The following is a 56265-nucleotide window of genomic DNA, read 5'->3' as shown; positions in this document are numbered from 1 at the left end:
TAGGGTTAAAGTTTTGCTAAGTCAAGGAGTTTTAAAATTTGGCACTAAGCTTAGCTTTGAAGCTTTAGCAGATGAAATTTTATGTGAAGATAATGAAAGTTGGCAAAATACTAATAATCATATAGCTTTTAGTAAGACTTGTGATTGTGTGCTTTTTGCGCCTGCTAGTATAAATTCTATTAATAAATTAAACCATGGTATAGCAGATAATTTATTTATTCAAACTTTAATAGCAGTAGATAAAAATAAACCATTTTTAATCGCACCTGCTGCAAATACAAACATGTATTTACATTTTAGCACTCAAAATTCTTTAAAAAATTTAAAAGAGCAAGGTTATATTATCATTGATCCTATAGTTAAAACTCTAGCTTGTAAAGATAAGGGCTTAGGTGCTTTGGCTGAGCTTGATAGTATTATAATTACTTTAAAAAGAAGCTTAATGCAAGAAGATTTTTTTAAAGATAAAAGTTTTGTTATAAGCGGTGGTGGAACTAAAGAAAAAATTGATGATGTAAGATGTATTAGTAATTTTTCAAGTGGAAAAATGGCAAAGGCAATTGCTGATGCCTTGTATTTTTTAGGTGCTAAAGTAGTGTTAGTTAGCTCAGTAGAGTTTAAAACACCTTATAAATTAGAAAAATTTGAATCTTCTTTAGAACTAAAAGAAAAATTGCAAAAATACAAAGATTTTGATGCTTTAATTATGGCTGCTGCTGTGAGTGATTTTACTCTAAAAGCTTATAAGGGTAAGATTAAGAAAAATGAGCATTTAAATGGACTTGATTTAAAATTAAAGCTGAATGAAGACATCTTAAAAAATTTAGATTTTAAAGGCAAAAAAATAGGCTTTAAAATGGAATTTGATGCGCAAAATGCTTTAGAAAATGCTAAAAAATCTTTAGTTAGTAAAAATTTAGATATGGTGTGTTTAAATGTCTTAAATGAGCAAATGAACTTTGGAAGTGATGAAAATAGCATTTGTTTTATCACTAAAGATAGTATTTCTCAAAGTTCTAAACAAAGCAAAGAAAAACTTGGCTTTATTTTGGCACAAGAATTAAGGAAACTTTGGTGAATATCATCAATTCAACCTTACCTGTAAGAATGCAAATTTTAGAAAAACGCGCATATAATCGCTATGTATTGCTTTTAAATACTAAAAAGCTTGAAACAAAAAGTATGATAGAGCTTGAAGTAGGGGAGGAATATTTAGCTGAAGTTTATGAAGATAAGGGCGTGATTTCTTTTAAAAATCTTTTGAAAAAACCTAAAATTAGACTTTTTGAAGAAGGGGCTGAACTTATAGAAAAGCTTTTACAAGAAGGCGATGAAAAAGCTTGGTATAAAAAATTCATTATCCAAAGACTTATGGAAAGTAAAAGCGCGTATGAGTTTGAAATTTATAAGGAAATGTTTTTTGCATTTTTTGAAGGAATTTATCATATACCTTTTGTTTATGAGGGAAATAGGGCTTTGTTTGAAGCTAAGAAAAATGGAAATATTTTAGAGGTGTATTTGTATTTTGAAATTTTTGGTGCTTTAAAAATTATAATTGATAATGGTAAAATCACGCGCATACAAACACCTTTTGCCAAAGTAGCGCATTTTTTAAACGAGTATTTTAAATTTGAAGTAGTTAATACGCTTAATCCTATGTTTGTTTTTAAAAGATTGATGGATATAAAGGGATAGAATGAATGAGTTAAAACATCTTGCTGTGGTAATGGATGGCAATAGAAGATGGGCCAGAAAAAATGGACTTTTAGAAAAAATTGGCTATAGTCAAGGTGCTAAAGTTGTTGAAAAAATCATAGAAGTATGTATAGATGAAAAAATTCAAAATTTAACCCTTTATGCTTTTAGTACAGAAAATTGGCAAAGACCAAAAGAAGAAGTGGAGTTTCTTTTTAAACTATTAAATAAATATCTTGATGAGTCTTTAAATAAATTTATAGCCAATGAAGTGCGTTTTAAAGCTATAGGAAATTTAAGTCTTTTAGATGAATTAACCTTAAAAAAAATACAAAATTTTCAAGAACAAACTAAAAATTACACAAAATTATGCGTTAATTTAGCTATTTCTTACGGAGGCAAGGATGAAATAGTTAGAGCGGTTAAAAAGGTGATTGAAAAAAATCTTGAAATCAATGAAGCAAATATACAAGCAAATCTTGACTTAAGCGAGGATGTAGATTTGTTTTTAAGGGTAGGGAGTGCTAAAAGAATTTCAAATTTTTTATTATGGCAATCAAGTTATGCAGAAATTTATTTTAGTCAGACCTTATTTCCTGCACTTACTAAAAAAGAAATCGCAAATATTATTACTGAGTTTAAAAAACGCAAAAGAACCTTTGGTAAATGATATTTTTCTTTTTATTATTAGGACTTTGCGTGGGTTCTTTTGTCAATGTTTTGATTTTAAGAACGATTAATAAAGAAAGCATAATAAGTCCAAGATCAAAATGTCCTAAGTGTCTTAAAACTTTGAAATTTTATCATCTTTTTCCTTTGTTATCTTTTGTATTTTTAAAAGGCAAATGTGCCTTTTGTAAGGAAAGAATTTCTTTGATTTATCCTTTTAATGAATTTCTTTGCGCGTGTTTGTTTGTCTTTGCTTTTTGTTTAATCGAAGATGTTTTTAAAATTTTAATTTTTGCCTGTATGTTAGCTGTATTATTAGCACTTTCTTGGATGGATTATTATTTAAAAGCAGTGAGTGAGCTTTGGCTTTGGATTTTATTTATTTTAGCTTTTTGTTTTGATTTTTTGCAAAATGGTTTAAATTTAGAGGATTTTCAAGATAGCTTTTTATTTCGAGTGTGTTTTGGGGCGGGGTTAATTTTCATACTAAAAAGTGTGATTAATTTTATTAAAAATTTTAAAAAAAGAGATGAAATTTTAGAAAGTTTAGGGGAAGGTGATGTTATAATAATAGCTTTGATTTTTGGAATTTTTGGCTATGAAAAAGGCTTTTTGATTTTATTTATTGCAAGTTTTTTAAGTCTTTTGATGTTTATAAAAATAGCCAAGAAAGATTATCAAATGCCTATGATTCCTTTTTTATTTTGCGGAATTTTGATTAATCTAAGTGTAGAAAGTATATTATGAAACTAGTTTATAAGTATTTGCTTAATCAGTTTTTAAGCACAATGTTGTCTTTATTTTTCACCTTATTTATTATTGTTTCGATTATATTTTTTATACAACTTGCTAAAATTACTGCTTATATTGAAATTACTTTTTTTGAATTAATCAAATTATATATTTTTCTTTTACCAAAGATATTGATTTTTACTTTACCCATATCTTTTTTCATAGCTTTGACTTTGGCCTTTTATAGGCTTTCTAGGGAAAATGAAAGCACGGTGTTGTTTGCTTTGAGTATAGCTCCAAGCATGATAGCAAGTTTTTTTGCAAAAATTGCAGCTTTGGTAAGTGCTTTTATGCTTGTGGTGGTTTTGGTTTTTATACCTATATCTTTTGAACTTTTTGATAATTTTGTAGATTATAAAAAAATTAGCGCTAAAGTAAGCATAAAAACAGGAGAATTTGGACAAAGATATGGGGAATGGCTTGTTTTTATTGATGCTAAAAATTCTGATGAAACTTATAAAAATATCATAATGTATCATCCAAAGAAAAATCTACAAGATAAAGAACAAGTGATTTTAGCCAAAGAAGGAAAGTTAGAAACAAATGATGGGGTTATTACTTTTAAGCTAGATGAGGGAAAGGCTTATGAGATTAAAGAAGAAGATTGGCATATTTCTAGTTTTAAAAATTTATTAATTAAAAGCAAGCTTTCTTCTAAAGAATTAAATACTCAAAGTTTTTATGGGTATTGGTCTGATGTAACAAGCAATAAAGAAAAAGCAAAAGAATTTGTTATTTATATTCTTATAGCTTTATTTCCTTTAGCTAGCGTGCTTTTTGCACTCTCTTTTGGTATAGTAACTTATCGTTATGAAAAAGGTTTTGCTTATTTTGGAATTTTTGTGATTATTTTTGCTTATTTTACGCTTTTGATTAGTTTTTATAATCCTCCTTTTGTAGCTATTGCTGTGATTTTTTCAAGCTTTTTAATTACTTCTTTGTTTTATTTTAAAGCAAAAATTGCAAGTAAGTATTAATGCTTTTAAAATTAACTTTTTCTTATGATGGTTCTAAATTTCAAGGTTCAGCTACCCAGCCACATAAGTTTAGTGTCCAAGATACCTTAGCACAGGCCTTGTCGCATTTGGGTATTTATGAAAAGCCTTTATTTGCTTCAAGAACTGATAAAGGTGTGCATGCATTTAATGCAGTCGCTTGTGTAAAAGTGGGAGAACATTTTAAAGATTTTGTATATTTAAAAAATAAAATCAATCATTTTGCGCACCCATTTATACATATAAAGCATATTCAAAGAATGCAAGAAAATTTCCAAGTGCGTTTTGATGTGCAAAAAAGAGCATATCGCTATATTATAAGCCATGAAAAATATAATCCTTTTTTAGCTTCTTATGTGCATTTTTATCCAAAAATAAATATTAAATTAGCCAAGGAAATTGCTTTTTTATTTGAAGGAGAGCATGATTTTAAACTCTTTCAAAAAGAAGGCTCTGATAATAAAACAAGCATAAGAAAAATGTATAAAACTAGAGTTTATGCTTATAATAATTACACTGTGTTTTATTTTGAAGCAAATGGCTTTTTAAGATCACAAATTAGAATGATGATGGCAAGTATTTTAAAAGTATTAGAAGGAAAAATGAGCCAAAATGAGCTTTTAGAACAAATCAACGCTAAAAAAGCTCATTGTAGATTTTTAGCTCCTGCTAGTGGTTTGTATTTGAGTAAGATTTCTTATTATAATAATGCATGATTTTTTTATGTATAAAAAATGAAAAAAGAATGATTAAAGTCCCCATGCAAAAAGGTAGCAGTTCTACATCTACTCCAAAAATACTCATGTTGATAAAAATACTTATAGGTATAATGGCATTATTCATCAAGGCTAAAACTCCACTATCTACTTCAGTAGAGCCTTTATTCCATAAAAAATATCCAAGTCCTGAAGCAATAGTCCCAAGATAAATCAAAGCTATCCAAGAGCTTAAATTGGATGGTAAATTATTATAATCTCCAAAAAATAAAAAAGCAGGTAAGGTTATACTGGTTGCGCCTAAATAAAAATAAGCAAAGGCTTCTTTTTGACTTAAGTTTGTATTTTTTTCTAATAAAATTTTATAAAAACTTTGTCCAGCTCCAAATACTAAATTAGCCCCCTGAATAAGTAAAAAGCCATATAAAAAATTAGAGTTAATATTATCAAATTTAACTACAAAAGCACCCATAATGCATATAAAAATACTTATGAAATATAAATATCTAAGATTTTTTGAAAAAAGCCCATAAAAAAGCACAACGTAAAAAGGTGTAAAAATCGTAAAAAGCGCTACTTCACTTACACTTAAATATAAAAAAGAATGATAATAAAATAAATTCATCACGCCAAGTTGCAAAGCTCCAATGCCTATGAGTTTTAGTTTTAAATGCAAATTTATCTTAAAATTTAAAAAAGGTAAAAATACCAATAAAGATAAAAAAACTTTTGCAAATGCTGCAAAAAAACTATCCATTTCTAATGTAATAAAATGTCCAATTAATGGAAAAGAAAAAGCCCAAATAAAACTTGCTAGCAATAAACTTGGCATTTTAAAGCACGCCTTCTAATTTAAGTAAAGCCTCTTTGATAAATAAACCACCATTGTATCCACCTAAGTGATTTTTAGCTACCACTCTATGGCAAGGTATAAAAATTGCAAGTTTATTTTTAGAATTTGTATTACCTACTGCTCTAAAAGCTTTTGGGTGATTGATGAAAGAAGCAATTTCTTGATAAGTTTTAGTTTGCCCATAAGGAATTTTTATCAAAGCTTTATATACTTTTTGTTCAAATTCACTTCCTTGAAGAGCTAGAGGAGTATTAAAAGCAAAAAGTTTTTTGTTAAAATAAAGGTCTAGTTCTTCTAAGGCTTGTTCTAAAACAGGGGGTTTATCTTTGGTAAAATTAGGTTTATATATAGTAAAATCAACATTAATAAGCTTATCTTTATCACTTTGTAAAAGAATATAAGCAAAATTAGCCTTGTAAAAACTTTGATACATATTTTTCCTTATTTAAAAGCAAGCATTGTATGAATTTTAAATTAATTAATTGTTATTAAAGCAAAAATTTAGTTAAAATAGTGATTTAATTTATATTCAAGGAAAATATTTGAAGATTTTATTATTTAGTTTGATTATAAGTTTAAATGCTTTAGCTTTGGATTATAGTTGTGAGTATGTTAAGGAAAATAAAGCTGATTTTTTCAAAGAATTTGAGCCAAAAAATACACAAGATTTTGCTCAAGTGGATTTAAATTGTGCTTTTTCTTTAAAAAATTATCAAATCACAAAAAGATTATATGAGCTTGCTAATGAAATCAGAGGAAGTAATAGTGCTTGTATGGGTGGAGAATATTTTAGTGATTTGAGAAAATTTGATTTTAAATTATTAGAAATTGCACTTGATCCACAAGGCTATCAAAAGACTTTACAAGATCCTATAATACTTGAAGAAAAATTTGCAAAATTAAAAGCGTATTTTAGATTTTGGGCTTATCAAAGCATTGGAAATTTTAAACTTTTTAAGGAATTTTGGAAAGAATATAATAATGCGATTAATCCTTTAACAAGATATTTTCAAAAGGAATTTAATTTAGATAAAGCAAGTGCAATTTATTTTGCTAGTAATGCTTTGAATGAATTTTTAAACTGGGCAGTTGGTGAGACTAAAATCTTTAAAGATATTTCAGATTTTGAAAAATTTGTAGCTAATAAAAATAACTCTTTGGAGCAGATTAAAGAGTATATTTATACTAAAAAAATTAGTAATTTAGAATTAAACAATGGTTTTAAATCAGCCTTGTTAAATAATAGAGAAAGTGAGATTATAAGAGAATTTATTAAATTAGGTGTAAAAATAAATGAAGGTTATGAGTCTGCTTTATTTTTTGCACTAGATAATGCAGAAAATGTTAAGCTTTTGCTTGAAAATGAAGCGGTGGTTGATTATAAAAATTCTTTTGGAAAAACACCTTTGTTTTATGCTGTTGAATATAACAACTATAAGGTTGCCAAGCTTTTGCTTGAAAATGGTGCAAATGTAAATCAAAAATACATTAATGATAATGAAAAACTTTCTATTGCCAGTATGGGAAGCAATACGCCATATTTTATCACCTTATGCGCGCTTGAGCACACTTCTAAAAATATCTTTATGCATGGAGCAAATTATGCTGATGTAAAAATGCTTAAACTACTTATAGATTATAAAGCTAATTATAAAGAAATAGATGATTTAGGATTTAATGCTCTTGATTTTGCCATCATTGCAAAAAAAGAAGAAAATATTAAATTTTTAAAAAAACTTGGTTTAAAAGAAAATGAAAATTTGATGTTATATGAAGAGGCGCAACCATGAAAATTGCTTTAATAACAGGGGTAAGTTCAGGTTTTGGATTAGAAAGTTTAAAAGCTTTGATAGAGCTTGATTATAAGGTTATAGCTATAGCAAGACGCAAAGAAAGATTGGAAAAACTACAAGAGCTTTATGGGGATAAAATTTATCCTATCGTGCTTGATGTTAGAAATAAACAAGCAGTTTTTACAGCAATTGAAAATTTACCTCAAGATTTACAAAATATTTCTTTACTTGTTAATAACGCAGGTCTTGCTTTGGGTTTAAATGAGTTTGATTCTTTGGATATTGAAGATATTGAAGCTATGGTAGACACTAATATCAAAGGCTTTTTATATATAGCAAGAGCTACTTTACCTTTGCTTAGAAAGGCAAAAAATGCTCATGTGATTAATCTTGGTTCAATTGCGGCAAATGTGCCTTATTATGGAGGTAATGTTTATTGTGGAACTAAGGCTTTTGTGGCACAATTTTCTAAAGCTTTAAGAACGGATTTGCGCGGAAGCAATATAAAGGTAACTAATATAGCTCCGGGGCTTTGTAAAACTGAATTTAGTGAAGTGAGATTTAAAGGTGATATTAAAAAGGCTGATGAGGTTTATGAAAATACTAAATATATTAAAGCTGAAGATATAGCAAAAATTATTACTTTTATTATTAGCTTGCCTGAGCATATTAATATTAACGAAATTGAACTTATGCCTGTGACTCAAACATGGGCAGGAACTTTTAGCGAGAAAATATAAAAACTTAAGGAAAAATATGAAAATTTTTTATTTATTATTAGCTCCTTTATTATTATTTGCTGATGCACAAGCAAATGCAGAACTTTTTGGAGTTTGGACGCTTTTACCACCGGTGATAGCTATTATTTTAGCTTTTATCACTAAAGATGTAGTGCTTTCGTTGTTTATTGGTGCATTAAGTGGTACTTTTATGCTAGGACTTATTGAAAATAGCATTTATCATGCTATTATTGCTTCTTTTACAGGCTTTATTTCTAAAGTGGTAAATGCCATGGCAAGTCCTGGTAATGCAGGAATTTTACTACAAGTTTTAACCATAGGTGGGGTTGTAGCTCTTATTACTAAAACAGGTGGTACTAAAGCTGTGGCTGTTTGGCTTTCTACTAAAGCTAAGCAGGCAAAAAGCTCACAATTTGCTACTTGGTGTATGGGGATTTTTATTTTCTTTGATGATTATGCCAATTCATTAATCGTAGGTCCTATCATGCGTCCGGTAACAGATAAATTTAGAGTAAGCCGTGAAAAACTTGCTTTTATTATGGATGCAACCGCAGCGCCAATTACTGGTCTTGCTATCATTTCTACTTGGATAGGACTTGAAATTTCTTTAATTCGTAGCGGATATGATTTAATCGATAATGCAACTTTTGCGCATTTAGGTATAGTAAAAGAAGAAATCAATGCTTTTGAAATCTTTGTACAAACCTTACCTTATAGATTTTATAATCTTTTTATGCTGATTTTTGTTGTTTTAACTATTTATACAGGTAGAGAATTTGGACCTATGTTAAAAGCTGAGCTTAGAGCTAGAGCGGGTAAATTTTCTCATGGTCATGAGCAAATTGATAATATAGAAGATAAGGTTTTAGAGCCAAAAGAGCATGTGAAATTACAAGCTTCTAATGCTATTATACCTTTAGCTGTTTTGATTGTATTTTCATTTATAGGTTTTTATTTTAGTGGTTATAATGCTCTAGATGATGCGAGTATTAAAGCACAAATTGATGCAGCACCATTTAGTTTATTTGCTTTTAGAGAAACTTTTGGCGCAGCTGATGCTTCGGTTGTATTATTTCAAGCAGCACTTTTAGCTACCATAGTAGCTATTATTTTAGGAATGTATAGAAAAATATTTACTTTAAAAGAAGCTATTGCGGTTTGGACTCATGGTTGGAGAACTATGATTATGACCGTGATTATTTTACTTTGTGCATGGTCATTAGCTTCTGTGATTAAGGATTTAGGAACTTCTAAATATTTAATTGATTTATTTTCAGATAAAACGCCTATTTACTTGCTTCCTACGGCAATTTTTATTTTTGCTTCTATTATTTCTTTTTCAACAGGAACTAGTTATGGGACTATGGGTATTTTAATGCCTTTAGCTATTCCTTTAGCTATGGCTGTTGGTGTTCATAATGAATTAAGCGGAGCAGGGTTGCACCAATATATGATTATTAATATTTCAGGGGTTTTAACAGGAGCTATTTTTGGAGATCATTGCTCGCCAATTTCTGATACAACTATACTTTCATCTATGGGAAGTAAGTGTGATCTTTTAGCTCATGTTAGCACGCAAATGCCTTATGCTTTGAGTGTTTGTGCTATTAGTATACTTTGTGGTTATTTACCAGTAGCGCTAGGACTTAATGTATGGCTAGGGCTTGTTTTTGGAATCTTAGCTATGATAGCTTTACTTTTTGTAGTTGGCAAAAAGGTAGATGCATAGATGCATTTTGAAGAAAAAATTGCTTTAAATAAAGTATTGTTTTCTTCTTTATATGATAAAGAAATTCAGTGCTTTAAATCACCTTTAAAAGCTTATAGAACTAGGGCAGAATTTTCTATATATCATCATGAAAATGGGGAAATTTCTTATGCAATGTTTGAAAGTAAGAAAAAAATTCCTATTGAAAAATTTGACATAGCAGATGAAAAAATTCAAGACTGTATGCCTATTTTATTAAATAATCTAAATGAAAATTTAAAACATAAGCTTTTTGGAGTAGAATTTTTAGCTACAAAATTAGATTTAAGTATAACTTTGCTTTTCCATAAAAATATAGAGTTAATTGTACAAGATTTACAAGAATTAGCAGAAAAATTAAATCTCAAACTCATAGCAAGAAGCAGAGGTAAAAAACTTATATTTAATGGGGAGAATTTAAGACAAGCTTTAAAAATCAATACAAATGAATTTTTATATGAGTTTAATAATGATTGTTTTATCCAGCCTAATACTTTTATCAATGAAAAGATGATTGAATGGGTTATATCTTGTATTGGAAGTGATTTTAAGCAAGATTTATTAGAGCTTTACTGTGGTTATGGAAATTTTACCATAGCTTTAGCAAGAAATTTTAACAAAGTTTTAGCAACTGAAATTTCTAAAAAAAATATCGAATTTGCTTTAAAAAATTGTGTTTTAAATTCTATTGAAAATATAACTTTTACAAGACTTTCTAGTGAAGAGTTGAGTCAAGCTTTGAAAAAAGAAAGAGAATTTAACCGTTTAAAAAACATAGATTTAGATAGCTTTAAAATATCTCATGTCTTGGTTGATCCTCCAAGAGCAGGGCTTGATCTAAGTGTGATTGAACTTATTAAAAATTATGAAAATATCATTTATATTTCATGCAATCCTATCACTTTAAAAGAAAATCTTGAAATCTTATGTCAAAGTCATGAAATTTTAAATTTAGCTTTTTTTGATCAATTTGCTAATACTCCTCATCTTGAATGTGGGGTGTATTTAAGAAAAAAAGCTTAGTATAAGTTAGAATTTATACAAGCTTTGTTATTATAAAAATAGTTGATTTAATCAATTAATTTTTATAAAGGATTTCTTATTTTATTTCAAAAAATTACTTATACAAATAGAAAAATACTCTATCAAGTCAATGAAATTTTAAAACCCTTTGGACTAAAATCAAGTGATTGGAGGGTTTTTGTATATTTAAATCAGCATGGTTATAGCGCTTTAGCTCCAATATGTGAGTTTTATCAGATGGATAAAGCTATACTTTCTAGAGTTGTTTCTAAATTAGCAAAACTTGAATATATAGAGTTTTTAAAAGCAGATGATAAAAGAGAAAAAATCATTACTTTAAGCGCTAAAGGTAAAGAAATTTTTTTAGATGCAAATGCTTATATAAGAAAATATGAAAGAAATATTTTAGATATCTTAGATGTAAAAGATCAAGAAAGACTTTTAAAATTACTTGATTATATCAATGAGAAAATTTAAAAGGTTTTTTTATGGGATTAAGTAAAAAATATAATTTATTTAATATAAATTTTTTCTGTATTTTTGGGATAAATTTTGCTATTTGTCTTGTTTTTTATATGAGTACTATTTCTAGTACAGATTATGTTTTAGGTGTTTTAAACCTTCAAACTAGCACAGCAGGTCTTATTATGGGAGCTTTTGTTATAGGCGCTTTGTTATCTAGACTTTATTTTGGTTCTATAATCGATGATGTTAATATAAAAAAGGTTATAGTGTTTTCACTTTTGTTTTATCTTTTTATTAATTTGCTATATTTGAAATTTTATAATGTATATTTTTTGATTTTAATACGCTTTTTAGCAGGGGTTTGTTATGGAATTTGTTCTTGTGCTTGTGGGGCAGCTATTGCTAGGATAATACCTAGCAATAAAAGAGGAGTTGGAATAGGATATTATGCTACAAGCGTTGTTTTAACTTCAGCCTTAGGGCCTTTTTTGGCTATAAAACTTGACTCTATCAATCAATTTTGGCTTAGTTTTTTAATAGCTTGTTTGAGTATTGTCTTTGCATTAGTTTTATCTATTTTTTTAAAAGTAAGAAGATTTAAAAAACATCATCATATAAAAAGAAAATTTAGTATTTATAATTATTTTGAAAAATCAGTTTTAAATTTAGCCTTAGTGACTTTTTTACTCGCATGTCCTTTTGGTGCTATTATAGCTTATATGAGTGCTTATACCCAAAGTTTAAATTTAGCTTTTGCCGGATCTATGTTTTTTGTAATATATGCTGGATTTTCTATGGTTTTTAGACCACTTGCTGGTAAAGTGTTTGATAAATATGGTGCTAATATTGTGATGATTTTTTCCTTTTTGAGTTTTATAGTATGTTTGCTTTTACTTGCTTTTGCATTAAATTTTTATATGATTATTTTAGCTGGAGTTTTTTGTGCGTTAGGTTATGCTAATGCTACTTCAAGCGCTCAAGCTTTAGCTATAAAACTTGCACCTAAAGAAAAAATGGGCTTGGCTAATTCTACATTTTTTATAGCCTTAGATTTTGGTATAGGAGTAAGTCCTTATTTGCTAGGCATTATAGAGCCAAGTATAGGTTTTGCTAATGTTTATGCTTTTTGCGCTTTATTAGTTGTAATGGCTTTGATTTTGTATTGTTTGTTGGTTGTAAAAAAAGCTTCTTGTTAATTTGATTTTAGATACAATGCTTTAAAAAGGAAAAAGCATTGTGTGATAGTTATAAAATATTAAGTACTATGAAAAATATAGCCATTATAGGACTTAGCCCTAATCAAGATAAACCTTCTCATTTTGTAAGCAAATATTTACAAGATTTAGGTTATAAAATTTATCCCATCTACCCTAAAGAAGATTTTATTTTAAATGAAAGAGTTTATAGAAACTTAAAAGAAATCCCTTTTGAAGTTGATACGGTTGTAATGTTTAGAAAAGCAAGTTTTGCAAATGAAATTTTTGAGGATCTTTTGAGTAAAAAGATTAAAAATTTTTGGATGCAACTTGGCATTATCAATGAAGAAATAATGCAAAAATGCAAAAAATATGGTATAAATTGCGTTCAAGATCGTTGTATTAAAATAGAACTACAAAAAGGATAATCATGGTTGAATTAAATAAAATTTATCAAGCAAAACAAAAAATCGCAGATTTTGTATTAAAAACCCCTTTTGTGCACTCTTCTTTTTTGAGTGAGTTTTTGGAAACTGATGTTTTTTTAAAATGTGAAAATTTGCAAAAAACAGGTGCTTATAAAATCAGAGGAGCTTATAATACAATAGCTAATTTAACTAAAGAACAAAAACAAGCAGGTGTAATAGCTGCAAGCGCAGGAAATCATGCGCAAGGAGTAGCAATTAGTGCTAAAAAATTTAGCATAGAAGCTGTGATTGTTATGCCTGAAGCTACGCCTTTATTAAAAGTAAGTGCGACTAAAAATTTAGGCGCAAAAGTGATTTTAAAAGGAGATAATTTTGATGAGGCTTATGCTTATGCACTAAATTATGCCAAAGAACATCATTTAAATTTCATTCATCCTTTTGAAAATGAAAGTATTATAGCAGGACAAGGCACCTTAATGCTTGAAATGCTTGATGAAATAAGTGATTTGGATATGATTTTAGCTCCAGTTGGTGGAGGAGGTTTGATTAGTGGTGTAGCAAGTGCTGCTAAGCAAATTAATCCTGCTATAAAAGTTATCGGAGTGAGTGCTAAGGGAGCTCCTGCGATGTATGAGAGTTTTAAAAGTAAAAAAATGATTAATTCAAAAGCTGTTAGAACTATAGCTGATGGTATAGCAGTGCGTGATGTGAATAAAATTAATTTTGATATTATTCTTGAATGTGTTGATGATTTTATTCAAGTTGATGATGAAGAAATAGCTAATGCGGTATTGTATTTACTTGAAAAACACAAAATAACAGTTGAGGGAGCAGGAGCATCAGCAGTAGCTGCGCTTTTGCATAAAAAAATAGATTTAAAAAATCATAAGAAAATCGGTGTGGTTTTAAGTGGTGGGAATATTGATGTACAAATGTTAAATATTATTATAGAAAAAGGCTTATTTAAAGCTTTTAGAAAAATGCTTATTAATGTTACTTTAGTTGATAAACCAGGGGCTTTAAGTGCTTTAAGTGATGCAATTAAGGAAGCTCAGGCTAATATAGTTAAAATTGATTATGATAGATTTTCAACTAAGCTTGAGTATGGCGATGCAATGATTTCAATTACCTTAGAAACTAAAGGAAAAGAACATCAAGAATTAGTTAGAAAGATACTTTATGATAAAGGTTTTAATTTTAACGAAATTTTATGATATATTAAATATAATATTTTTTAAATAAAATCAAAAAAAGGGTGGAAATGTCACAAGAAAAAATTTTAGAACCAGATACATTGATAACCTCTAAAACAGATTTAAAAGGAGATATCATTTATGCTAATGATGATTTTTTAAAATATGCTGGTTATAAAATGAATGAGATTTTGTATAAACCACATAATATTGTGCGTCATCCTGATATGCCAAAAACGGTTTTTAAATGTTTGTGGGATTATATACAAGATGGAAAAGAAATTTTTGCCTTTGTAAAAAATAAAACCAAACAAAATGATTATTATTGGGTTTTTACTAATGTTACAGCCTCATTTGATAATCAAGGAAATATTATAAATTATTATTCAGTAAGAAGAAAACCTAAAAGAGAGGCCATACCGGTTATAGAGCAAGTTTATAAGGTTTTATTAGAAGCTGAAAAAACTGGAGGCATAAAAGCTGGAGTGAATGAACTTATGAAGATAGTTAATTCTTATGGTATGAGTTATAACCAGTTAATTTTAGAGCTTCAAAAATAATTTTATAAAAATATTTAAAAAATGTTTTTTTAAAAAAAGGTATAATAAGTCTGATTAATTTAAATTTAAGGAATTTATCTATGTCTTTGGAAAAAGTTCTAACTTCAGATGTTTTAATAACATCAAAAACTAATTTAAAAGGTGAAATTATCTATGCCAATGAGGATTTTTTAAAATACTCTGATTATAAAATTGATGAAATTTTATATAAACCTCATAGTATTATGCGTCATCCTGATATGCCAAGAACTGTTTTTAAATATTTATGGGATAATATTCAAATGAAAAGAGAGGTTTTTGCTTTTGTAAAAAATAAAACAAAATTTAATGATTATTATTGGGTTTTTGCAAACATAACAGCTTCTTGTGATTCTAATGAAAATATTTTAAATTATTATTCAGTAAGAAGAAAGCCTAAAGCAGAGGCTGTTAAAACAATAGAAGAAATTTATAAAGTTCTTATAAGAAAAGAAAAGGAAGGCGGTATAAAAGCAGGACTTGAAGAACTAAATGCTGTAGTAAAATCTTATGGGATGAGCTACAATGAATTAATAATGCAAATTCAAAAATAAAAGGATGTTGATGAAAAATATAGTATTAGTTGGTATTGGTCTAGGTATTTTATCTTGTGCAAATTCTATATATTTTATGGATTTTATTTCTTTTGGGTTTTCTTTGGCTTTGTTATTATTGTTTGCTTTTGCTTTTGTTGTTTTAAAAAAAGAAGATCAATTTAGTGATAAAATCTTAGATCTTAGTAGAGAATTAAAAAATGGTAATTTTGATTCAAGAATTGTATACATTAAATGTAGCAATAAAAAACTTAAAGAAATTGCGGATAATCTTAATAATACTATAGATGGCTTAGAAGCTTATTTGAGAGAAATTAATACCTCTATTGCTTGTTCTCAAAAGGGTGAGTATTTTAGAAGAGCTATTCCTGAAGGTTTAAAAGGAATTTTTGTTCATAATATTAACTTTATCAATAAAGCTTTAGATGATATAGAAAAAACAGGAAAATCTGTTTTTAAAAATGCTTTATCAAGAGAATTGATGGATTTGAGTTTAAATAGTCAAAATAAAAATTTAAATGACTTATCTTCTGCTTTAAATGGTATTATTAAGTTGATGAGGGAAGTTTTTGGTGATATTAAAATAATATCAGATACTGCTCAAAAGAATGGTTTAGAAGTGGGCAATTTGCAAGATTCGATTTCTTCTATGATGCAAGTGGCCGATGAGAGTAAAAATGCTGTTGATACTTTTGCCTCAAATGCTCAGAGTATTAATGCAATTGTAGAAGTTATTAGAGATATAGCAGATCAAACTAATCTTCTTGCGCTAAATGCGGCTATTGAGGCTGCTCGTGCGGGTGAACATGGAAGGGGTTTTGCTGTGGTTGCAGATGAGGTAAGACAACTTGCTGAAAAAACACAAAAAGCAACTGGCGAGATTACCTTGGCAATTCAAGTAATGAATCAAGAAATTGGCTCAATACAAGAAAATAGTGAAAAGGTATTTGATATCGCAAATTCTTCTAATAGCAAAATCGCTGATTTTAGTGAAGCATTTAGAGAATTAGAGGATAAAAGTTCTCATTTAGGAAAAGAATTTGTGAATTTTGCTTCTGATTTGACTTTATCGGCTATGAAAATAGATCATATTTTATATAAATCAGATGTTTATCTAACTCTTAATGGTTCTCAGCAAAATCTACAAAATCTTGATCCAATCTCTAGTCTATGTAAAGATGAAGATGCAAAAAGTATTTTCTGTCCTTTAATCTCTCAAAATGAAATGGATTCCAAGAGTGAAAAAATACAATACTCTGCAAATAAAGCTATAGAAATAGCTAAAAAAGAAAATATTTCAAAAGAAGATTATGATTCAATTATTAGTGACATAAGAGAGTTGGAAAAAGATAGTAAATTAATTATGGATAAACTAGAAGCTTAATAAGCTTCTAGTTTTTACACAAGAGCTATTTTTAATACTTCATTTAAAGTTTTTACCCCAATTATTTTCATATTTTTTATTACTTCCTCTGGGATATCTTTTAAATCTCTTTCGTAGTTTTTATGTGGAATAATAGCCGTTTTAATATCAGCTTTATAAGCAGCAATTAATTTTTCTTTTAAACCACCTATTGGTAAAACATTGCCCATTAAGTCAATCTCTCCTGTCATTGCAACATCAGATCTTACTTTTTTGTCACTAAAAATAGAGGCAATAGCTGTGGTGATTGTTATACCTGCACTTGGCCCATCTTTTGGTGTTGCACCATCTGGAACATGAATATGAAGATTGTATTGATTGTAAATACTTTCATCTTTTTTATAAAAAAGATTTTTTGGTGTTTTGATTTGTTCTTCATCAATTAAATTTTTAATAAGACTTTGAGCAATTTTTGCTGATTCTTTCATCACATCACCCAAACTTCCTGTAAGAGTTAACTCACCTTTGCCTTTGATTTTAATAGCTTCTATTTTTAAAACATCTCCACCCACTGCAGTCCATGCAAGTCCATTTACTTGACCGATTTTATTTTCTTTTTCATGTTTTTCTATTTCAAAGACTTTTTTGTTTAAAAAATCTTTTAAATTTTCAGTATTAATTTGAATGTGTTTAGTATTTTCCTCTAAAAGAAGTTTTTTAACGCATTTTCTGCAAACTTCAGCAATCTTTCTTCTTAAATTTCTTACACCTGATTCTCTAGTATATTCACTGACTATTAATTCTATGGCTTCATCATCAAAGCTAATTTCTTTTTCTTTAAGACCATGTTTTTTTATTTCATCAGGTATGAGGTAGTTTTTAGCTATTTGGAATTTTTCTTGAGGGGTGTAAGAGCTAAGCTCTATAAATTCCATTCTATCTTTTAAAGCAGGTGGGATTAAACTTGCATCATTTGCTGTGGCTATGAAAATGATTTTACTTAAATCGATGTTGAAATTTAGGTAATAATCTCTAAATTTAGTATTTTGTTCAGGATCTAAGATTTCAAGCAAAACTGCACTTGGATCTCCTCTATGGTTGCGACTTAGTTTATCAATCTCATCAAGCACTACTACAGGATTGCTTTGTTTAGCTTCTATAAGTCCTTGTATAATGCGTCCTGGCATAGCTCCTATATAGGTTCTTCTATGCCCTCTTAATTCATTTACATCTTCTAAACCGCCTAAAGCTATGCGTACTAATTCTCTTTTTAATGCTTTTGCGACTGAATTTGCTAAGGAAGTCTTACCAACACCTGGAGGTCCAACTAAACACAAGATAACTTTTGCACCATCTCTATCTTTAATTTTGCGTTTTTCTAAAAGCTCTTTTACTGCAAAATATTCTTCAATACGTTCTTTTGGTTTTTCTAATGCATAATGATCACTGTTAAGCTGTAAAGACACATCTTTTAAATTTAGTTTTTTCTTTGAAGAGTGTTCAAAAGGTATGTCTAAAACCGTTTCTATGTAAGTTTGCACCATAGAGGCTTCTGAGTTATCTTGATGAATTCTTTCGTATTTTTGAATTTGTTTTTTGATTTCTTTATAAGCTTCTTCATACATAAAAGCTTTTTTCTTTTCTAATTTTTTATTATATTCTTCTACTTCGCTTTCTTTTTGTATGTCACTTCCAAGCTCTCTTTGAATTTGCTTGAGCTGTTCTTTTAGGAAATATTCTTTATTGACTTTATCTATTTTAGAATGAACTTTGTTTTTGATTTCTTTTTGAATTTTATTTGCTTCAATTTCTTTAGCTAAATAATCAATTAAATTTAAAAGCTTGGTTTCTAAATTAGTTTCGATGAAAAATTCATACGCTTGTTGTTTTTTGATTTTAATGGAATTTAGTATTAAATCACAAATTCTACCAGGCTCGACATCTTCTTCTATGGTTCTTAAAAGATCGGGTGGAAAATAATGACTCACAGTAGATAAAGCTTTAGCTTTTTCTCTTACTACTTCGATGATTGCTTCTTTTTTTGTGCTGCATAATGGTTCTTGGTGGATTAAATCAACTAGAGCAAGTAAGGGGTCATCTGAAATTTTTTCAACTATCTTAGCTTTGGCATAACCTTGAAATAAAATTTTAATTCTACCATCAGGCAATGGAACTTTTCTCATAATGGTTCCAATAACCCCACAATCATAAATTTCATCAAAACCACGTCCACCTTCAATCTTAGATGGTGCTACAAAAATCATGCTTTCATTTTGTAAAGCAGTATCTAAGGCTTTGATATTTTGCATATCATTTAAAAAAATTGGTGTTATCATAAAAGGGTATAAAAAAAGCTCATCTTCCACAAGAACAGGAAGTTTTGTTGGATAGTTTTGAGTATTTTCTAATTTCATTACATTATACCTTCTTCAAATATTTTTCTATACCATGGAAGTTCTGGTTTAATCATATCGATTTTATTAAAATCGGAATTTTCTATTTTTTGCTTATAAATCTCATAGCTTTGCTCTCTATTTTTTTTATGATATAACTCTGCTATGCTGGTATCAAGATAAAAAACTGCAAGATTAAATTTAGTAAGCATGGTGTCAATTAAATCATTATATTGCACATTAGGATAGCTTTGATTGTATTCTTTGATTTCTTCTATTGTTTTTAACATTAGTGCTTGATTACGATTTGGAACAGCAAAAGAGTCAAATTTGGCTTTGATTTTTAAATATCTTATATAAGCTACATTTTGTGAATCACCAAATTTATTTAAGTATTCATCAAGATAAAAATTTGCCATTTCATACTCTTCTTCACTAATGTGAGCTTGAGCCAATATAAGCAAAGTCTGTTCTAATAATGGATCAGCTATATGTTCAGCTGCCATTGAAGTATAATGTTTATCAGCTGCTTCAAGATTTTTTTCTTGTAAATCTTTTATAATTTGTTGATACCATTCCATCGAACTTAGATTATACAAATCTTCGGTTTTTTTTGAGCTGCATGCCCCTAAAAATAAACCTGCGATAATAAGAGAAAAAATAAAAAGTTTTTTCATGATGTTACCTTATAAATTTATATAGTTTATAATTATAGTGTTTTTATGTTTATGAAAATGTTAATTTTTGAATTAAAATTATAATCAAAAAGTTTTAATTAGCATAATTTAAAAAGTTGGAACTAAAATTGCTTTATGAGTTGTAATTTCTTAGTCAATAGATTTTAGGAGGCAAAATGAACTTAGAGGTTAAATGTCCTATTTTGGGGTTTGAAGATACCAAAAATATGAACTTTTATAAAATAGATGAGGTTTTTTATAGACTTAAAAGCCTTGATGGTAAAGATTTTTCTTTTGTGATGATTGATCCTTATATGATCCGTCCTGATTATGATTTTGAAGTACCTGATTATTATCAAGAATTATTAGCTTTAAATGAACAAACTAATTTTGGTGTATTTGTTATTGTCGCTATTAATGAGCCATTAGAAGAATCTACAGTTAATTTTTTAGCGCCTGTTGTGATGAATTATGATAATAATTCTTTAGTACAAGTGATTTTAGATACAAGCAAATATCCTAATTATTTTCAATCTGAAAAGATTTCAGCTTTTATTAAACAAGCAAAATAATGTCTGAAATTTATATTTTAGGAAATGGCGCTATGGCAAGTGCTATAGCTAAAGGTTTAAAAGATACTTATAAAGTAGTTATTGTTGCTAGGGATTTAAAAAAAGCTAGTAGCTTAAATTTAGAAGTTTTATCTTATGAAGAATTTGATTTAGAAGATAAAAATGTTATTTTAGCATTTAAACCTTATGCTTTAGAAGAAGTAGCTGTTAAATTAAAAGGCAAGGCAAGATGGCTTATTTCAGTTTTAGCAAATACTACTTTTGAGCAACTTCATTGTGTTAATGCGCAAAATTATATAAAAATCATGCCAAATACAGCAGCTGAATTTAAAGCCTCAGCGACTGCGTATTTGATGGAAAATGATTTATATAAAGATGAAATTTTATCTTTGTTAAATACTTTTGGTAAAGCCATAGGTTTGCAAAATGAAAAAGAATTTGATGTGGCTATGGTTTTAAGTGGCTGTGCTCCTGCGTTTTTGGCTTTGGTAGCAGAAAGTTTAGCAAATGCAGGTGTGAAAAATGGTCTAAAAAATGAGCTTAGTTATGAGCTTACTCGTGCTTGTTTTGAAAGCTTTAGTGCTTTATTTAATCATACACATCCTGCTATTATTAAAGAAAAAATTTGTTCTCCAGCAGGAGTGACTATAAGAGGAGTTGAGGCTTTAGAAAAAAGAGCTTTGCGCGGTGCTTTTTTTGAAGCTTTTAATGTAAGTTTAAACAAATGAAGCAAGCTTTTAGTCTCCTAGAGCTTGCTTTTTGTATTGTAATTTTATCTTTTGTTTTTGGATCTTATTATCTTATATTTGCAAATAAATCTTTAAATATTATATGGCAAAATCAAATCCTTTTTAATGAAGAAAAAGAATTATTTATGCAAAATCCTTCATATAAAGCAAAAGAAGTAAATATAAATACTTATAACTTTTTAGAATACACTAGTGATGAGTTTAAACTCAAATCTTTAAAAATAAAAGATTTATCCTATAAAGAAGCCTTTATAGATGAAAAAAGCTTTTAGTTTATTAGAGCTTGCGCTAAGCCTTGTTATCTTGGGTGTATTGATTATTGTCTTAAGCAATCCGGCTATACATCTTTATAATCATAGTTACAAAATTAAAAATTCCAACACAGTATTTTTAAATTTAAATCAAACTTTGCTTAGTATGGAAAAAATTTATCATTCTTGTTTAAATGCGACATTGACAAGTAGTTCTTTTGAGTGCTATATGAGTGCAAATGATGATATTTTTTATGATGTATCATTGAAAAAATTAAACTTTAGTGGCATTATTTTAGAAAACAATGAAAGTTTTTTTAGTCCAAAAAGCAATTTACATTTTATAGAAAATGGAAATTCTAAAGGAATTTTAAGTAATTATAAAGATATGCATAGTGAAAAAAAGTTAAAAATATATGCTAATGATTATATGTATTTTTATGATATAAAAAATTCAAAAATTTATAAAGCATTAGTGAATGATAGAGAGAAAATCCATTTTAATAATGAGAAATTTAGTGGATTTTATACTATTTTATATGCTTATGTTAGAGTATATTTAGAAAATGAAAATATTTATATGCAAATAGATGATTTAAATCATAACAAACGATCTTTTTTACTAGCTCAAAATATTTCAAAGCTTATTTTTAAGCAAGATGATAAGGCGCTAAAAGTTTTAATATGCGATAAAAGTCAAAATGAATGTTTATTTAAGTGGATGTTTTTATGAAAAAATCGTTTGCTATGGTTTATACAATATCTTTTATTTTATTTATCTCTTTTGTTATGGTATTTATAATAAAAATTTCTTCATATTCTCCAAGAATTATGAAAGATTTAACTCTTTATACTCAAGGAAAGATTTTGCTTTATGATACAAAAGAGCTTTCTAAATATTTTTTATATCAAGCCTATTTAGAGGGTAAAGAATGTTTAAATGAATATAATTTTGAATATAATAATATAAAAATACAAATTGATTATGCTTATCCTTTAGGTGAATGTAAAGGATATAAATTGATAGCAAATGATGCTAATGCAAAAAGCATTATAGCTGTAAATATTAGTGTGTTACTAAATGGTAATAAAGCGGTAAATGAAGAAGTGTTTTTACAAAAAAGTTTTTTTGTTTATCCTAAATTAGATTGAATGTAAGTTTGAACTCCAATAGCTATCATTTTTACCCCCATAGCCATAATAAAAACTAAAGCAATACGTGAAAAAACATAAAGTACAAGTTTTCCTATGACTTTTTCAATGGTAGCTGAAAAGTGAAATAAAGCAAAAATAAAAGCAAAGGTAAGTAGTACAGAAGCTATAGCTATAGTTAAATTTTGATCTTCTGAAATAACCACTATCGTTGAAAGTGTTCCAGGTCCTACTAGCATAGGAAATGCCATTGGAACTATACTTTTTTTCAATAATTCTTTATGACTTAATCCTTGATAATGTTGAAATTGAGAACTTGATGGAGTAAAAAGTAAGTTTTTAGTACTCATAATGATTAAAATCAAACCGCCCGCAACTCGTAAATCATTAATATCTATTTTAAATAAATATTTCATGATAAATGGTCCAGAAAGTAAAAAAACTAAAACAATACAAAATGCAGTATAGATGATATTTCTAAAAAGTTTTTTTCTTGTATCAGCATCTAAGCCCTCAGTCATTGCAAGAAATTGAGGAAGATTTCCAAAAGGATTCAAAACTGCTATAATAGCAACAGAAGCAAGTAAAATAGCATAAATTTCAGATTCTATATCTGAAAACATAAGACAACCTTTTATTTTCCCAAGCTTAAAAGCTTGGGTTTGATTTAATAATTATAGCCCTTCAAAAGGATTAGTAACAACTTCTTTTCTATCTACGATATAAGGGATAAGTGCTACATGTCTTGCACGTTTAATAGCAACTTCAACCATTTCTTGGTGTTTTTTGCTAGTACCTGTTAAACGGCGTGGCATGATTTTAAATCTTTCTGATAAAGCATGTTTTAGCAATGCTGTATCTTTATAGTCTATAAAATCAACTTTAGCTTCTGTATATTTGCAATATTTACGTGAATATTTTCTTTTTTCTGCCATGTTTTTTCCTTTAAAATGGTAATTCTGTATCATCATCATATTTATCAATATCAATTTCCTTCATAGGAGCTTCCTTTTGAGGATTTTGATAAGTATTAGATGGGTTTGTTCTAGTTTGTACTTGAGCATAAGGGTCAAAACTTTGTTGTTGGTTAAAATTTTGATTATAGCCATAATTTTGATTGTCAAAATTGTTTTGTTGGTTATTTTGTACAGTTGAACCTAGCATTTCTAAATTCTCAACTTGAATGCTGTGTTTTGATCTATTTTGTCCATTTTGATCGCTCCACTGCTCAAATCTCAAACGACCTTCAATTAAAACTTTACTACCTTTGTTAAGGTATTGATTAGCAATCTCTGCTGTTCTACCAAAAAAACTAATGTCGATAAAGCAGGTTTCTTCTCTTTTTTCTCCTGTATTTGTACTAAATCTTCTTGTTACAGCTATAGCAGAAGAGCCTATTGCGCTACCTGATGGAGCATAGCGCATCTCTATATCCCTTGTAAGATTACCTACTAAAACGACTTTATTAAACATTAATTAGCCTTCTGTACTTTCGCTAGCTTTGATTTCTTTTTTATTTTGTTTGATACCTTTGCTTAGTTTTTCCCAAGCTGCTATTTCTTTTTTATTTTCATATTTTACGATTAAAAATCTAATTACTTCTTCAGTGATTCTTAATACCCTTTCAAGCTCTGCTATTAAATTTGTAGGAGCTTTGAAATAAATCACAAAATAAGTTCCTCTTTCGTATTTTTTAATTTTGTATGCAAGTTTTCTTGTTCCCATTGGAACTACGCTTTCAATTTCTGCGCCATTTTTTGTAAGGACTTCTTTTACGAATTCCAACTTAGCACTTACTTCTTCTTCTGTAAGTGTCGGTTTTAATATGAATAAAACTTCATAATGTCTCATTTAATTTCTCCTTATGGATATAAAGCCTAAAATTTTTAGGCAAGGATTTTGCATAAAATGCAAATTTTATTTTACCATAAGTTTTCTTAATTTAACTTTTTAATATGGAGCTAAGTTGTAAAAGTGTTGCGATTAAAAACTCTTTTTTTTCTATTTTAGAATTCTTTTTTAATTCATATTCGCAATTACAAAGTGCTAAAAAGATATGTTTATATTGTGATATTTTGATCACAAGAGCTTGTTTTTGAAGATTTTGTGCCACAGAAATAGGCGGGGCATAGCCTAAAATTTCTTTTAAGTCTAAATTTCCATAAATTTTAACATGTAAAGCAATTTTAAAAAGTCTATAAAAATTTGCATATAAGGCGTTAATCAGTGCTATTTCATTATAATTTTCTAAAATATTTTCAAGTTCGTTTCTTAAATCTTGTTTTTGCATTAATTTATCAAAAAAACTTTCAAAGCTAATAGTACTTAAACTATAACAATGCTCTTGAATGATTTTTTCATCGATATTTAAACCACTAAATTTATTTAACTCATTAGCTGCTAAATACAAATTCTCATTAAAATTATAAAAAAGAGCATAGAGGGCATTTTGAGTGATGTTAATATTTAATTCTTTAGCTTTTAAAGCTAGTAATTCCATACCTTCTTTAGCTGAATTTACCTTATAAAATCTACAAAAATTATTAGCAAAAATTTTCTCCGCTTCGCTTTGTTTGGAGCTTTCATCATAAATTTCAAGTAAAAAATAATTATCTTGCGAATTTTGACAAAGCTGTAAAAGTTGTTTGAGTTCTTTGCTTGGGATTTTCTTTTGAGTTTTGATTTCTAGCAGTTTTCTCTCGCTAAATAAAGAAGCACTAGATAAATAATCATGGGCTTGCTTAAAATCATATTCTTCAAAATAAAATCTTAAACTCTCATCAAAAGAGTATTTGTCTTTAATAAATTTAGCATAAAGCTCTATTTGGAAATTATCCGCTCCATAAAGTAAGAAATAATTAGGAAAACTATTGCTATTAAGTAAGCTTTGGAGTTGATTTTTATACATTTTGGTTTCTTTCTAAACTAAAATGCTTGGTAATTTTGCCAAAAATTTTAGCACTAACAATATCTACTTCAGTGATTTCTACTTCTACATTTTCTAATAAATTTGCCCTTGAACCTATGATGGTAATCAAAGCTCCTTTAATTTCATTATTTAATTTTACTTGTAATGAACTTTGATTTTCTACCACCAAAGCCTTAAATCTTTTTCCTATATTTTCTTTTGCCCATCTTGCAAATTTTCTATCCATGAAATGCCAAGCAACTTTATCCGCCTCTCTTTCTAGTAAGCTTAATTCCTCACAAGTACTTTGTATATTTAAAAGCAAATAATTAAACATTTTTTCATCATTGTTGATTTTAGCTTTTAAAAGTCTATGTAAAATAAGATCAGAATATCTTCTAATAGGGCTTGTAAAATGGGTATATTTATCAAAACCTAAGCCAAAATGTCCCGCATTTTCACTAGAATATTCTGCCTTTTTTTGCGCTTTGATGATGAGCTTATCTACTTCTTCTCTTATATTTAGCTCATTTGCTAAGACTTGAATGTCTTTAAATAATTCTATGACATTATTTTTAGGATTAATATCTATACTAAGCGTTGAAAGATCAACTAGTAATTGATCTATTTTTTTATAATCAGGACTTAAGTGATTTCTAAAAACTCCTATATCAATGAGTTTTGCTGCAGCTTTATTAGCTAAAAGCATACAATCTTCGATTAAATTATGCGAGGCCGTGTCATTTTCAAGGCGTGTTTTTATGAGTTTATTATTTTCATCTAAAGTCATTCTTAGCTCTTGGGTTTTAAACTCACAAGCATTTTTTAATCGTTTTTTGCGTAAATTTTGAGTGATTTTAAAAACTTCATAAAGCCAATTAATTGCACCTAAATCTTCTTGCGTTTGTAAATACTCATCAACTTCATCATAATCAAAACGGCGCTTTGAGTTAATAATAGCCTCGAAAAGCTCTTCTTTAATCACTTCATTGTTTTGATCTAAGCTTATTTTAAAACAAAATGCTAACCTATCTTCATTAGGTTTTAGTGAGCAAATATTTTCACTCAAAGCTCTTGGCAACATAGGTATAGCAATATGAGGAAAATAAATCGAAAAACCCCTTGATCTTGCTTCTTTATCAATGGCGCTATAAGCATGCACATAAGCGCTTACATCAGCTATGGCTACATAAATAGCATGCTCATTTTTATCATAATAAATTGCATCATCAAAATCTTTTGCATCAATTGGATCAATGGTACAAAAATTTAAATTTCTAAGATCTTTTCTTGATGGATACATACTCGCATCAACTTCATTTCCATAAGCTCTTGCTTCATTTTCACATAAATTATCAAAAATTGCATTTTTATTAAAAAGTGCTAAGGAAATTTTTTCATCTACAAAATCATCATCAATATGCCCTATCACTTCAGTGATATTATTATCATGATTTTCTATTTTTAAAATAGTTCCTAAAGGCAGAGCTTTTAAAGATTTTTGAGAGGCTTTTAAGACACATGTAAGTCCTGTTTGAATATTTACTCCAAGGACTGCTTCTCCGTATTTTTTAGTCATAACCAAAGAAGTTTCGTGGGCTCTTTTAAGTATTAAAATAACTTTAGCACTTGGGCGCTTTTTTTTAAGAGGGAGTAATTTTGCCACAACTATATCAGCATAATTTGCTCCTTTTAAATTTTTATTTTCTATGAGTAAATCACGCTTAAAAGCAGGATCAAAACTTTCTAAAAATCCCGTTCCATTAACAGAAATATCAATCTTACCAAAAGTAAAGCCATCTTTTAAATAGTATTTATTTTTATAAAATTTAATAATATCACAAGTTAATAATTCTCTAATGATTTGCTTGTTTTTATTGGTAATTTCATTGGCATTTAGGCCATAACTTAGTTGATTAAATAATTCTTTCATAAGACTCTTTATAGTAATTTTTCAAAACTTAAATTTTATCATAAAAGGATTAAATTTATATTTTTTAGTTATAATCTTTGCTTTAATTTTAATTTTAGGAGTGCATAATGGCTGTATCAATTTATTATGATAAAGATTGTGATATTAATTTAATAAAATCAAAAAAAGTAGCTATTATAGGTTTTGGCTCTCAAGGTCATGCTCATGCTATGAATTTAAGAGATAGTGGTGTAGAAGTGATCATAGGCTTAAAAGAGGGTGGGCAAAGTTGGGCAAAAGCTCAAAAAGCAAATTTTATAGTAAAAAGCGTAAAAGAAGCTACCAAAGAAGCAGATTTGATTATGATTTTAGCTCCTGATGAAATTCAAAGTGAAATTTTTAATGAAGAAATTAAACCTGAATTAAAAGTAGGTAAAACTCTAGCATTTGCACATGGATTTAATATCCACTATGGGCAGATTGTTGCTCCAAAAGGCATAGATGTGATTATGATAGCTCCTAAAGCTCCTGGTCATACTGTAAGACATGAATTTAGTATAGGTGGGGGTACTCCTTGTTTAATTGCTATCCACCAAGATGAAAGTAAAAATGCTAAAAATTTAGCTTTAAGTTATGCTAGTGCTATAGGCGGTGGTAGAACAGGTATTATAGAAACGACTTTTAAAGCTGAAACTGAAACAGATTTATTTGGTGAGCAAGCAGTGCTTTGTGGAGGACTTAGTGCTTTAATCCAAGCTGGTTTTGAAACCTTAGTTGAAGCAGGGTATGAGCCTGAAATGGCGTATTTTGAGTGTTTACATGAAATGAAATTAATTGTGGATTTGATTTATCAAGGCGGTATTGCTGATATGAGATATTCTGTTTCTAATACAGCTGAATATGGAGATTATATCACAGGGCCTAAGATTATTACCAAAGAAACTAAAGAGGCTATGAAAGGTGTTTTAAAAGACATACAAAATGGAAGTTTTGCTAAAGATTTTATCTTAGAAAGAAGAGCAAATTTTGCAAGAATGCACGCAGAGCGTAAATTAATGAATGATTCTTTGATAGAAAAAACAGGACGCGAACTTCGCGCTATGATGCCTTGGATTAGTGCTAAAAAATTAGTTGATAAAGATAAAAACTAATTTGAAAACTATAAATAAAAAATACAAAGTGCTTTTAGCACTTTGTTTGGTTGTGTTTGGAATTTTTCTTTTTGCATTTGGAGCTTTGTTTTTAAAAAAAGAAGAAAATAAAGTTTTAGATTTCAATCAAACCATAATTCAAAAAGAACCATTACTACCCACAAAAGAGCAAGAAAATAATTTTAGTTTTAATGATATAAATTTGACTTTAGAAAATGAAAAATTAGAATTTTTAGATAAAAATATTAGTGAAATTTTAAATTTAAACCCTGCAAATACAGAGTTAAATCAAACTAAAGAGGATAATCAAACTTTAATTTTAGAAGTAATAGATCAAAATACAAGCAAAGAATTAAACAACAAAGAGCAAAATATATCAGATAAAAACGAGGATAATAAAACTCAAATTCTAGTACAAAAAAATACCAAACCTCGTCTAGCAATTATTATAGATGATATGGCAAGTCACGCTCATGTAGATATGCTTAAAAAAACAAATTTAAAATTAATCCCATCTTTTTTTCCACCTGATAAACGCCATCCTTATACAGCTGAGTTCGCAAAGGATTTTGACTTTTTTATGGTGCATTTGCCCCTTGCTGCTATAAAATATGACAAGGCAGAATTAAATACTTTACACCCTAGCGATGATATGCAAAAAATAAGCAAGCGTGTAGCTTTTGTAAAAGAACAATTTCCAAAAGTAAAATTTATTAACAACCATACAGGAAGTTTATTTACTGCAAATAAGCAGGCTATGGAAAAATTATTTAGCGCCTTTAAACAAAATGATTTTATTTTTGTAGATTCAAGAACCATAGGAAATTCTAAAGCTAAAAATTTAGTAAGTCATTTTGAACAACCTTATATAGCTAGAGATGTTTTTTTGGATAATGAAGATGATATAGCATATATTAAAAATCAACTCAAACAAGCAGTAGAAGAGGCAAAAAAGAAAGGTTTTGCTATCGCTATTGGTCATCCAAGAGAAAAGACTTTTAAGGCCTTGGTGCAAAGTAAAGAATTGCTAAATTCAGTTGAGCTTGTGTATTTAAATGAAATTTATTGAGAATATTGAAGATTTTAAAAATCTTTTAAATCCGCCTTCAAAGATTTATTATAAAGGTAATTTAGAGCTTTTAAATGCTAGAAAAGTAGCTGTTATAGGTTCTAGAAAAATGAGTGTTTATACTAAAAATTGTCTTGTTGAATTGGTGACTTTGTTAAAAAAAGCTAAGGTTTGTGTGGTAAGTGGCGGGGCTTTGGGGGTTGATATCCAAGCAGCTAAAATAGCTTACCCTCAAACCATAGCTATATTTGCTAATGGGCTTGATGAGATTTATCCAAAAGCAAACACAAATGAAATTTTAAATATTTATGAAAATGCATTAGCCTTAAGTGAAAATGAAGGAAATTACAAGGCAAAACCCTATGATTTTTTATTAAGAAATAGACTTATTATTGCTTTAAGCGAGGTTGTTATAATAGCTCAAGCTGATTTAAAAAGTGGTTCTATGCAAAGTGCAAGACTTGCTTTGGGTATGAATAAACCTATATATGTATTACCTCATAGGAAAAATGAAAGCGAAGGAACAAATTTGCTTTTAGCTACAAAAAAGGCAAATTTAATTCATGATTTTGATGAATTTGCAAAAATGTTTGGAGAGCTTCATTATGAGCAAAGTGAAGATGATTTGTTAAGTTTTTTAAAACATGAAGACGATTTAGAAAAAGTTTTGAAAAAATTTGGCGATAAAGTTTATGAGTATGAACTTGAGGGTTTAGTAGAAATATCTGGAGTGAAAATAAGATCTTGCTTATGAAAACTTTAGCATTAGATATAGGCTTAAAGCGTATTGGTGTTGCACTGTGTATTAATAAAAGCATAGCTATGCCACTTGAAGCTATTATTAGAAAAAATCGCAATCAAGCAGCAAATGAGGTAAAAAAGTACATCAAAGAGTATGATATAAATACTTTAGTAGTAGGAATTCCTTTAGGTGGATCTAGTGAAGATGAAATGCGAAAAAGGGTGGAACATTTCATATCTTTACTTGATTTTGACAAAGAAGTTTTTTTTGTCGATGAGAGTTTTAGTTCTAAAAATGCACAAGAACTTGGCATGGTGAATTTAAAGAAAAAAGATGGCAAACTTGATTCTTTAGCTGCGTATTTGTTTTTAAAGGATTTTTATGGCCTTACTTGATTTAAATACAACTTTAGATGAAATTTATACAAAAGAGCAAAAAGAACAAATCCTTCAAAGTTTTAATCAAGAAAAATATGTCAATATTTTTAGAAATTCCTTGCTTGTTGATAATGATGAATTAGAAGAAATTTTAAATAATGAAAATATAGAATTTGAAAAAATTGATCTGAATTGTTATAAAATTCCAAGTATTTTCAAAAGCAAATTAAGTTCACTGAAAGCTTTTAGTGAGGGTAAGTTTTATATACAAAATTATTCTTCGTATTTATGCGCTAAAACTTTGGGTGTTAAAGCTGGCGAGAGTGTATTGGATATGTGTGCAGCTCCTGGTGGAAAAAGTCTAAATTTAGCTAATTTTATGCAAAATGAGGGTTATTTAGCAAGTTGTGAATTATCTAAAACACGTTTTTTTACCTTAAAAAAAACTATGGAAAATTATCAAGTTAAAATTGCAAAATGTTTCTTAAAAGACGCACGCATTATAGGCAAGGCTTGTCCTTTGAAATTTGATAAAATTTTACTTGATGCACCTTGCTCAACTTTTGCAAAAATGGGTTTTGAAATCCAAAAAAACACAAAAGAAATTAAGCAAATTGCAAATTTGCAAAAAAAGCTTTTGCATTCAGCATTATTAGCTTTAAAACATGGCGGAGAATTAGTATATAGCACTTGTACATTTTTAAGAGAAGAAAATGAAGCGGTTTTAGAAAATGCATTAAGAAATGAAAATTTTAAATTAGAATTGCTTGATTTTAATTTGATTAATGTTGATTTTATATGTGCAAAGAGTGATGAATTTGATTTATCATTTGCTAAAAGAGTTTTACCAGATGACTATGCAGATGGGTTTTTTATAGCAAAAGTGAAAAAATATTAAAAATCAATAAAATTAAATGTGAAAAATGTTTTTTAGTTTAAAACTTAAAGTGCTATTTTTAGGTGCTTAGAAGCTAAAATCACACTGTGAAACTCTTGTGAATAAAACGATGAAATTTTGAAAACTTAAATTAAAGTAGTAGTAAATAAACGTAATAAAAAATATATAAAGATAAATAAGCACGAAGCTTATTTATCTCTTAAGTTTAATTCGCTAATTAATTTAGAATAAGCTTGATAATCTTTTCTTTTTAGATAAGATAAAAGTCTTTTTCTTTGACCAACAAGCTTTAAAAGACCTAAGCGAGAAGAAAAATCTTTTTTGTAGATTTTTAAATGTTCTGTTAAATCTGAAATTCTTGCACTTAAAAGTGCGATTTGAACTTCTGGAGAACCTGTATCTCCTTCTTTTCTAGCAAATTTTGCAACTATTTCTGCTTTTTTAGCCGAATCTAAAGCCATAATAGACCTCCTGAGCGGTATTAAAATAAAAAGTGTAATTATAACTAAAAAACCAAAAAGAATGCTGAAATTTAAAAAATATGAAATTTAATATTTATCGATACTTATTTTTGATATAATAAGAATTTTTATTAATAACCAATAATATATTTTATTTATAACTTGAAAGGAACAAATGTTATTTACCAAAGCTAGCGAATATGCTTTATTATCTTTAATTCATATAGCAAAATCCCAAGAACCACAAGATGTAGATACTATGTCAAATGTCTTAGATATACCTAAAAGTTTTTTAGCAAAAATTTTACAAGCTCTTGCTAAAGATGCACTTTTGAAGTCTTACAAGGGAGCTAAGGGTGGTTTTGCGCTTATTAAGCAGCCAAGTGAATACACTTTAAAAGAAATTATCAATAGCGTAGAGAAAAAATCTATTAATGTTTTTGAATGTAGTAATGGAATTTGTCCTTCTCAAAAAGAGGATAATTGCAAAATTATGCCAGTTTTAGTGAAACTTCAAAATAAAATCGATGATTTTTTAGTTTCTATTACCTTAGAGGATATTATTCAAAATAATGGCTAAAAGAGATATTTTTAGCTTAGTATTGCCTTGGGTTGCTCCGCTTGTTGCACCTATTTTAAAGGCAAAAAGTTTAACTATAGTAGCCGTAATTATTGCAATTTTAGCAATTATTATAGTGCCTTTACCAAGTATAGTTTTAGACTTTTTTCTTGCTTTAAGTATTGCCATTTCGGTTTTAATTATTTTAATTTCTTTGTATATACCAAAGCCTACGGATTTAACAACTTTTCCAACGTTGATTTTGATCATCACACTTTTTAGGCTTTCACTTAATATTGCTACAACGCGTATGATTTTGAGTGAGGGTCATCAAGGTCCAGCAGCTGTTAGTGATATAGTGGCAAGTTTTGGTGAATTTGTTGTTGGTGGCAATTATGTTATAGGTATGGTTATTTTTTGTATTTTGGTTTTGATTAATTTTATGGTTGTAACCAAAGGTAGTACAAGGGTTTCTGAGGTTCAAGCAAGATTTACCCTTGATGCAATGCCAGGTAAGCAGATGGCTATTGATGCGGATTTAAATGCGGGTTTGATTGATGAAAAAACTGCACGCGCAAGACGCCAAGAAATTATAGCCGAAGCAAATTTTTATGGAGCAATGGATGGTTCTTCTAAATTTATAAAAGGGGACGCTGTTGCTGGGATTATCATCACCATTGTAAATTTAATTGGTGGGTTTATGATAGGTTATTTTCAGCATGATATGGAGCTTGGAGAATGTGCTTCAACTTATACTATATTAACAATAGGTGATGGACTTGTTTCTCAAATTCCTGGGCTTATCACTTCAACAGCAACTGCAATTATCATTACGCGTGCTAGTAAAGATGAGGATAATTTTGCTGAAGGTTCTATTAATCAGCTTTTGGGAGAATACAAAACACTATTAATTGTAGGTTTTGTTTTATTTATTTTTGCTTTAGTGCCTGGTTTACCGCATTTTTCTTTGGGTTTTATGGCTTTGGTGTTTTTGGGTCTTGGTTATATGATAAAACAAGTACAAGAAGGTAAAATTCAAATCAATACAATTTCGGCTAAAAAATCTCAAGAAGCTGATGAGCAAGAGCAAGCTAAGCCTCAAAAACGCAGTGAGGAAGAAATTTTAAAAGAAGAAGAAAACAAAATCACAGATATTTTAAAATTAGAAATTTTAGAATTAGAATTAGGCTATGGACTTATTAAATTAGCAGAAAGTGAATTAACAGAGCGTATTAGATCAACAAGACGCAATATAGCTCAAAGTTTAGGCTTTTTGATGCCAAAAATTAGAATTAGAGATAATTTGCAATTAAAGCCTAATGAATATACTTTCAAGCTCAAAGGTGTGGGTATAGCTAGTGCTGAAATTTATCCAGATAAATATCTGGCTATGGATAGTGGTTTTATAACTGAACCTATCGAGGGTATAGCTACTAAAGAACCTGCTTTTAATTCTGATGCTTTGTGGATAGAATCATCTTTAAAAGATGAGGCAACGCTAAATGGTTATATTGTAATTGATCCAGCAAGTGTGATTTCAACCCATATGAGTGAGCTTATAAAAGCTAATGCTTCAGAGCTTTTAACTAAACAAGAGGTTCAAAATTTATTGGATAAAATCAAAAATGATTATCCTATCGTAGTAGATGATTGTTTAAGAGTTGCTAGTATAGGTTTAATTCAAAAAGTTTTAAAAGCTTTACTTAAAGAGCATATTCCTATTAAAGATATGCTTACAATTTTAGAATCAATTAGTGATATAGCTGAAGTAAGTAAGAGTTTGGATATGATTATTGAGCATGTAAGAGCTTCTTTAGCAAGAGCAATTACAAATTTATATGTGGATGAAAAAGGGCAAATTAGCTTTTATATTTTTGATGCTGCTGCGGCTGCAAAATTAATGGAGCATGTGCAGTTTAAAGATGGTTCGTATCATTTAATGATAAATGTAGCTCAAACCGGCGCTTTAGTAGAAGCTTTAAAAGCTGAACTTGCAAGTGTGGCAAATACAAGAATTAAACCTTTCTTGCTTTGTGTTGAGCCACAACTTAGAAAATTTATTGCTGATATTTGTTCTAATTTTGGTATTAATATTACGGTTTTGAGTTTTGCTGAGATTGCAGAAAACACCAAATTTGAAACAGAAGGTATCATAAAAGTTGATAATTTATAAAGGAAAAATATGAAAATTTATCATCTTTCACATACAGATTTAGACGGCTATGCTTGTCAGTATGTGCTAGATTTTTATTTTAAGAATTGTTATTTTTATAATTCTAATTATGGTAAAGAGATTAATGAAAATTTTAATGTGATTTTTAAAAATATAGAGGAAGATTTAAAGCAAAATCCTAATGAAGAATTTGTGATTTTAATCACGGATTTAAATTTAACTTTAAGTCAATGTGAAGATTTTCAAAAAGCTATAGAAGGCAAAAAAATCAAACTTTTACTTTTAGATCATCATCAAAGTGGCTTAGAATGTATGCAAAAATATCCTTGGTATTTTTTAGATGATAAAAGATGTGCTACTAAGATTGTTTATGATTTTTTTAGTAAATGTTATGGCGAAAATAAGGCTTTGTCAGACTTTGTAGATGTGGTAAATGCAGTAGATATTTGGTTGAGTGAAGATGAGAATTTTGAACTTGGAAAAGTACTGCTTGGTATGGTTTCTGGAGCAAAAGAAATCAATAGAGTAATGTTTGCACAAGAAAATATCAAATATCTTTTTTATCTTTTTGATGTTTGTAGAAAATACATTCATCAAAAAAATGCTCATATTAATTTAGATGATGATTTGCATGGCTTAAAAAAATCTTTTTTTAAAAAAGAAAATGATGACACCTTAAGCAATTTAATTTCCAAATTTGTGATAGAAAGACTAAGTGTAAATAAAGAAAAATTTAGTGTATTTTATAAAGGAAGTAAAGGTTTATTAACTTCAAATATAGGTAATACTTCTGTAATTGGAAATGATTTTTTAATGCAAAATCCTGATTTTGATTTTTTCGTTGATCTTAGTTCAAGAAAAACCTTAAGTTTTAGAGCAAATAATAAAATCGATGTGAGTTTGATGGCTAAAAGTTTGGTCAATGGAGGAGGGCATAAAAATGCTAGTGGTGGATTGTTCGCTGCGTATAAAGATAGCTCTAACTATGATTTTATAAAAGCACAATTTGTGGATTTAATTAAAAGCAAAGAATTAAAGGAAAATAATGAAAACAAATCATGATTTTAAAGAAGAAATAGAAAATTTACAATATGAATTAAGCATAGTTTTAGAGGCAATGCTCTTGTTTGCTGGGGTAAAAAGAGTAAAATTAGAAAAAGCAATTGAGGCTTATATTGATTGTATTGATGAGGTTTGTCAAAATACTCAAAAAGAAGGAGTTGATGAGATCTTAGAAGTAGTAGAGTACTTAAAAAATCATCATAAAGATTTATTTGAATGAAAATTTTATTATTGCTTTTTGCGGGAATTTTTTCTTATGCAAATATCTATGAAGATTTAAGCGATTTTGCTTACAATAAACAAAACACGCTAAATTTAAGCTCAAGTCAAGCTTTGTTTTTAGAATACAAACAAAACAAACAAGCTTGCGTAGATATAGTGCTTGCTAAAAATAAGGCTTTCGTGGTTAAAATTTATCCATTATGTGAAAATTTAAACGAAAAAAGTCTAAATGAGTACTTAAATACGCAATTTATAAGCTTATACACTAAAGATTTATCAAAACTAAGAAAAGAAATTGCTGATATTAAAAACATAATGCGTGATTTTATGATTTATTATACCTTACATCAATCTTTTGCAAATGAAATTAAAAAAATGAGTAAAAATGATAAATTACAAGCGTATAAACTAGATGAGAAAAAAGGTGGAAAAATTCTTTACAGGGTTAATAATCAAGCTTGTGTAGTTTTTGATTTATATTTAGATGAAAATTTACAAGCTAGTATGCAAATAAGCGGAATGGAAAATTTAGATAAAACTTGTATGGAGTTAATCTCATCTCCTGATTTTAAAGACTTATCTTTTACAAAAGAGGGTATGAAAAAATATAAATTAAAAAACTAATCTAAAAAATCTTAAATAATATAATTTTAAAATTCTACTTAAAGCCATTTTTTTTCTTTCTATATTAGAAAACACATAAGCTTCTAGATCTTGCTTTTCTCTTAAAGTAAGATTTTTCATTGTTATAAACCTTTTAAAAAATATTGCTATATGCAATTATATTATCTTTTCTTTTAAAAAAACTGAAAAATAAATTTTTATATATTATATATAAATAACTAAATAAACTTTAGTTATATAGACTAAATAATTTTAAATATTTTTATTTAAAAATAACTTGACATTATTATACTAAAGTTGTATAATTATTTTGTCACTTAAAAACATTGAGTGCTAAATTAAAAACTAAGGTTTTATAGTGAAGTCTTATAGTAAAAAAGATTTAATTTTAAAAACCATCATTGAGACCTATTTAGATGGTAATAATCCTGTGGGTTCTAATGAGTTAAATCATAAAGTTAGCATACCTGCTTCTACTATAAGAGTTTATTTTAAAAAATTAAGCGATGAGGGTGTATTAACACAACTTCATATTAGCAGTGGTCGCATACCAACCTTTACTGCTATGAAGGCTTATTGGTATGAGCAACTTTGCGAAGATGAGATTGTGATTAACGATCTTGCTTTGCTAGAGTTTTTGCTTGATAAGTTTGAAATTTATACCTTAGTTTATGGTGGTGATGAGCTTATTTTGCAAGATATTACTAAGGTTAATGATAAATTTATCATACTTGATTTTGGACAAAATGAGTTGATTTTAAGATTTAGTCAAGATAGTTTAATTTTCTTACAAAGACTTATAGGACTTGATCTAAAAAGTATTGAAAATTTAGCTTTTAGAGTTGAGTTTAAAGAGTTGTTAGAAAAAATTGCTATGTTAAAAGATGCTATGGTTTATTATAGATATAATGAGAGTAAAGCTTATCAAATTTATCAAAATGATGAATTTGCTAAGCTTTTATCTCCTCAAATTGGATTTTATTTTAACGATAAATTGCAATTTGATCCTTTATTTGAAGAGGGTTTTATGGGATTAAAGCTTAAGAGTACATTTTTAGGTAAAGAATCTAATGTGGTTTTTGCCGGTAGTGTGTATTCTGATTTTAAAACAATGTTAAATATTATAAAGGAGGCTGCGTGAGCGAAGAAAAGCAAAATGAGCAAATGCAAGAAGAAGCAGTGGAAAATTCAGAAAGTCAAAACAATGAATTAGAAAAACTTCAAGCAGAGTATAATGAGTTAAAAGATACTTATTTAAGAGCAAATGCTGAATTTGAAAATATCAAAAAAAGAATGGAAAAAGAAAAAATTGCAGCAACAATTTATGCAAATGAAAGTTTTGCTAAAGATTTGCTTGATGTAGTTGATGCATTAGAGGCGGCTATTAATGTAGAAGCCAATGATGAATTAAGTTTAAAAATCAAAGAAGGGGTTCAAAACACTTTAGATTTGCTTTTGAAAAAACTTGAAAAACATATGGTTAAGGTAATAGAAGCAAATGGTGAGTTTGATCCAAATTTACATGAGGCGATGTTTCATGTTGAAAGTGCTGATCATGAAAGCAATCATATCGTTCAGCTTTTACAAAAGGGCTATATGATGAATGATAGAGTGATTAGATCAGCAAAAGTTAGTGTTGCAAAATAAAATTTAATAAAAAGGATAAAAAATGGCAAAAGTTATAGGTATAGATTTAGGTACAACAAATTCTTGTGTGAGTGTATATGAAAGAGGTGAGAGTAAGGTTATCCCAAATAAAGAAGGTAAAAATACTACTCCTTCAGTAGTTGCTTTTACAGATAAAGGTGAAGTTTTAGTTGGAGATAGCGCTAAGCGTCAAGCTGTGACTAATCCTGAAAAAACTATTTATTCTATAAAAAGAATTATGGGTTTAATGATCAATGAAGAAGCAGCAAAAGAAGCTAAAAATCGCTTGCCTTATCATATCACAGAGAGAAATGGAGCTTGTGCGATTGAAATAGCAGGTAAAATTTATACTCCACAAGAAATTTCAGCAAAAGTTTTAATGAAATTAAAAGAAGATGCAGAGGCTTTCTTGGGTGAAAAAGTAGAAGATGCGGTTATTACTGTTCCAGCGTATTTTAATGATGCACAAAGAAAAGCTACAAAAGAAGCAGGGCAAATTGCAGGATTGAATGTATTAAGAATTATCAACGAACCAACTGCAGCAGCTTTGGCTTATGGACTTGATAAAAAAGAAAGTGAAAAAATTGTAGTTTATGATTTAGGTGGTGGTACATTTGATGTTACTGTGCTTGAAACAGGTGATAATGTTGTAGAAGTTTTAGCAACTGGTGGTAATGCATTTTTAGGTGGTGATGATTTTGATAATAAATTAATCGACTTTTTAGCAAATGAGTTTAAAGATGAAACAGGTATTGATCTTAAAAACGATGTAATGGCTTTACAAAGATTAAAAGAAGCAGCTGAAAATGCTAAAAAAGAATTAAGTTCAGCTAATGAAACTAATATTAATTTACCATTTATCACAGCTGATGCAAGTGGTCCAAAACACTTAACTAAAACTCTAACAAGAGCTAAATTTGAAAGTATGATTGATGGTTTAGTTGCTGAAACTATTAGTAAAATTAACGAAGTAGTAAAAGATGCAGGGCTTGACAAAAATGAAGTAAAAGAAATCGTTATGGTGGGTGGTTCTACCCGTGTTCCACTGGTACAAGAAGAAGTTAAAAAAGCTTTTGGAAAAGAGCTCAATAAATCAGTAAATCCTGATGAAGTTGTTGCAATAGGTGCGGCAATTCAAGGTGCGGTTATTAAAGGTGATGTTAAAGATGTATTATTGCTTGATGTTACTCCGCTTTCTTTAGGTATTGAAACTTTAGGTGGGGTGATGACTAAAATCATCGAAAAAGGTACAACTATACCAACTAAAAAAGAGCAAGTTTTCTCAACTGCTGAAGATAATCAAAGCGCAGTTACTATCAATGTTTTACAAGGTGAGAGAGAATTTAGCCGTGATAATAAATCTTTGGGAAATTTCAATCTTGAAGGAATTCCACCAGCACCTCGCGGTATGCCACAAATTGAAGTAACTTTTGATATTGATGCAAATGGTATTTTAACAGTTAGTGCAAAAGATAAAGCTACAGGTAAAGCTCAAGAGATTAAAATCACAGGTTCAAGTGGACTAAGTGAAGAAGAGATCAATAACATGGTAAAAGATGCAGAGCTTCACAAAGAAGAAGATAGAAAACGCAAAGAAGCAGTAGAAGCTAGAAATGCTGCTGATAGCTTAGTGCATCAAGTAGAAAAATCTTTAAGTGAACTTGGAGATAAAGTAGGCGATGATGATAAAGCAAATATTCAAAAAGCTTTAGATGAGTTAAAAGAGATATTGAAAAATGCTAATGCTTCTAAAGAAGAAATTGAAAGCAAAATGAAAGCTTTAAGTGAAGTTTCTCATAAATTAGCAGAAAATATGTATAAAAAAGAAGAACCAAACGCTCAAAAGAAAAAAGACGATGATGTAATCGATGCCGAAGTTGAGTAAAAACTAAACTAGAAGCCTTGTTGCTTCTAGTTTAATCAATATATTTTTTGCAATCTTCCTTAAAATAATTTCTATCAAATCTTGCAAAATTATCATTATTTGGCACTTTATAACATTCACTGAAATTTTTAGCCTTAAGAATTTTGACATAAAAACTAGGAATGGCTATGTTGTTTTTAATGCGTTTTGGCTTATCATCATAAAGTACTAAATTTAAGACTTCTAATTCTTTGTTTTTCTTTGCTAAATATCTTTCTCTTTGTTCGATTTCATTCCAAATTTCTGCATTAATATCTTTTTTTTGCGGAGTTATGTTGCTCATTAAAAAAGTACTAAGTTGAGCTTGTGGGGTTGCATTCATGGATTGATTTGGCACGACATGTCCTCTTGTATAACCACTTCTTAGATAATCCTCCCAATAAGTTCTATATTTTTTAGGTATATTTGTATCTTCTTGAAATCTTGGGCGTTTTTTGATGTGTCCTTGATTTAAAATTTTAGCTTCTAGTTTATAGGCAATAGCCTTAGTGCCTTTATAATTATAATCATAACAATTAATATAATAATATTTATCCATCAATAAAGAGCAGTCTTTAAAATAAGCTTTAAAGCTAGGATGCAATTCATATTGAGTATAAGCAAAAGAGCTTAAAGCTAAGGCGCAAAGTGTTAAAACTTTTTTCATGCTAAAAGCTTTCTTACCATTTCATTAAGTCTTTTACTATCAACGCTTGCGCCAAAAGCTGCTTTAGCTTCTTTCATCAAAATACCTTGTTCTTTTAAAGAGTTAATTTGTAATTTTTCTATAAGTTTTTTTAGCTCACTTTCTAATTCCTCATCGCTAAGTTGTTTTGGTAAATAAGCACTTAAAATAGCTACTTCTTGGAGTTCCTTTTGTGCTAAATCTTCTCTAGAGCCTTTAGAAAAAGCCAAAGCTGCTTCATTTCGTTTTTTAATCTCGCTTGCAATGATTTTATATATTCTTTCATCATTAAGCGTAATTCTCTCATCAACTTCTATTTGTTTAAAGCTAGCATTAAGCGTTCTTAAAGTGTTTCTTTTAAAATTATCTTTATTACGCATAGCTTCTTTAATATTTTCTAAAATTTGATCTTTTAAACTCATTTTTTCTCCTTTAAAATTTGATATTTTTAAAATGCGCTATACACACACCTTCTCTAACACCATCATCAATCACAATGAGCTTTTGCTTATTAAATAAAGCAAAAAGTATCATTGAGCCTGCTATGAGGTATTTTTTTCTATTTTCTCCAAGATAAATTTTAGCTTTTTCTTGTTCTAAATTCCAAATTTTTAAAGCAAAATCAAAAAAATCTTTGCGTTTGAGTATTTTGCCATTTACACTTTCTTCTAAGTAATCTTTGTATTTTATGTTTTGTTTATAAGCACAAAGTGTGGTGGGTACTCCTGAATTTAGTATGAAAAAATTTCCTTTTAATTTTATATCTTTACTAAGATTAAAAGCTTTTAGGGCAAGTTGTTTTAAATGTGCAGGGTAGGGGCTTAGATGAATTTTTAATTTTTCATCTTTAATATGTGCAAGATTTTGTGGATATTTTTTAAAAAATCTTACATAAGCACTTGATTTTATAGCTTTAAAATGCATTCTTTCATAAAAACTAATAATTCCAAAATCATAACTTTTACTAAACTTTTCATTTGAAATTTCACAAGAAGCACCGCCTAAATCACAATAGTTTAGGTCTTTTCTAAAAAGCTTAAGAGCTTTAAGACGCTCTTGCATACCTAAAATGCTTAGTTTTGCTTCGGTTTTTGCATCGATTAATTTTATATCAAGTTTAAATTCTTTTTGAATTTTTTCAAAAATAAACTCAGTATTTTTTGCTTTTCTAAAAGCAGCTGTGGCGACTGCTTTAGCTTGACTTAAGTTATAATTTTTTTCTTTTAAGATTTTCAAAGCGCTAAAAATTCTTTCTATAGCTTCATCACTAATGGTGTCATTTTGCATATTTTTAGCTGTCCCTATGATAAATTCTTCGCTTTTTAATTTATTAAAATTCTCATCCATTAAAACAGCTCTTAATGTATTTGAACCCATATCAATACCTAGCACTAGCTCTCCTTAAAAAATTTAAAGTATAATAGCAAAAAACTTATAAGGAAAACTTATGCTTTTAGGGGTTAATATCGATCATATAGCAGTTTTAAGAGAAGCTAGAAAAGTAAATGATCCTGATTTGCTTGAGGCTGCGTTTTTGAGTGCAAATTTAGCTGATCAAATCACTATCCATGTGAGAGAAGATCGTCGCCATGCTAATGAGTTTGATTTAGAAAATATCTTAAAATATTGCAAATGTGTAGTGAATTTAGAATGCTCTATTGATATGATAGAATATGCTTTAAAATACAAACCCTCACGCGTTACTTTAGTGCCTGAAAAAAGACAAGAACTTACAACAGAAGGTGGTTTAAATTTAGATAATGAAAAACTACAAGAAGCTATTAATGTTTTAAAGCAAGAGCAAATCGAAGTTTCTTTATTTATTGATCCTAATTTAGAAGATATCAAAAAATCATCTTCTTTAAAAGCTGATTTTATAGAGCTTCATACAGGCTTGTATGCTAATATTTATAATGCACTATATACTAATATCAATCAAACTTCTTATGCATTGCCTGAATTAATTTTAAGTAAAAATGAACTCAAAAAGCTTTTAGAAAATGAACTCCAAAGATTAAGACAAAGTGCAAGTTTGGCTAAGGGTTTAAATTTAAGAGTGGCAGCTGGTCATGGGCTTAATTATAAAAATGTAAAAAATATTGTAGATATTTTAGAAATAGAAGAGTTAAATATAGGACAAAGTATAGTAGCAAGATCGGTTTTTGTAGGCTTAGAAAAAGCTATATTGCAAATGAAAGCTTTGATTAAAAGATGAAAAAAATTGCTATTAGCATAGGGGATTTAAATGGCATAGGTATGCAAATTTTATTAGCTTGTCATGATGAGCTAGTAAAAATTTGCGAGCCTTATTATTTTGTGCATTATGAATTATTTCAAAAAGCAAATAAACTTTTGAAAATAAATCCTAAATCTAAAATCAATTTAGTTGAAATTTCTAATGCTTCAAAACCACATTTTATCTTTAAAGAAGAAAAAGAAAATTTTTTAATTTATGAGTTTTCATATCAAGCTAGCAAAATTATTGATTTTGATTTTGAGTTAAATCCTGCGAATTTAGACGCTAAAAGTGGGGTTTATTCTTTTTTAAGTTTTGAAGGAGCTAGTTATTGCACGCATTTGTTTTTAGATGCTTTGGTTACTTTACCGATTAATAAAAAGACTTGGCAAATGGGGGGAGTGAGTTATAAAGGTCATACTGAGGCACTAAGAGATTTTTTCAAACAAGATGCTATTATGATGTTAGGGTGTGATGAGCTTTTTGTGGCTTTATATACTGAGCATATGGCTTTAAGAGATGTTTTTAAAGAGATTAAGGCTTTCAAACTTGCGCAATTTTTAATTAATTTTTATCAATGCACTTTATTTGAAAAAATTGGAGTTTTAAGTTTTAATCCTCATGCAAGTGATAATGGCGTAATAGGTGGAGAAGAAGAGCAGGAAATAAAAAAAGCTATAAGAATGGCAAATGTATTTTTAAAAGATTGTGCGTTAAATTTGCAAAATTTAGAAAATGAAGATTTTTTAAGTCAAAAAGAAAAAGAACTTTCTTATAAGGAAAATATTTATTTAAGTGAGCCTTTGGTGGCTGATAGTGCTTTTACTCCTTTTGCACTAAGTAAATGCAAGTATTTAGTGAGTATGTATCATGATGTAGGCTTAGCACCTTTAAAGGCTTTGTATTTTGAAAAAAGTATTAATGTGAGTTTAAATTTACCTATAATTCGTACTAGCGTTGATCATGGCACAGCTTATGATAGGGCTTATAAAAATGAAAAAATTAATTTACAAAGTTATATGCAAGCAGTGAAATCTGCTTTGCAATTTTTAAAGATCAAAGAAAAAACTAAGTAAAAGTTACTAAAATTAATTCATTAAAATAAATTCTTAAGGAGAATACTTGAGTAAAGATAATGCTATTGCATTTTTTATTTTTATTGTGAGTGTTTTATGCTTTTTTGTTTGGGGATATAATTATATTCCTAATAATTCCATGATATTATTTATCCTTGCTAGTGTATTTGGTATTTTCATGGCCTTTAATGTCGGTGGTAATGATGTTGCAAATTCATTTGGCACTAGCGTTGGTGCTAAAACAGTTACTATAAAACAAGCTTTGATTATTGCAGCGGTATTTGAATTAAGCGGGGCTGTATTTGCAGGAGGAGAAGTAACAAATACTATAAGAAGTGGTATAGTAGTTTTACCTGATGGAATTAATCCTATGGTGTTTGTATGTGTAATGCTCTCAGCTTTGTTAAGTTCAGGAATTTGGCTTTTTGTGGCGACTAAAAAAGGACTTCCAGTTTCTACTACTCATAGTATTATAGGAGGTATTGTAGGTTCAAGTATTGCTATGGGCTTTGTATTTTTTGATCAAGATCAAGCATTATCTATGGTAAATTGGAATGGTATTTATAAAATAGCTATGAGTTGGGTTATTTCACCTTTGTTTGGTGGGCTTGTGGCGTATTTAATTTATGCTTATATTTATAAAAAAATCCTAAAGCCATCAGAAGAAATAACTCTTGTAGTAAAAGAAATCAAAAAAGAAAAAAAGGCTTTTAAAGAAGAATATTTTAAAAATTTAAAAAACAAAAGCCAAGAAGAGCAAATCAAAGAACTTAGTGCTATTGTTTTAGATGATGATGAAAAAAGAAGTGAATATAAGTTAAAAATCAAAGAATTAAAAGAAAAAGAAAAAAACATAGATGTTTTCTCAAGAATGAAATTTCACGTTCCTTTAATAGCAGGTGTAGGTGCATTGACTATTGCTTCTATGTTTTTATTTAAGGGTTTAAATAATGTTTCTACTTTAGATGTAATGCAAAATTTATGGATAGTTTCAATTATTTCTATTTTTGCTTATATTGTTACTTTAGCAGTCGTGAGATTGATGAAAAAAACTCAGGTTAATAAGACCATAGAAAAGATTTTTTCATGGTTTCAAATTTTTACTGCTTCAAGTTTTGCTTTTTCACATGGAGCTAATGATATAGCTAACGCTCTTGGACCATTTGCTGCTATTTTAGATGTACTTAAAAATAACACCATTAATCCTAGCTCACCAGTACCTTTTGCTGTAATGCTTATGTTTGGTATAGCTTTGGTTATTGGACTTTGGTTTTTGGGTAAAGAAGTTATTCAAACTGTGGGTTCAAAACTTGCTGAAATTAAACCAACAACAGGCTTTAGCGCTGAACTTGGCGCAAGTATTGTTATACTTTTAGCTACCCAACTTGGAATTCCAGTTAGCTCAACCCATATTTTAATCGGTGCTATTTTAGGTATAGGGGTATTTAATAAAGATGCTAAATGGGCTATGATGAAACCTATTGGTTTAGCATGGGTGATTACCTTACCAGTTGCTGGAATTCTTTCAAGTATTATTTTTGTTATCTTTGTAAATACAATCTTATGAGTTTAAACTCATAAGATGTTTTTTAGCTTCATCTAAATTAGAACTATTGATAAAATAATCAATTTTTGAAGGTTTTTTATATACTTTATCATAATATTCAAAAAGCATTTTTACACAAAGTTCTAAATTGTTTTCTTCATAATTTTGACAAAGTCTTAATTTAAAATCCTTGCTGATATAAGGTGATATTTTTTCAACACATTGATAAAATACTTTTTTATCCATTGGAGTATAGTTTTTTAAAACTCTTTGAACACGTAAATTCGTGTCACACTCACACCAAATTTTCTTAGCTTTTTGCATGCTATTGTATAAATTTAGCGGGATAGTTAAATTTCCAATTTGTCTGCTTTCAGCTTCTATAAAACAAGTTTTATAAGTATAATCTTTTAAAAAATAAAACAATTCATCTTCAAAAGCTTTTTGGCTTGGTTGTTCTCCATAAATTTTACCAAAACTTGATCCTTGATGGTTGGCTAATTTTTCTAAATTTAAAGCATTGTCTAAAGTTTGGATTAAATCACTTTTGCCACTTGCTGTATTACCGCAAAGACATAAAAACTCAATATTTAAATCTTTTCTAAAAAACTCACTCACATAACTTCTATAAGCTTTATATCCACCTTCTAATCTTGCAACCCTATAACCAAGTTCGGCTAAGATTAAAGCAATGGCTTTTGATCTTTTACCACCTCTTGCGCAATAAATTCCCACCAAAGAGCCTATTTTATAATTTTGATAAATTTTATTAATATGCTCGCTCATATTTTTACAAATATAACTTGCACCTTTTGCTTTAGCTAAGCCTTTGTTTTTCTTATAAAGCGTGCCTATTTCTTCAAATTCATTATCATTGAGTGCGTAGTAATTTTGCGCAGATTTTATATGAGCAAGTTTGTATTCTTTAGGGCTTCTTGCATCAATTAAAAGATCAAAATTAAATTTTAAAAAATTTTCAAAATCAACTTCTTTATACATAGTCTTTAAAAGCTTTACATAAGGTGGTATAAACTTTTTCCAAATCGCTCCCGCAAACTCTAGTTTGTCCTATGGTAGTGATAAAATTTGTATCGCCTTGCCATCTTGGGATTAAATGATAATGACAATGTGGTGCTATGCCAGCTCCTGCTGCACTGCCTAAATTCATACCTATATTAACACCCTTAGCGTGAAAGTTTTCTTTTAAAATTTTAACTCCAATACGTACAAAATGGCTAATTTCTAGCCATGTATCATCACTTAAATCTTCTATATTTTCTAAATGCTCATAAGGGATAATCATAAAATGACCCGGACTATAAGGGTATTTATTCATAATGCCAAAACATTCTTTAGCTCTAAAAATCACCCCAAGTTTTTCATCTTCATTAAGTTCATGCTTACAATGACAAAAAGGGCAAAAATTTTTATCTTTATTGCTAAAATAAACATCCCTCCAAGGTGCGTATAAATACTCCATCAACTCTCCTTTATGCAAGCATGTAGATTTTTAATATTTTTACTTATAAGAGCTTTATTTTTTGGTATCAAAGGTAATAGCTTTTCATCTTCTAGCAAAAAAATTCTAGCTCCAGCTAAAATAGCATTATTAAGATCGCTTTTGCTTTCAAGGTAAAAAATAGCCTCTAAACCAAGATGTATTGCAAAATTATAGAGTTTTTTTAGTTGCATGGTTTTTAGCATTTTAGGAAATACAATAAATGCATCAGCCCCATATACTAAGCTTTCTAAAATTTGATATTCATCAAAAATAAAATCAAATTGCACAATAGGTTTTTCATGATAGCGTCTAAAAAGACTTAAATTTTGTATGTCTTGATTAAGCAAAGGGCTTGTTGGTAAGATGATGGCATCGAAATTTTCATGATTAAAATTTAAATCTTTAGAATATAAAAAATGCGAAAGTTTTCCTTCAAGTAAAAGTGTATAAATATCTTTAGGATAAAAGGCATTAGAAGCTAGACTTCTACCTAACATATCATAAGGAAAAATTTCTTTTTTGCTTTCAAGAATTTTTTGTGTTTTCGAAAAATGATTTTTTAAATCTATTGTTTTAAACATTTTTCGATAGCCTTTAAATGCTCTTTGCTTTCATCTGAGCTTGAAAATTCTTTATCATGCAGTGTTTTTTGCAAAATTTCATAAGCCTTTTTGCAATTTTTAAGTTTATAATATCCCCAAGCTAAAGAGTCTAGATAGTAAAGATTTTGTGGTTCTTGTTCAAGTGCCCAGCCTACTAGCTCTATACCTTTGGCTATATCAATATCATATTCAATTAAAGCATAGCCATAGTAGTTTTGATATAAAGCATCACTGCGCACATCTACGCTTTGTTCAAATTTTTTCATGATAGAGGCTAGAATTTTTGGATCCGTGACTTTTTTACTTTTAGGATCCATATGAATTTCAAATTCTAAAACACCTGCCATAGAAAGATATTTTTTATCTTTACTAAGTTCATAATGTTTTAAAGCTATTTCATAGGCCTTTTTATAATCTTTTGTTTGTGTGTATAAGAAAATTTTGGTATCAGGATCTATGTTATATTTTTGGGTTAAATTTAGAGCCTGAGTATAATTTTTTTCTTGTACTAGTAATTCTATCATAGCGTAGATGTATTTAATATCATTGTTGAGTTTATATAGCTTTTCAAGGGTTTGGATACTTGCTTTGTGATCTTTTTGCTCTTGATAAATTTTTAAAAGTAGGGTGCATGTTTTAAGGGTGCATTGTGAACTTTTTACAAATTCTTCTAAGGCCTTTTTAGCTTGGTTGATATTTTTATTTTTGATATTAATTTCAACTATTTTAAGTAATAAATTTTCATGCTCAAAAAGCTTATAAGCAAGATTGTATTGTTCTAAAGCTTTAGTATATAAAGCTTTTTTGGCAAAAATATCGCCTAATATTTCATAATTTCTATAATCTTGTTCCTCTTTAATGAGTTTATAAAGTATAGCTTCAGCTTGTTTATAATCTCCTATTTCAAAAAAATATAAAGCATTTAATCTTGCAATAGCTGTGTGTTCTAAAAAGTCTTTAGAAGCTTTTAAAAGCTCATCTTTTTGTTTTAAATTAGCACTTAAAGCTAAAAGTAAAGCCTTTTGCAAATATATACTTTCATTATTTTCATGAAATAAATTTGTATAAATATCACATGCTTTTTGAAATTGCCCATGCTCTTCATAAATAAGTGCTTGTAGGATTTTATCTTCACCTTTAGCTAAAGCAAGGCTTGTTAGGATAAAAACGATAATTAGTGAAAGCAAACCCCTATACATTCTTTTTTTAACTCCTCTTTGTGTGTTTTAAAATACTCCCAAAATGGAAAAGTTCTACATTGTTTTGGTCTATGCTTGTAAATTAAACATTTTTTATACATTGTATCAAAAAAAATACAACGGTAGCCATTTTCATACTTTGCTTCTTTAAAGCTATATTTAAATCCAACTTTGATGAGGTATTGTTCTTTAAAGGCTTCAAAGTTTAAATTTAAAAAACTAGCAATAGCTTCTAGTTCTTCTTTGCTAGCATAGATATACCCACTTTCTCCAGTGCAACACTTCCCACCACATTTTTCACAAGCACTTTCATCAAAAGAATAATCAAAACCTTTTTCACATATCATAGCTTATAGTTCCTGTATTTTTATAAATTTCACTAATTTTTGGATTTAAAACATCATTTTCATACATAAAAAGTGTAGGCATTATAGCGCATGGATTTTTGCTATTTTTTTTAATATGCATTAAAACAAGTCTTGCGTTAGTTTGTGTATTAGTATGAACACATTGAAGTGAAACTAGTTTTAATTTAAAATGTTTTAAATAAGCACAAATTTCATCTAAAAAACTTGCCTCATAACACATAAAAAAGCTACCATTTGGTTTGATTAAAGTATTTATTTTAGCAAACATTTTCTCAAGTGGCATAAATTCTTGATATCTTGATATACATAAATGCAAATCTTGGCTTTTTTGTGTATTTTTTTTATAAAATGGAGGATTAGAGATTAAAAAATCAAATTTTATGTCACTTTTATAGTTTAAAAAGTCTTCACAAATGCCTTGAATTTCAAGTTTATTTTCTTTAGCATTTTTATAACTTAGTTTGATATTTTGCTCTTGGATATCTAGTAGATAAACATTTGAATTTGGAAATTTTTGCTTTATTAAAAGTCCTAAAATTCCACAACCGCATCCTATATCAAGGATATTTCCTTTTAAATTATTTTTAGATAAAAAGTCAAAAAGCAAAAGGCTATCGTTATTATAGCGATAGCCTTTTGAGTATTGAAAGAGTTTTAGCATTTATAAAGATGATCGCAGATTTTAAATGAATCATTTAAACCCACTACAATAGAAGCTCCGTTTTTACTCGCTATATCGCCTGCTACGAATAATCCTTTTACATTGCTTTCTTTATTTTCATCAAAGCTTGGCACACCTTTTTCATCAACTTCTATAGAGCATTTTTGTAAGAAATCAAGTGGAGTTGAACCACCAATAGCATAAATGATACGATCATAAATTTCATTTGTGTCATTAGTAAAATTTACTTTAGCTTTACCGCTTTCATCTTCAATGCTAGTTATATCTATGCCAAGTTTTGCTTTTACACTGCCTTGTTCAAAAGCTTTTTGAATATCTTCTAGATTAATATCGTTTAATCTTGAGAAAGTTTCTCTTCTATAGCAAAGCGTCACATCATTATTTTTAGCTAAATCTATAGCGTATTCTGCTGCTGAATTTCCACCACCTACAACTAAGATTTTTTCACCTTGGCTTGCTGAATTTGCATTAAAATTGATGATTTTTGTTAAAGTTATAGGTAAAGTATAGCTTGGTTTATTTGGTTTACCCATTCTACCTATGGCAATAACTGCATTTTTGCAAATATAATTTTCATTTGCGGTGCTAACGATGAAATTTTCTCCATCTTTTTTAACACTTTCAACTTCACTAGAAAGCTTTACTTCAAGATTATACTCTTTGATAGCATTTTGGAAAGTTTCTATCGTGCTTTCTCTAGTTCCATCTTCAAAATTTATATGCCCGTGATTTGTGCTATCACAACCTTTATAAGCTTTATCTACTCTTTTGCCTTCTTTGTAAAATTTTACTAAGGTTTGACAAATCGCATCAGCTTTTTCTAAAACAATAACTTCTTTATTTTTTATTTTAGCTTCTACTCCCGCTGCAATACCTGCAGGGCCAGCACCAATAACTACCATATCAAAAATTTTCATTATTTCCCTTTTTTAGTATTTTAATGTGTAAATGTATCAAAAAAATGATAATGAAATATAAAAATTTATAGATAATTTTAATTTTTTGTAGAGTTGTTGTTTTTATTGCAACTCATTTAATTAAAAAAATTTTTTAAAAATTATCTTAAGTGTGTAAAAAAATATATCAATTTAAAATTTTTATGCAAAATTATCTATATTTAGATTAAAAAATAAAAAAATCATATATAGTATAAAAAAGGAGGTTTTTAATGTATGAAAATAAAGAACAAAGTTTAAAAAATAATTTTTTTACATTATTGTTATTATCTTTTTGTGGATCTATTATTTATGGTTTGCCTTATTTTAGAAAATATTATTATGATGATTATATGAGTCTTTATCATTTAAATAATTTTGAAATGGGCCTTTTGGGTAGTGCTTATGGCTTACTTGGTTTGTTTTCTTATGCCTTAGGAGGATATTTAGCAGATCGTTTTGCGCCAAAAAAATTATTGATTTTTTCTTTAATTGCTACAGGACTTGGTGGTTTGTTGCATTTATATTTTACTTCTTTAAATGCACTTTTGATTATTTATGGAATTTGGGGGATTACTTCATTATTAACTTTTTGGCCTTCTTTGATGAAAATAGTAAGAAGTTTGGCAAATTCTAAAGAGCAAGCAAAAGCTTATGGAATTTTTGAAGGTGGTAGAGGTGTTGTTGGTGCTGCACATTTGGCTATAGCTACAAGTATTTTTGGATATTTTCAAACAAAAGCTTTAGCCGCACAAGGTATAGAAATGGTTATTATTTTTTATTCTATAGCTCCTATTGCAAGCGCTGTTTTATTATTTTTTCTTTTAAAAGATGAGGTTAATGAACAAAGCGAGAAGATTAAAATCAAAGATTTAGTTTTTCTTTTGAAAAATTCTGCTCTTTGGCTTGTGGTTGCTATTACTTTTTGTACCTATTTTTTTAATATGAGCTTTTATTATTTTACTCCTTATGCAAGTAATGTGATAGGAGCTTCTGCTGTTTTTGCAGCTATTTTAACAGTATTAGCTCAATACATTCGTCCTGTTTCTTCTGTGGTAGGTGGGTTTATAGCAGATGGATATGGAAAGGCTAAAATAATGATGATAGGCTTTATTTTAATGGGAATTGGTGTTATTTTTTTAATGCTTAGTTCAAAATTAAATGGATTTTTGCAAATGAGCGTTTTAACTTCTGCTTGTGTGGTAATTTATGTAGCTATGTATTCTAATTTTGGAATTTATTATTCTTTACTTAGTGAGGGAAAAATTCCTATTCATTTGGCAGGTATGGCCATAGGTATTGTATCTACTTTTGGATATTTACCTGAGGTTTTTGCACCTTTGCTTGCTGGAGATTTATTGGATAGATATCCAGGTGTAAAAGGTTTTCATATATATTTTACTATTATGATAGCTATGGCTATTTTGGGTGTAATGTTTTGTTTGATTTGGATTAAAAAATACAATAAAAAGGAGATGAAATGAAGGAAATTGTTTTTAACTTTAAAAACAAGGTTAGAGTAATAGAAAATGAATGGATAGTTTTAAAAGATGGCACTAAGCTTTCATCACGAATTTGGCTTCCTCAAGTAAAAGAAAAAGTTCCTGCTATATTAGAATACATTCCTTATAGAAAAAATGATGGAACAAGGGGCAGAGATGAGCCTATGCATGGATATTTTAGTGGTAATGGTTATGCGGTTGTTAGAGTTGATATTAGAGGAAGTGGGGAATCTGATGGTTTATTAGAAGATGAATATTTAAAGCAAGAGCAAGATGATGCCTTAGAAGTCATTGAATGGATAGCAAAGCAAGAATGGTGTGATGGAAATATTGGTATGATGGGTAAATCTTGGGGTGGATTTAATTCTTTACAAGTTGCAGCAAGAAGACCCAAAAATTTAAAAGCTATTATAGTGGTAGGTTTTACCGATGATAGATTTAATGAAGATATTCATTATAAAGGTGGATGTTTACTTAATGATAATTTTTGGTGGGGTAATATTATGCTTGCATATCAATCACGTTTTGTTGATCCAAAAATTGATTCAAATGGTAGAAATAAATGGCTCAATAGGCTTGAGAATATGCCTTTATGGCCCGCATTGTGGCTTGAGCATACTTTAAAAGATGACTATTGGAAGCATGGATCTGTTGGAGAAAATTATGATGATATACAAGTTCCTGTTTTTGCATTAGATGGGTGGGCTGATTCTTATACTAATCCTGTTTTTACTCTAATGAATGCTTTGAAAGTTCCAAAAAAAGCTATCGTTGGTCCTTGGGCTCATGTTTATCCTCATGATGGATCTCCTTTGCCTGCAATGGGTTTTTTACAAGAAGCACTTAAATGGTGGGATAAATGGCTTAAAAATGAAGAAAACGATGTGCTTGAAGCTCCTATGATACAAGCATATATTGAAAATAGCTCTAAGCCAAATTCAAAAACAGAGAAAGTAGAAGGTCGTTTTGTTGCTTTAAATGATTTTAAAAATGATATTAGCTATAAAAAATACTATTTAAATCCGTATAAACTAACATGCAAAAAATCAAGTGAATTTATCAAAATTAACACTCCATTAAATCATGGGCTTTTATCCGGAGAGTGGATGGGGGCTGGTGTTTTAGGAGAAAGTCCTAGTGATCAAAGGTTGGATGATGGGATGGCAGTTGTTTTTGAAAGTGATTTTTTAGAACAAGATTTAGATATTTTGGGTTTTCCGGTTTTAAATGTAAAAATTGCAAGTGATCAAGGAAAAGCTATGCTCTTTGCTCAGCTTAGTGAAGTTAGAGCTGATGGTTTTGTAAAAAGAGTAAGTTATGGAGTGATCAATCTTGCATTAAGTGATGATAAAGAGCAATTTATACCTTTAAAAAAAGATGAATTTATCCAAAAGCAAATCAAACTTGATGCTTGCGGATATAGATTTGGCAAGGGTTCTAAGATAAGATTATCATTAGCAAATTCTTTTTGGCCTATGTTTTGGCCTATGCCAAAAATTTCAACTTTGACTTTAGATTTAAATGAGTGTGAATTTAATTTACCATGTTTTAGTGGTCAAGATAGCGATAAAATCAATATGCAAGCACAAAGTGCACCTTTAACTCCAATAACACTTTTAGAAGAAGGTAGGGTAAATAGAAGCATTTCTTATGATATTTTAAATGATACTTGGACTTGTATTACAGATGGTGTTGGTGGAGTTTTTGGAGAAGGTGTTTATAGATTTGATGAGGTTGATGTTTTAGTAAAGCATAATTTAAAAAGAGAATTAAAACTTCAAAATGAAAATCCATTAAGCGCGCAATATACCATTACTCAAACAATGCAAATAGGACGTGAGGGTTGTATGATGGAGGCTGATATAATCTTAACACAAACTAGTGATTTGGAGTATTTTTATATTAAGGGAAAAATAGCAGTCAAAGAAAACGATAAACTTGTTTTTGATAAAAAATATGATTATAAAACTAAAAGAAATAGTTTGTAAAATTTCCCAAAGTAAAATTTACTTTGGGGATTAATTTTCTTGCAAGATTTTAGCTAAATCTTTAGCGCCTTTTAAATCCACTTTACCAGAACCTAAAAGCGGAATTTGTTCTACTTTAAAATATTTACTTGGTTTAAAAATAGCAGGCATAGTAGAATTTTTAATCACTTCGCAAATTCCATCAAAATCTTGCTCTTGGCATTCTACTAATAAGCATACCATTTCACCTTTTTTATCATCATCTAGTGCAACTGCGCAAAATTTTACTATATCTGTATTGATAAATTTAGCAATTTCTTCTTCTAAAGCTCCTAAAGATATCATCTCGCCACCAATTTTTGCAAAACGAGAATAACGATCTACTATATATAAAAAGCCATCCTCATCTACATGGCCTTTATCGCCGGTATTATACCAGCGTATGCCATCGATTTCTTTGATAACTTCATCGGTTTTTTCTTTATTGTTTAAATAACCCACCATAACCTGATGGCCACCAATGAGTATTAATCCATCTTCTCCATGATTTAAACTTTCATAAGTAGATGGATCTACTATGCGTATAGCACTTCCTGGTAAAGGCATACCTACACTACCTTCTTTATTTGCACGGTGTAAAATCCAATAATCAGGATCAAATTTATTTGGTAAATTTACACTTGCAACCGGAGTGGTTTCAGTGGCTCCATAGCCTTCAAAAATAGGTTTTTTAAATTTCATTTCAAAGGCAGTTCTTACTTCGCTTTTGAGTTTTTCAGCACCTGAAACGATAATCCTTAAGCTTTCAAACATAATCGCATCAAGTTTTTTATTTCTTGCATAAATACCTAGAAAAGTTGAAGTAGCACACATAATACTAACATTATTTTTTACTATAGCTTTTGCTACACCTAGCGCATCTGTTGGATCAGCATGTGTTATGCTTTTAATCCCTTCTAATAAAGGCATAAAAGTAGTTACAGTTAATCCAAAAGCATGAAAAGGTGGCAAAGAAGATAAGACGACATCTTCATTTTTTGCACATAATACATCTGAAATTTGAGCTATATTGCTTAAAATATTACGATTATTTAGCATTACTCCTTTTGGTGCTCCCTCGCTACCACTACTAAATAATATAGCAGCTATGGCAAGGTTTTGTTTATTAGGTGCAAATAATGCTTTTATTAAACAAGTAGGTAAGATACTTACTAAAGCAAGCATAGAAAAGATTTTGAGTTTTTGTCTTTTAAAGTTTGCGATAATATCTTCCATAAAAATGATTCTAATATGCTCTTCAAATTCTAGTTTTATACCTTTATTTTCTAATTTTTCCATAAATTTTCTAGAAGTATAAATTTGTTGAATTTGAGAACTTTGAATAGCTTGATTTATTGCTTTTACACCTGCTGTGAAGTTTAAATTTACTACGATTTTATTTGCAAGCAATACAGCTAGATTGCAAAGAGAGCTAGCCATAGAAGCAGGGAGTAAAATTCCCACACATTCTTCTTTTGGAGCATAGCTTCCTTGGGTAGGTTGTATATTTAGCTCATGCGATCTATTTTTTATAAAAGAGCTAAAAACTAAACTTAAAGCAAGCATTTTTCTATAGGTAATACCACCTATTAAAGGATCAACAATAGCTATTTGACTTAAATTTC

General features: G+C 28.8%; 63 protein-coding genes (2 of these 63 running past the window's edge). 40 read left to right on the top strand and 23 right to left on the bottom strand.

Annotation, left to right across the window (positions count from 1 at the left end; all coding sequences use genetic code 11):
* The 6 genes in view from coaBC to truA are tightly spaced (at most 1 nt apart) and all read left to right on the top strand, a layout consistent with a single transcriptional unit that may run on beyond the window.
* Positions 1-1078, top strand: partial view of a bifunctional phosphopantothenoylcysteine decarboxylase/phosphopantothenate--cysteine ligase CoaBC gene (gene coaBC, locus L8T90_RS00565; protein ID WP_263736418.1) — the 3' portion only. The gene continues 86 nt to the left of window position 1, outside the view; only the last 1078 of its 1164 coding nucleotides appear in the window; its start codon lies beyond the left edge, outside the window; the stop codon is at positions 1076-1078.
* Complete coding sequence (locus tag L8T90_RS00560) at positions 1075-1695, top strand: hypothetical protein (RefSeq protein WP_039626453.1); 621 nt, start codon at positions 1075-1077, stop codon at positions 1693-1695. Before coaBC ends, L8T90_RS00560 begins: the two co-directional genes overlap by 4 nt.
* 1 nt (position 1696) lies before the next feature.
* Positions 1697-2365 carry a polyprenyl diphosphate synthase gene (uppS, locus tag L8T90_RS00555; RefSeq protein ID WP_214125459.1) on the top strand — a complete coding sequence of 223 codons (669 nt, stop codon included), beginning with the start codon at positions 1697-1699 and terminating at the stop codon, positions 2363-2365.
* Positions 2362-3111 (top strand): prepilin peptidase, encoded by a 750-nt coding sequence (locus L8T90_RS00550; protein WP_263736417.1) that lies wholly within the window; start codon positions 2362-2364, stop codon positions 3109-3111. The genes uppS and L8T90_RS00550 overlap by 4 nt, the downstream gene beginning before the upstream one ends.
* Positions 3108-4133, top strand: coding sequence for an LptF/LptG family permease (locus tag L8T90_RS00545; RefSeq protein WP_115645724.1), 1026 nt, complete (start codon positions 3108-3110; stop codon positions 4131-4133). Before L8T90_RS00550 ends, L8T90_RS00545 begins: the two co-directional genes overlap by 4 nt.
* A complete protein-coding gene (truA, locus tag L8T90_RS00540) occupies positions 4133-4867 on the top strand; it encodes a tRNA pseudouridine(38-40) synthase TruA (RefSeq protein ID WP_263736416.1) in 735 nt (244 codons plus the stop codon). Before L8T90_RS00545 ends, truA begins: the two co-directional genes overlap by 1 nt.
* Here the strand turns inward: truA and L8T90_RS00535 are convergent.
* Entirely contained in the window at positions 4821-5699 is an 879-nt protein-coding gene (locus L8T90_RS00535) for an EamA family transporter (protein WP_263736415.1), read from the bottom strand. The genes truA and L8T90_RS00535 overlap by 47 nt on opposite strands.
* A gap of 1 nt (position 5700) precedes the next feature.
* Positions 5701-6153 (bottom strand): methylated-DNA--[protein]-cysteine S-methyltransferase, encoded by a 453-nt coding sequence (locus L8T90_RS00530; protein WP_263736414.1) that lies wholly within the window; start codon positions 6151-6153, stop codon positions 5701-5703.
* Positions 6154-6262: 109 nt separating this feature from the next.
* Here L8T90_RS00530 and L8T90_RS00525 point away from each other — a divergent pair, with 109 nt between their 5' ends.
* From L8T90_RS00525 to L8T90_RS07875, 11 genes are all read left to right on the top strand, one after another.
* Positions 6263-7510, top strand: a complete 1248-nt coding sequence (locus L8T90_RS00525) for an ankyrin repeat domain-containing protein (RefSeq protein WP_263736413.1) — start codon at positions 6263-6265, stop codon at positions 7508-7510.
* Positions 7507-8253, top strand: a complete 747-nt coding sequence (locus tag L8T90_RS00520) for an SDR family NAD(P)-dependent oxidoreductase (RefSeq protein WP_263736412.1) — start codon at positions 7507-7509, stop codon at positions 8251-8253. Before L8T90_RS00525 ends, L8T90_RS00520 begins: the two co-directional genes overlap by 4 nt.
* A gap of 16 nt (positions 8254-8269) precedes the next feature.
* A complete protein-coding gene (locus tag L8T90_RS00515; RefSeq protein WP_263736411.1) occupies positions 8270-9982 on the top strand; it encodes a Na+/H+ antiporter NhaC family protein in 1713 nt (570 codons plus the stop codon).
* Positions 9983-11023 carry a tRNA (uridine(54)-C5)-methyltransferase TrmA gene (gene trmA, locus L8T90_RS00510; protein ID WP_263736410.1) on the top strand — a complete coding sequence of 347 codons (1041 nt, stop codon included), beginning with the start codon at positions 9983-9985 and terminating at the stop codon, positions 11021-11023.
* 54 nt (positions 11024-11077) lie between these two features.
* Complete coding sequence (locus tag L8T90_RS00505; protein ID WP_318529931.1) at positions 11078-11500, top strand: MarR family winged helix-turn-helix transcriptional regulator; 423 nt, start codon at positions 11078-11080, stop codon at positions 11498-11500.
* An 11-nt stretch (positions 11501-11511) separates the two neighbouring features.
* Complete coding sequence (locus L8T90_RS00500; protein ID WP_263736409.1) at positions 11512-12684, top strand: MFS transporter; 1173 nt, start codon at positions 11512-11514, stop codon at positions 12682-12684.
* A gap of 68 nt (positions 12685-12752) precedes the next feature.
* Positions 12753-13112 carry a CoA-binding protein gene (locus tag L8T90_RS00495; RefSeq protein ID WP_052243414.1) on the top strand — a complete coding sequence of 120 codons (360 nt, stop codon included), beginning with the start codon at positions 12753-12755 and terminating at the stop codon, positions 13110-13112.
* A 2-nt stretch (positions 13113-13114) separates the two neighbouring features.
* Positions 13115-14326 (top strand): threonine ammonia-lyase, encoded by a 1212-nt coding sequence (ilvA, locus tag L8T90_RS00490; protein ID WP_263736408.1) that lies wholly within the window; start codon positions 13115-13117, stop codon positions 14324-14326.
* Between the two features lie 47 nt (positions 14327-14373).
* Positions 14374-14865, top strand: coding sequence for a PAS domain-containing protein (locus L8T90_RS00485; protein WP_263663164.1), 492 nt, complete (start codon positions 14374-14376; stop codon positions 14863-14865).
* A gap of 80 nt (positions 14866-14945) precedes the next feature.
* A complete protein-coding gene (locus L8T90_RS00480) occupies positions 14946-15437 on the top strand; it encodes a PAS domain-containing protein (protein ID WP_263678711.1) in 492 nt (163 codons plus the stop codon).
* Between the two features lie 4 nt (positions 15438-15441).
* Entirely contained in the window at positions 15442-16821 is a 1380-nt protein-coding gene (locus L8T90_RS07875) for a methyl-accepting chemotaxis protein (RefSeq protein ID WP_412174987.1), read from the top strand.
* Positions 16822-16835: 14 nt separating this feature from the next.
* Here the strand turns inward: L8T90_RS07875 and lon are convergent, their stop codons facing one another.
* Together lon and bamD are read right to left on the bottom strand one after the other, a co-directional pair.
* Complete coding sequence (gene lon / locus L8T90_RS00470; RefSeq protein WP_263706309.1) at positions 16836-19214, bottom strand: endopeptidase La; 2379 nt, start codon at positions 19212-19214, stop codon at positions 16836-16838.
* Positions 19214-19870, bottom strand: coding sequence for an outer membrane protein assembly factor BamD (gene bamD, locus L8T90_RS00465; RefSeq protein ID WP_263736407.1), 657 nt, complete (start codon positions 19868-19870; stop codon positions 19214-19216). Before bamD ends, lon begins: the two co-directional genes overlap by 1 nt.
* 176 nt (positions 19871-20046) lie before the next feature.
* Here bamD and fliW point away from each other — a divergent pair, with 176 nt between their 5' ends.
* From fliW to L8T90_RS00440, 5 genes are read left to right on the top strand one after another with little or no spacing between them, the layout of a single operon-like run.
* Entirely contained in the window at positions 20047-20442 is a 396-nt protein-coding gene (gene fliW, locus L8T90_RS00460) for a flagellar assembly protein FliW (RefSeq protein ID WP_263663168.1), read from the top strand.
* Positions 20442-21170 carry a pyrroline-5-carboxylate reductase gene (locus tag L8T90_RS00455; RefSeq protein ID WP_263678707.1) on the top strand — a complete coding sequence of 243 codons (729 nt, stop codon included), beginning with the start codon at positions 20442-20444 and terminating at the stop codon, positions 21168-21170. Before fliW ends, L8T90_RS00455 begins: the two co-directional genes overlap by 1 nt.
* Positions 21167-21463 carry a hypothetical protein gene (locus tag L8T90_RS00450; protein WP_039618527.1) on the top strand — a complete coding sequence of 99 codons (297 nt, stop codon included), beginning with the start codon at positions 21167-21169 and terminating at the stop codon, positions 21461-21463. The genes L8T90_RS00455 and L8T90_RS00450 overlap by 4 nt, the downstream gene beginning before the upstream one ends.
* A complete protein-coding gene (locus L8T90_RS00445) occupies positions 21447-22175 on the top strand; it encodes a type II secretion system protein (protein ID WP_263736406.1) in 729 nt (242 codons plus the stop codon). Before L8T90_RS00450 ends, L8T90_RS00445 begins: the two co-directional genes overlap by 17 nt.
* Positions 22172-22594 (top strand): hypothetical protein, encoded by a 423-nt coding sequence (locus L8T90_RS00440; RefSeq protein ID WP_263736405.1) that lies wholly within the window; start codon positions 22172-22174, stop codon positions 22592-22594. Before L8T90_RS00445 ends, L8T90_RS00440 begins: the two co-directional genes overlap by 4 nt.
* Here L8T90_RS00440 and L8T90_RS00435 read toward each other — a convergent pair.
* The 6 genes from L8T90_RS00435 to L8T90_RS00410 form a co-directional block, all read right to left on the bottom strand.
* Positions 22576-23217 carry a MarC family protein gene (locus L8T90_RS00435; protein ID WP_263736404.1) on the bottom strand — a complete coding sequence of 214 codons (642 nt, stop codon included), beginning with the start codon at positions 23215-23217 and terminating at the stop codon, positions 22576-22578. The two genes, L8T90_RS00440 and L8T90_RS00435, sit on opposite strands and share 19 nt — an antisense overlap.
* Positions 23218-23268: 51 nt before the next feature.
* The gene (rpsR, locus tag L8T90_RS00430) at positions 23269-23529 is read right to left on the bottom strand and encodes a 30S ribosomal protein S18 (protein ID WP_039618521.1); all 261 of its coding nucleotides are present in this window, start codon (positions 23527-23529) and stop codon (positions 23269-23271) included.
* A gap of 10 nt (positions 23530-23539) precedes the next feature.
* Positions 23540-24067, bottom strand: coding sequence for a single-stranded DNA-binding protein (locus tag L8T90_RS00425; protein WP_263663174.1), 528 nt, complete (start codon positions 24065-24067; stop codon positions 23540-23542).
* Between the two features lie 3 nt (positions 24068-24070).
* A complete protein-coding gene (rpsF, locus tag L8T90_RS00420; RefSeq protein ID WP_012661658.1) occupies positions 24071-24445 on the bottom strand; it encodes a 30S ribosomal protein S6 in 375 nt (124 codons plus the stop codon).
* 91 nt (positions 24446-24536) lie between these two features.
* Positions 24537-25502: a DNA polymerase III subunit delta gene (gene holA, locus L8T90_RS00415; protein WP_263736403.1), complete on the bottom strand. Its 966-nt coding sequence runs from the start codon at positions 25500-25502 to the stop codon at positions 24537-24539.
* Positions 25495-27435, bottom strand: coding sequence for an RNB domain-containing ribonuclease (locus L8T90_RS00410; RefSeq protein ID WP_263736402.1), 1941 nt, complete (start codon positions 27433-27435; stop codon positions 25495-25497). Before L8T90_RS00410 ends, holA begins: the two co-directional genes overlap by 8 nt.
* Positions 27436-27542: 107 nt before the next feature.
* Here L8T90_RS00410 and ilvC point away from each other — a divergent pair, with 107 nt between their 5' ends.
* From ilvC to L8T90_RS00385, 5 genes are read left to right on the top strand one after another with little or no spacing between them, the layout of a single operon-like run.
* Positions 27543-28565, top strand: coding sequence for a ketol-acid reductoisomerase (gene ilvC, locus L8T90_RS00405; RefSeq protein ID WP_263688110.1), 1023 nt, complete (start codon positions 27543-27545; stop codon positions 28563-28565).
* 10 nt (positions 28566-28575) lie between these two features.
* Positions 28576-29634, top strand: a complete 1059-nt coding sequence (locus tag L8T90_RS00400) for a divergent polysaccharide deacetylase family protein (RefSeq protein ID WP_412174989.1) — start codon at positions 28576-28578, stop codon at positions 29632-29634.
* A complete protein-coding gene (locus L8T90_RS00395) occupies positions 29621-30388 on the top strand; it encodes a DNA-protecting protein DprA (RefSeq protein ID WP_263736400.1) in 768 nt (255 codons plus the stop codon). Before L8T90_RS00400 ends, L8T90_RS00395 begins: the two co-directional genes overlap by 14 nt.
* On the top strand, positions 30385-30771 hold the full coding sequence (ruvX, locus tag L8T90_RS00390) for a Holliday junction resolvase RuvX (protein WP_263677293.1): 387 nt from the start codon (positions 30385-30387) through the stop codon (positions 30769-30771). The genes L8T90_RS00395 and ruvX overlap by 4 nt, the downstream gene beginning before the upstream one ends.
* The gene (locus tag L8T90_RS00385) at positions 30758-31651 is read left to right on the top strand and encodes an RsmB/NOP family class I SAM-dependent RNA methyltransferase (protein ID WP_263736399.1); all 894 of its coding nucleotides are present in this window, start codon (positions 30758-30760) and stop codon (positions 31649-31651) included. Before ruvX ends, L8T90_RS00385 begins: the two co-directional genes overlap by 14 nt.
* Positions 31652-31839: 188 nt before the next feature.
* Here L8T90_RS00385 and rpsO read toward each other — a convergent pair whose 3' ends face one another.
* A complete protein-coding gene (gene rpsO / locus L8T90_RS00380) occupies positions 31840-32112 on the bottom strand; it encodes a 30S ribosomal protein S15 (protein WP_012661650.1) in 273 nt (90 codons plus the stop codon).
* Between the two features lie 175 nt (positions 32113-32287).
* Between rpsO and L8T90_RS00375 the strand changes: the two genes are divergently transcribed.
* From L8T90_RS00375 to L8T90_RS00355, 5 genes are read left to right on the top strand one after another with little or no spacing between them, the layout of a single operon-like run.
* A complete protein-coding gene (locus L8T90_RS00375; RefSeq protein ID WP_263663184.1) occupies positions 32288-32692 on the top strand; it encodes an Rrf2 family transcriptional regulator in 405 nt (134 codons plus the stop codon).
* Positions 32685-34844, top strand: a complete 2160-nt coding sequence (flhA, locus tag L8T90_RS00370) for a flagellar biosynthesis protein FlhA (RefSeq protein WP_263736398.1) — start codon at positions 32685-32687, stop codon at positions 34842-34844. Before L8T90_RS00375 ends, flhA begins: the two co-directional genes overlap by 8 nt.
* Before the next feature lie 9 nt (positions 34845-34853).
* The gene (locus tag L8T90_RS00365) at positions 34854-35906 is read left to right on the top strand and encodes a DHH family phosphoesterase (protein ID WP_263736397.1); all 1053 of its coding nucleotides are present in this window, start codon (positions 34854-34856) and stop codon (positions 35904-35906) included.
* Positions 35890-36126 (top strand): hypothetical protein, encoded by a 237-nt coding sequence (locus L8T90_RS00360; protein ID WP_263724836.1) that lies wholly within the window; start codon positions 35890-35892, stop codon positions 36124-36126. Before L8T90_RS00365 ends, L8T90_RS00360 begins: the two co-directional genes overlap by 17 nt.
* Complete coding sequence (locus tag L8T90_RS00355) at positions 36123-36752, top strand: hypothetical protein (protein ID WP_263736396.1); 630 nt, start codon at positions 36123-36125, stop codon at positions 36750-36752. The genes L8T90_RS00360 and L8T90_RS00355 overlap by 4 nt, the downstream gene beginning before the upstream one ends.
* Here the strand turns inward: L8T90_RS00355 and L8T90_RS00350 are convergent.
* Complete coding sequence (locus L8T90_RS00350) at positions 36741-36872, bottom strand: hypothetical protein (protein ID WP_256374638.1); 132 nt, start codon at positions 36870-36872, stop codon at positions 36741-36743. The two genes, L8T90_RS00355 and L8T90_RS00350, sit on opposite strands and share 12 nt — an antisense overlap.
* A gap of 238 nt (positions 36873-37110) precedes the next feature.
* On the opposite strand from L8T90_RS00350, the gene L8T90_RS00345 reads away from it, so the two are divergent.
* From L8T90_RS00345 to dnaK, 3 genes are read left to right on the top strand one after another with little or no spacing between them, the layout of a single operon-like run.
* Positions 37111-37893, top strand: a complete 783-nt coding sequence (locus tag L8T90_RS00345; protein ID WP_263724838.1) for an HrcA family transcriptional regulator — start codon at positions 37111-37113, stop codon at positions 37891-37893.
* Positions 37890-38399 carry a nucleotide exchange factor GrpE gene (gene grpE / locus L8T90_RS00340; RefSeq protein WP_257396661.1) on the top strand — a complete coding sequence of 170 codons (510 nt, stop codon included), beginning with the start codon at positions 37890-37892 and terminating at the stop codon, positions 38397-38399. Before L8T90_RS00345 ends, grpE begins: the two co-directional genes overlap by 4 nt.
* Positions 38400-38421: 22 nt before the next feature.
* Positions 38422-40284 carry a molecular chaperone DnaK gene (gene dnaK / locus L8T90_RS00335; protein WP_257942440.1) on the top strand — a complete coding sequence of 621 codons (1863 nt, stop codon included), beginning with the start codon at positions 38422-38424 and terminating at the stop codon, positions 40282-40284.
* A 31-nt stretch (positions 40285-40315) separates the two neighbouring features.
* On the opposite strand, the gene L8T90_RS00330 is transcribed toward dnaK, so the two are convergent.
* The 3 genes from L8T90_RS00330 to L8T90_RS00320 are packed head-to-tail and all read right to left on the bottom strand — an operon-like array spanning position 40316 to position 42379.
* Positions 40316-40969 carry a DNA/RNA non-specific endonuclease gene (locus tag L8T90_RS00330; protein WP_047208365.1) on the bottom strand — a complete coding sequence of 218 codons (654 nt, stop codon included), beginning with the start codon at positions 40967-40969 and terminating at the stop codon, positions 40316-40318.
* Positions 40966-41409, bottom strand: coding sequence for a GatB/YqeY domain-containing protein (locus L8T90_RS00325; protein ID WP_263736395.1), 444 nt, complete (start codon positions 41407-41409; stop codon positions 40966-40968). The genes L8T90_RS00330 and L8T90_RS00325 overlap by 4 nt, the downstream gene beginning before the upstream one ends.
* Before the next feature lie 10 nt (positions 41410-41419).
* The gene (locus L8T90_RS00320; protein WP_263663191.1) at positions 41420-42379 is read right to left on the bottom strand and encodes a Ppx/GppA family phosphatase; all 960 of its coding nucleotides are present in this window, start codon (positions 42377-42379) and stop codon (positions 41420-41422) included.
* Positions 42380-42434: 55 nt separating this feature from the next.
* On the opposite strand from L8T90_RS00320, the gene L8T90_RS00315 reads away from it, so the two are divergent.
* From L8T90_RS00315 to L8T90_RS00305, 3 genes are read left to right on the top strand one after another with little or no spacing between them, the layout of a single operon-like run.
* A complete protein-coding gene (locus L8T90_RS00315) occupies positions 42435-43202 on the top strand; it encodes a pyridoxine 5'-phosphate synthase (RefSeq protein ID WP_263663192.1) in 768 nt (255 codons plus the stop codon).
* Entirely contained in the window at positions 43199-44299 is a 1101-nt protein-coding gene (pdxA, locus tag L8T90_RS00310) for a 4-hydroxythreonine-4-phosphate dehydrogenase (protein ID WP_263663193.1), read from the top strand. Before L8T90_RS00315 ends, pdxA begins: the two co-directional genes overlap by 4 nt.
* Before the next feature lie 46 nt (positions 44300-44345).
* On the top strand, positions 44346-45866 hold the full coding sequence (locus tag L8T90_RS00305) for an inorganic phosphate transporter (RefSeq protein ID WP_263663194.1): 1521 nt from the start codon (positions 44346-44348) through the stop codon (positions 45864-45866).
* On the opposite strand, the gene mnmH is transcribed toward L8T90_RS00305, so the two are convergent.
* The 7 genes from mnmH to L8T90_RS00270 are packed head-to-tail and all read right to left on the bottom strand — an operon-like array spanning position 45861 to position 51114.
* Positions 45861-46844, bottom strand: a complete 984-nt coding sequence (mnmH, locus tag L8T90_RS00300; RefSeq protein ID WP_263663195.1) for a tRNA 2-selenouridine(34) synthase MnmH — start codon at positions 46842-46844, stop codon at positions 45861-45863. The genes L8T90_RS00305 and mnmH overlap by 6 nt on opposite strands.
* Positions 46837-47325 carry an HIT family protein gene (locus tag L8T90_RS00295; protein WP_263663196.1) on the bottom strand — a complete coding sequence of 163 codons (489 nt, stop codon included), beginning with the start codon at positions 47323-47325 and terminating at the stop codon, positions 46837-46839. Before L8T90_RS00295 ends, mnmH begins: the two co-directional genes overlap by 8 nt.
* Positions 47325-47927: an indole-3-glycerol-phosphate synthase TrpC gene (locus tag L8T90_RS00290; protein WP_257937775.1), complete on the bottom strand. Its 603-nt coding sequence runs from the start codon at positions 47925-47927 to the stop codon at positions 47325-47327. Before L8T90_RS00290 ends, L8T90_RS00295 begins: the two co-directional genes overlap by 1 nt.
* A complete protein-coding gene (locus L8T90_RS00285) occupies positions 47912-49147 on the bottom strand; it encodes a tetratricopeptide repeat protein (RefSeq protein ID WP_263663198.1) in 1236 nt (411 codons plus the stop codon). The genes L8T90_RS00290 and L8T90_RS00285 overlap by 16 nt, the downstream gene beginning before the upstream one ends.
* A complete protein-coding gene (locus L8T90_RS00280) occupies positions 49123-49494 on the bottom strand; it encodes a YkgJ family cysteine cluster protein (RefSeq protein ID WP_263736394.1) in 372 nt (123 codons plus the stop codon). Before L8T90_RS00280 ends, L8T90_RS00285 begins: the two co-directional genes overlap by 25 nt.
* Entirely contained in the window at positions 49484-50176 is a 693-nt protein-coding gene (locus L8T90_RS00275) for a tRNA1(Val) (adenine(37)-N6)-methyltransferase (RefSeq protein WP_263736393.1), read from the bottom strand. Before L8T90_RS00275 ends, L8T90_RS00280 begins: the two co-directional genes overlap by 11 nt.
* Positions 50170-51114, bottom strand: a complete 945-nt coding sequence (locus tag L8T90_RS00270) for an NAD(P)-binding domain-containing protein (RefSeq protein WP_263708166.1) — start codon at positions 51112-51114, stop codon at positions 50170-50172. Before L8T90_RS00270 ends, L8T90_RS00275 begins: the two co-directional genes overlap by 7 nt.
* A 251-nt stretch (positions 51115-51365) precedes the next feature.
* On the opposite strand from L8T90_RS00270, the gene L8T90_RS00265 reads away from it, so the two are divergent.
* Both L8T90_RS00265 and L8T90_RS00260 read left to right on the top strand, forming a co-directional pair.
* Positions 51366-52616, top strand: coding sequence for an MFS transporter (locus tag L8T90_RS00265; RefSeq protein ID WP_263663202.1), 1251 nt, complete (start codon positions 51366-51368; stop codon positions 52614-52616).
* Positions 52613-54622, top strand: a complete 2010-nt coding sequence (locus tag L8T90_RS00260; protein ID WP_263736392.1) for a CocE/NonD family hydrolase — start codon at positions 52613-52615, stop codon at positions 54620-54622. The genes L8T90_RS00265 and L8T90_RS00260 overlap by 4 nt, the downstream gene beginning before the upstream one ends.
* Positions 54623-54652: 30 nt before the next feature.
* Here the strand turns inward: L8T90_RS00260 and L8T90_RS00255 are convergent, their stop codons facing one another.
* Positions 54653-56265, bottom strand: partial view of an acyl-[ACP]--phospholipid O-acyltransferase gene (locus L8T90_RS00255; protein ID WP_263736391.1) — the final stretch only. The gene runs 1900 nt beyond the window's last position; only the last 1613 of its 3513 coding nucleotides appear in the window; its start codon lies beyond the right edge, outside the window; the stop codon is at positions 54653-54655.

Source organism: Campylobacter sp. RKI_CA19_01121, assembly GCF_025771295.1.
Lineage (GTDB): Bacteria > Campylobacterota > Campylobacteria > Campylobacterales > Campylobacteraceae > Campylobacter_D.
The sequence above is the reverse complement of the archived record's forward strand: the minus strand, read 5'-3'. Positions and strand labels throughout refer to the sequence as shown.

Excerpts from the sequence above, each read along its gene's own strand:
- L8T90_RS00325 (WP_263736395.1), bottom strand. The coding sequence starts at position 41,409 with ATGAGTTTAAAAGATCAAATTTTAGAAAATATTAAAGAAGCTATGCGT.
- L8T90_RS00535 (WP_263736415.1), bottom strand. The coding sequence starts at position 5,699 with ATGCCAAGTTTATTGCTAGCAAGTTTTATTTGGGCTTTTTCTTTTCCA.
- L8T90_RS00365 (WP_263736397.1), top strand. The coding sequence starts at position 34,854 with ATGAAAATTTATCATCTTTCACATACAGATTTAGACGGCTATGCTTGT.
- L8T90_RS00520 (WP_263736412.1), top strand. The coding sequence starts at position 7,507 with ATGAAAATTGCTTTAATAACAGGGGTAAGTTCAGGTTTTGGATTAGAA.
- L8T90_RS00480 (WP_263678711.1), top strand. The coding sequence starts at position 14,946 with ATGTCTTTGGAAAAAGTTCTAACTTCAGATGTTTTAATAACATCAAAA.
- trmA (WP_263736410.1), top strand. The coding sequence starts at position 9,983 with ATGCATTTTGAAGAAAAAATTGCTTTAAATAAAGTATTGTTTTCTTCT.
- L8T90_RS00550 (WP_263736417.1), top strand. The coding sequence starts at position 2,362 with ATGATATTTTTCTTTTTATTATTAGGACTTTGCGTGGGTTCTTTTGTC.
- rpsO (WP_012661650.1), bottom strand. The coding sequence starts at position 32,112 with ATGGCTTTAGATTCGGCTAAAAAAGCAGAAATAGTTGCAAAATTTGCT.
- pdxA (WP_263663193.1), top strand. The coding sequence starts at position 43,199 with ATGAAAAAAATTGCTATTAGCATAGGGGATTTAAATGGCATAGGTATG.
- L8T90_RS00350 (WP_256374638.1), bottom strand. The coding sequence starts at position 36,872 with ATGAAAAATCTTACTTTAAGAGAAAAGCAAGATCTAGAAGCTTATGTG.
- holA (WP_263736403.1), bottom strand. The coding sequence starts at position 25,502 with ATGTATAAAAATCAACTCCAAAGCTTACTTAATAGCAATAGTTTTCCT.
- L8T90_RS00285 (WP_263663198.1), bottom strand. The coding sequence starts at position 49,147 with ATGTATAGGGGTTTGCTTTCACTAATTATCGTTTTTATCCTAACAAGC.
- L8T90_RS00450 (WP_039618527.1), top strand. The coding sequence starts at position 21,167 with ATGAAGCAAGCTTTTAGTCTCCTAGAGCTTGCTTTTTGTATTGTAATT.
- L8T90_RS00500 (WP_263736409.1), top strand. The coding sequence starts at position 11,512 with ATGGGATTAAGTAAAAAATATAATTTATTTAATATAAATTTTTTCTGT.
- dnaK (WP_257942440.1), top strand. The coding sequence starts at position 38,422 with ATGGCAAAAGTTATAGGTATAGATTTAGGTACAACAAATTCTTGTGTG.
- L8T90_RS00270 (WP_263708166.1), bottom strand. The coding sequence starts at position 51,114 with ATGAAAATTTTTGATATGGTAGTTATTGGTGCTGGCCCTGCAGGTATT.
- ruvX (WP_263677293.1), top strand. The coding sequence starts at position 30,385 with ATGAAAACTTTAGCATTAGATATAGGCTTAAAGCGTATTGGTGTTGCA.
- L8T90_RS00515 (WP_263736411.1), top strand. The coding sequence starts at position 8,270 with ATGAAAATTTTTTATTTATTATTAGCTCCTTTATTATTATTTGCTGAT.
- L8T90_RS00395 (WP_263736400.1), top strand. The coding sequence starts at position 29,621 with ATGAAATTTATTGAGAATATTGAAGATTTTAAAAATCTTTTAAATCCG.
- L8T90_RS00445 (WP_263736406.1), top strand. The coding sequence starts at position 21,447 with ATGAAAAAAGCTTTTAGTTTATTAGAGCTTGCGCTAAGCCTTGTTATC.
- truA (WP_263736416.1), top strand. The coding sequence starts at position 4,133 with ATGCTTTTAAAATTAACTTTTTCTTATGATGGTTCTAAATTTCAAGGT.
- L8T90_RS00275 (WP_263736393.1), bottom strand. The coding sequence starts at position 50,176 with ATGCTAAAACTCTTTCAATACTCAAAAGGCTATCGCTATAATAACGAT.
- ilvA (WP_263736408.1), top strand. The coding sequence starts at position 13,115 with ATGGTTGAATTAAATAAAATTTATCAAGCAAAACAAAAAATCGCAGAT.
- fliW (WP_263663168.1), top strand. The coding sequence starts at position 20,047 with ATGAACTTAGAGGTTAAATGTCCTATTTTGGGGTTTGAAGATACCAAA.
- L8T90_RS00545 (WP_115645724.1), top strand. The coding sequence starts at position 3,108 with ATGAAACTAGTTTATAAGTATTTGCTTAATCAGTTTTTAAGCACAATG.
- uppS (WP_214125459.1), top strand. The coding sequence starts at position 1,697 with ATGAATGAGTTAAAACATCTTGCTGTGGTAATGGATGGCAATAGAAGA.
- L8T90_RS00530 (WP_263736414.1), bottom strand. The coding sequence starts at position 6,153 with ATGTATCAAAGTTTTTACAAGGCTAATTTTGCTTATATTCTTTTACAA.
- L8T90_RS00280 (WP_263736394.1), bottom strand. The coding sequence starts at position 49,494 with ATGATATGTGAAAAAGGTTTTGATTATTCTTTTGATGAAAGTGCTTGT.
- flhA (WP_263736398.1), top strand. The coding sequence starts at position 32,685 with ATGGCTAAAAGAGATATTTTTAGCTTAGTATTGCCTTGGGTTGCTCCG.
- rpsR (WP_039618521.1), bottom strand. The coding sequence starts at position 23,529 with ATGGCAGAAAAAAGAAAATATTCACGTAAATATTGCAAATATACAGAA.
- lon (WP_263706309.1), bottom strand. The coding sequence starts at position 19,214 with ATGAAATTAGAAAATACTCAAAACTATCCAACAAAACTTCCTGTTCTT.
- rpsF (WP_012661658.1), bottom strand. The coding sequence starts at position 24,445 with ATGAGACATTATGAAGTTTTATTCATATTAAAACCGACACTTACAGAA.
- mnmH (WP_263663195.1), bottom strand. The coding sequence starts at position 46,844 with ATGTATAAAGAAGTTGATTTTGAAAATTTTTTAAAATTTAATTTTGAT.
- ilvC (WP_263688110.1), top strand. The coding sequence starts at position 27,543 with ATGGCTGTATCAATTTATTATGATAAAGATTGTGATATTAATTTAATA.
- L8T90_RS00295 (WP_263663196.1), bottom strand. The coding sequence starts at position 47,325 with ATGGAGTATTTATACGCACCTTGGAGGGATGTTTATTTTAGCAATAAA.
- L8T90_RS00440 (WP_263736405.1), top strand. The coding sequence starts at position 22,172 with ATGAAAAAATCGTTTGCTATGGTTTATACAATATCTTTTATTTTATTT.
- L8T90_RS00435 (WP_263736404.1), bottom strand. The coding sequence starts at position 23,217 with ATGTTTTCAGATATAGAATCTGAAATTTATGCTATTTTACTTGCTTCT.
- L8T90_RS00485 (WP_263663164.1), top strand. The coding sequence starts at position 14,374 with ATGTCACAAGAAAAAATTTTAGAACCAGATACATTGATAACCTCTAAA.
- L8T90_RS00455 (WP_263678707.1), top strand. The coding sequence starts at position 20,442 with ATGTCTGAAATTTATATTTTAGGAAATGGCGCTATGGCAAGTGCTATA.
- L8T90_RS00330 (WP_047208365.1), bottom strand. The coding sequence starts at position 40,969 with ATGAAAAAAGTTTTAACACTTTGCGCCTTAGCTTTAAGCTCTTTTGCT.
- L8T90_RS00355 (WP_263736396.1), top strand. The coding sequence starts at position 36,123 with ATGAAAATTTTATTATTGCTTTTTGCGGGAATTTTTTCTTATGCAAAT.
- L8T90_RS00290 (WP_257937775.1), bottom strand. The coding sequence starts at position 47,927 with ATGTTTAAAACAATAGATTTAAAAAATCATTTTTCGAAAACACAAAAA.
- L8T90_RS00375 (WP_263663184.1), top strand. The coding sequence starts at position 32,288 with ATGTTATTTACCAAAGCTAGCGAATATGCTTTATTATCTTTAATTCAT.
- L8T90_RS00265 (WP_263663202.1), top strand. The coding sequence starts at position 51,366 with ATGTATGAAAATAAAGAACAAAGTTTAAAAAATAATTTTTTTACATTA.
- L8T90_RS00385 (WP_263736399.1), top strand. The coding sequence starts at position 30,758 with ATGGCCTTACTTGATTTAAATACAACTTTAGATGAAATTTATACAAAA.
- L8T90_RS00260 (WP_263736392.1), top strand. The coding sequence starts at position 52,613 with ATGAAGGAAATTGTTTTTAACTTTAAAAACAAGGTTAGAGTAATAGAA.
- L8T90_RS00315 (WP_263663192.1), top strand. The coding sequence starts at position 42,435 with ATGCTTTTAGGGGTTAATATCGATCATATAGCAGTTTTAAGAGAAGCT.
- L8T90_RS00360 (WP_263724836.1), top strand. The coding sequence starts at position 35,890 with ATGAAAACAAATCATGATTTTAAAGAAGAAATAGAAAATTTACAATAT.
- bamD (WP_263736407.1), bottom strand. The coding sequence starts at position 19,870 with ATGAAAAAACTTTTTATTTTTTCTCTTATTATCGCAGGTTTATTTTTA.
- L8T90_RS00425 (WP_263663174.1), bottom strand. The coding sequence starts at position 24,067 with ATGTTTAATAAAGTCGTTTTAGTAGGTAATCTTACAAGGGATATAGAG.
- L8T90_RS07875 (WP_412174987.1), top strand. The coding sequence starts at position 15,442 with ATGTTGATGAAAAATATAGTATTAGTTGGTATTGGTCTAGGTATTTTA.
- L8T90_RS00495 (WP_052243414.1), top strand. The coding sequence starts at position 12,753 with ATGAAAAATATAGCCATTATAGGACTTAGCCCTAATCAAGATAAACCT.
- L8T90_RS00410 (WP_263736402.1), bottom strand. The coding sequence starts at position 27,435 with ATGAAAGAATTATTTAATCAACTAAGTTATGGCCTAAATGCCAATGAA.